We start from the raw sequence: 56,037 nt of genomic DNA on the forward strand, positions 1-56,037 counted from the left end.
AAGTGCTTTTGTTCAATAGTTGGAAGCTTTTCAACAGTTTTTGATTTGCTGATGTATTTCGTTTTACCCAGACTCAGTTTTCCGGCAAGGAAATCATAAATGGACAGTCCTATTTTATAGTATATTCCTCCCCACCATGTGTAATTTGGAATAATGAAAGACTGATTTTTTACGATATGTGCTGCATTTTTTGCTAAAAGTCCTCTTTCCTTTAATGCTTCTTTTACCAATCCGACATCTCCCTGGGCAAGATATCTTACTCCGCCGTGTACCAATTTGGTACTTCTGCTGGATGTTGCTTTTGCAAAATCATGAGATTCAATCAATAAAGTTTTGAATCCCCTGCTTACTGCGTCTAATGCTGAACCTAAACCACTGGCTCCTCCTCCTATGACAATAAAGTCCCATTCTTTTACATTGGTTAACTTACTTAGTTCTTCGTTTCGTTTCATAAATGTTTCGTTTATGTTTCGTTTTCAAATATATAAATTAAAAATGAAAGCAAAAAGAAAATAAACGAAATTTTAAAAAGTAAAAAAAAAACGGTATTTTTGATGAAACGAATAAAATGGAAAAGCTAATACCAAGACAGGATGAAATATTGAAAGAGCTTGATGAAAAAGGACATGTTCTTGTTCAGGATCTGTGTGAAAAACTCAATGTTTCTTCAGTTACGATCCGAAAGGATTTGAACTATCTCGAAAGTCTGGGGCTTCTTTTCAGAAATCATGGAGGGGCAAGTAAGCAGATGAGGTATGCTTATGAAAAAAATGTTGTAGAGAAAGAAAGTATCAATGTAGAGGCGAAGCAGGCTATTGCCAGAGCGGCTTTATTGTTGATTCAGGAAAACGACTGTATTATTTTAGCATCTGGAACAACCATGCATTATCTTGCCAGGATGCTGATGAATTTTGGTCCGCTTACGGTACTCACATCTTCTTTGAGAGTGGCAATTGAACTTTGCAATAATCCTAATATTAATATTATACAGCTGGGGGGTGAAGTACGAAAAAGCTCTACTTCTATAGTGGGTTCTATTTCCGAAGGCATTCTTAAACAGTTTTCATGTAATAAACTCTTTCTTGGAGTTGATGGTATTGATCCGGAATTCGGAATCAGTACTTCCAATGCTGCAGAAGCCCATCTGAACCAGATTATGATGGAGTGCGCAGATCAAACTGTAATTCTTGCGGATTCTTCCAAACTGAATAAGAAAGGATTTGGTAAGATTGCCGCTTTGGATCAGGTGGATTATCTGATTACTGATAATGGTATTTCTGCTGAAGACAGGGCTGGGCTGGAAGAAGTTGGGGTGACAGTTGTTGCTCAATAAGGTCTTCATTTTAATTTCTTTTTTTTAAATCAAAATAAATCTTTGAGAAAGTTGTTCTAATTTTTTTCAAAATTACCTAATCGATTAAAAATCAAAATATTTTACTCGAAATATTTGTCAGTTATAAAATTATTCATAAATTTGCACACTCATTTTAGGAGCGTAGTATGCCTATATCAAAAGTAGAAATTACTTCAGACTTCCAAAAAATGGGGATAAATAAAGGATAAATTTTATTATAATATAAACAATGTCAGGTATTATTGGTAAAAAAATCGGTATGACGTCTTTGTTTAACGAAGAAGGAAAAAACATTCCTTGTACGGTTATTCAGGCAGGTCCATGCTCGGTTTTACAGGTCAGAACCATAGAAAAAGACGGTTATAAAGCTGTTCAATTAGGTTTCGATGACAAGAGTGAGAAGAACGTTGGTAAAGCGTTAGCTGGCCATTTTAAAAAGGCTGGTTCTGCTCCTAAAGCTAAATTAGTAGAATTCTACAGAGAATTCGTTGATGAAGTAAAAGTAGGAGAAGAAGTAAAAGTTGATCTATTCACGGAAGGTGAATATGTTGACGTAACAGGAACTTCAAAAGGTAAAGGTTTCCAGGGTGTTGTTAAAAGACACGGATTTGGAGGTGTAATGCAGGCAACTCATGGTCAGCACAACAGACTTAGAGCTCCAGGTTCTATCGGTGCTGGTTCAGACCCTTCAAGAGTATTCAAAGGGATGAGAATGGCTGGAAGAATGGGAGGTGAGCAGGTAACTGTTCAAAACCTTCAAGTGTTAAAAGTTGATCAAGAACAAAATCTTTTAGTAGTAAAAGGTGCTGTTCCGGGAGCTAAAAATTCTTATGTAATTATCAGAAAATGGAACTAGTAGTATTAAATACATCAGGAAAAGAGACCGGAAGAAAAGTAACTCTAGACGAAACAGTATTCGGAATTGAGCCAAATCAGCACGCGGTTTACTTAGAAGTTAAACAGTACCTTGCTGCACAAAGACAAGGAACTCATAAAGCAAAAGAAAGAAGCGAAATTACTGCTTCTACTAAAAAGCTTAAGAAGCAAAAAGGATCAGGATCTGCTAGATATGGTGATATTAAATCTCCAACTTTCAGAGGTGGAGGTAGAGTATTCGGACCTAAGCCAAGAGATTACAGATTCAAATTGAACAAAGCTCTTAAGAGATTAGCTAAGAAATCTGTTTTATCTCAGAAAATGAGAGACAACAGCATTAAAGTTTTAGAAGATTTGAGCTTTGGTGCTCCTAAGACTAAAGATTTCATCAATGTATTAAATGCATTGGAACTTAACGGTAAAAAATCTTTATTCGTTCTTCCTGAAGCTAACAAGAATGTGTATTTATCTTCAAGAAACTTGCCTAAAACTAAAGTAATGAACTTCAATGAGATCAGTTCTTACGATTTAGTAAATGCAGGTGAGATTATTTTCTTCGAAGGTGCAGTTGAAAAATTCCAGGAAAATTTAAAGAAATAAGTCATGTCTATTATTATTAAACCAGTTATTTCAGAAAAGGCTAATTACCTTACAGATTTAAGAGGTTCTTATTCTTTCTTAGTTGAACCTAAGGCGAATAAAATCCAGATTAAAAAAGCTGTTGAAGCAGCTTACGGTGTAAAAGTAGCAGACGTTAATACAATGATTTATGCTCCGAAGGTTTCTTCAAAGTACACTAAAAAAGGTCTTCAAGTAGGAAAGACAAACAAATTGAAAAAAGCGGTAATCAAACTTGCTGAAGGTGAGGTTATCGATATTTTTGCTGTAAATTAATTATTAATTATAAATAATAGTAATGTCTGTTAGAAAATTAAAACCTATCACCCCGGGACAGAGATTCAGAATTGTAAACAATTTTGAAGAAATTACTACCAACAAACCAGAGAAATCTCTAACAGTTGGTATTAGTAAGTCAGGTGGACGTAACCAAACTGGTAAAATGACCATGCGTTACACCGGAGGTGGACACAAAAAGAAATACAGAATTATTGACTTCAAAAGAAACAAAGCAAACGTTGAAGCAACTGTAAAAACTGTAGAGTATGATCCAAACAGAACTGCATTTATCGCTTTATTAGAGTATGCTGATGGAGAGAAGAGATATATCATCGCTCCAAACGGTATCAAAGTTGATCAGAAGGTAGTATCAGGAGAAAGCGTTGAACCAAACGTAGGTAACGCAATGAAATTGAAAAACATTCCATTGGGTACTGTAATCTCTTGTGTTGAAATGAAACCTGGACAAGGTGCTATTTTAGCAAGAAGTGCTGGTTCTTCAGCTCAATTAACTTCTAGAGACGGTAAATATGCAATCATCAAGTTGCCTTCAGGAGAATCAAGAATGATCCTTACTGAATGTATGGCAATGATTGGTTCAGTTTCCAACTCAGATCACCAATTAACTGTATCTGGTAAGGCTGGTAGAAGCAGATGGTTAGGTAGAAGACCTAGAACAAGAGCTGTTGTAATGAACCCTGTAGATCACCCAATGGGAGGTGGTGAAGGACGTTCTTCAGGAGGTCACCCAAGATCTAGAAACGGTATGCCTGCTAAAGGGTACAAAACCAGAAAGAAAAATAAAGCGTCTAACCGTCATATCATATCTAAACGTAAATAATTATGGCAAGATCACTTAAAAAAGGACCATTCATTCATCATACTTTAGATAAGAAGGTTCAGACAAATATAGAGTCTGGTAAGAAGACAGTTATCAAAACTTGGTCTAGAGCATCAATGATCTCTCCAGACTTCGTAGGACAAACTATTGCAGTACACAACGGGAAATCTTTTATCCCTGTTTATGTTACAGAAAACATGGTTGGTCACAAGCTAGGCGAATTTTCTCCAACAAGATCTTTCAGAGGTCATGGTGGTAACAAAAACAAAGGAAGCAGATAATCATGGGATCAAGAAAAAGAGAAAGTGCATTAGCACGTAAATTGACAAACCAAGATGTAGTAAAAGCAATACACAATGATTGCCCATCTTCTCCAAGAAAAATGAGATTAGTAGCTGATATCATTAGAGGAGAACAGGTAGACAAAGCTTTATACATTCTAAAATATTCTAAAAAAGACGCATCTAACAAGTTAGAAAAAGTATTGCTTTCTGCAATGGCTAACTGGCAAACTAAAAACGAAGGTGCTGATATTGAAGAAGCTAATCTTATCGTTAAAGAAATTTTTGTAGACAGTGCAAGACAATTGAAGAGACTAAGACCAGCTCCACAAGGTAGAGGGTATAGAATCAGAAAAAGATCAAACCACATTACATTAATCTTAGGTAAAAAAGAAAATTAATCAAGGTATGGGACAGAAGACAAATCCAATTGGTAATAGATTAGGTATCATCAGAGGTTGGGATTCTAACTGGTTTGGTGGAAAAGATTATGGAGACAGAATCGCTGAAGACTACAAAATCAGAAGATACCTTGAGGCTAGATTATCTAAAGGTGGTATTTCAAAAATTTATATTGAAAGAACACTAAAATTAGTAACAGTTACAATTACTACTGCTAGACCGGGACTTATCATCGGTAAAGGAGGTCAGGAAGTTGATAAATTGAAAGAAGAATTGAAGAAACTTACTGGTAAGGATATTCAAATCAACATTTTCGAAATCAAAAGACCTGAATTAGATGCTGTATTAGTTGCTGATAGTATTTCTAAGCAAATTGAAAACAGAATTTCTTACAGAAGAGCTGTTAAAATGGCAATGGCAAGTACTATGAGAATGGGTGCTGAAGGTATCAAAGTTCAAATCTCTGGTAGATTGAACGGAGCTGAAATGGCAAGATCAGAATCTTTCAAAGACGGAAGAATTCCATTGTCAACTTTCAGAGCTGATATTGATTACCACTGGGCAGAAGCTCACACTACTTACGGTAGACTAGGTGTAAAAGTTTGGATCATGAAAGGTGAAGTTTACGGTAAAAGAGAACTTTCTCCACTAGTGGGACAACAGAAAAAAGGAGGTCAGTCAGACAGAGGAAACAGAGGTGGAGACAGAGACAACAGAAGACCTAGAAAAAACAACAACAATAACAATAATAATTAAAATTTTAGATTAGAAATTTTGAATTTTAAATTACCGTTACTTTTTTAAAATTAAAAAAAATCTAAAATCTAAAATCTAAAATCTAAAATTTAGAAATTATGTTACAACCAAAAAGAACCAAATTCCGTAGAGTTCACAAGATGAAGATGAAGGGGAATGCCCAGAGAGGTAGTCAACTTGCTTACGGAACTTTTGGGATCAAAGCAACGGAAGGAGCTTGGATCACTGCAAGACAGATTGAAGCAGCTCGTATTGCTGCGACAAGATATATGAAGAGAGAAGGTCAACTATGGATCAAAATCTTCCCAGATAAGCCAATTACTAAGAAACCAGCGGAAGTACGTATGGGTAAAGGTAAGGGTGCTGTTGAATATTGGGTAGCTGTAGTAAAACCAGGTAAAATTATGTTCGAAATCGGAGGTGTACCTTACGAAATCGCTAAGGAAGCTTTAAGGCTTGCTGCACAAAAATTACCAGTAGTTACTAGATTCATCGTTGCTAACGATTTTGTTAAACCTCTATAATCTTTGAATACAATGAAAAATGCTGATATTAAAAATTTAAGCGCGGGTGATATTCAAGCTCAATTAACTGAAGCAAAAGCTCAATATTCTAAATTGAAATTAGCTCATGCCATCAGCCCAATTGAAAACCCGATTCAAATCAGAGATTTGAGAAAAACAATCGCAAGACTAAACACTGAGTTAACTAACAAACAATAATTTCATTTTACAATGGATAGAAATTTAAGAAAAGAAAGAATCGGAGTGGTTTCCAGCAATAAAATGGAAAAAACTATTGTTGTTAGTGAAACTACAAGAGTAAAGCACCCGATGTACGGTAAATTCGTTTTGAAAACGAAAAAATATACTGCACACGACGAGAACAACGAATGCACAGAAGGTGATACAGTTTTGATCCAAGAAACTAGACCTATGAGCAAGAGCAAGAGATGGAGATTAGTAAGAATCATTGAAAAAGCTAAGTAATAATGTTACAAACAGAATCAAGATTAAAAGTTGCTGATAACACAGGTGCTAAAGAAGTACTAGTTATTAGAGTTCTGGGAGGAACCAGAAGAAGATATGCTTCAGTTGGTGATAAAATCGTTGTTACTATCAAGGATTCTACACCATCAGGAAATGCTAAAAAAGGTCAGGTATCTAAAGCTGTAGTAGTAAGAACTAAAAAAGCAGTAAGAAGAAAAGATGGTTCATACATCAAATTCGACGACAATGCTTGTGTATTACTAAACGCAGCGGGAGAAATGAGAGGAACGCGTGTTTTCGGACCAGTTGCTCGTGAGTTGAGAGACAAAGAATATATGAAAATCATTTCATTAGCTCCTGAAGTACTTTAATTTTAAAAATTTTTAAAAGAAATGTCAAAGTTAAAAATAAAAAGAGGAGATAACGTAATCATTACTACTGGTAAGAAAGATATCAAAGGTAAGACTGGTGAAGTTATTGAAGTGATTAAGAAAGAAGGAAAAGACCCTAGAGTAATCGTTGCAGGACTTAACATCGTTAAAAAACACGTTAAGCCTTCAGCTTCAAATCCTCAAGGAGGAATTACTGAAAAGGAAGCTTCTATTCATATCTCAAACGTAGCTTTAGTTGGTAAAGACGGAAAAGCTATCAAAATCGGTTACAAAATCGAAGGAGATAAGAAAGTGAGAGTTAACAAAAAAACGGGTGAAACTTTATAATTTGAATTAACATGGAATTTATAGCAAGACCCAAAAAAATATACAAAGAGCAAATTGTTCCTGCAATGATGGAAGAATTTGGGTACAAGTCTATCATGCAAGTACCTAGATTAGAGAAAATCGTTATATCGCAAGGTTTAGGAGATGCTACTGCAGATAAGAAAATTATTGATTATGCTGTAGAAGAACTAACAAACATTACAGGACAGAAAGCTGTAGGTACAATCTCTAAGAAAGATGAAGCTGCATTCAAACTAAGAAAAGGAATGCCTGTAGGAGCGAAAGTAACATTGAGAGCTCACAGAATGTATGAGTTCTTAGACAGACTTACTGCTTCTGCTTTACCACGTATCAGAGATTTCTCTGGTATCAAAGCAGATGGGTTCGATGGTAGAGGTAACTACAACTTAGGTATTACTGAGCAAATTATCTTCCCTGAAATCGTAATTGACAAAGTGAAAAAAATCCAAGGGATGGACATCACTTTCGTAACTACTGCGAAAACAGATAAAGAAGCTAAAGCATTATTAACTCACTTCGGTTTACCATTTAAAAAGAACTAAGAAATGGCTAAAGAATCAATGAAAGCGCGTGAGCGCAAAAGAGAAGCACTAGTTGCTAAATACGCTGCTAAAAGACAAGCTCTTAAAGAAGCTGGTGATTACGAAGGACTTCAAAAATTGCCTAAAAATGCTTCTCCTGTAAGATTGCACAACAGATGTAAACTAACAGGTAGACCAAGAGGGTACATGAGAACGTTTGGTATTTCCAGAGTAACTTTCAGAGAAATGGCAAACAACGGTCTTATCCCAGGTGTAAGAAAAGCTAGTTGGTAATAATTACTAATTAAAAATCGGGACAATTAAGTTGTCAGGATACTAAAGAACAATAATATCAGACCGAAGTTCTCTGAAGTCTGATATTTTTCTCTTCAAGTCTTTTCAATACTGATTGTCTTTAACCAATAATTTATAAAAGAAAAATGGTAACAGATCCAATTTCAGATTTCCTAACAAGAGTAAGGAACGCACAAAGCGCAGGCCACAAAGTGGTGGAAATTCCTGCATCGAAAATCAAAAAGGAGATTACTAAGATCCTATTTGATCAAGGGTATATCTTAAACTTCAAGTTTGAAGATAACGCTGTTCAAGGAGTGATCAAAATCGCTTTAAAGTACGATAAGCAAACTAACAAACCTGCTATTAAGTCTATTCAAAGAGCTTCAAGACCAGGTTTGAGACAGTACAAAGGTTCTACTGAACTTCCAAGAGTACTAAACGGTTTGGGTATTTCTATCATCTCTACTTCTAAAGGAGTAATGACTGACAAGAAAGCTAGAGAAGAGAAAGTAGGCGGTGAAGTAATCTGCTATGTTTATTAATTTTTAATCAGAGGAAAATGTCAAGAATTGGTAAAGCAATTATAACAATTCCAGCTGGAGTTACAGTCACTGAAAACAACGGTGTAGTAACTGTAAAAGGAGCAAAAGGAGAACTTTCTCAGGAGCTTACGGCAGGAATTACTTTAGAACAAAAAGATGGTGAGCTTAATGTAAACAGACCATCTGATTCTAAACAACACAAAGCGCTTCACGGTTTATACAGAGCGTTGATCGCCAACATGATCGTAGGTGTATCAGAAGGTTTCGAAAAGAAACTAGAACTAGTAGGGGTAGGATACAGAGCTTCTCACGCAGGTCAAAAACTTGAGTTAGCTTTAGGATTCTCTCACGGTATCGTATTAGAACTTCCAAGTGAAGTAAAAGTTGATACATTGACTGAAAAAGGTAAAAACCCAATTATTACTTTAGCGTCTCACGACAAACAACTTCTAGGAATGGTTACTGCAAAGATCCGTTCTTTCAGAAAGCCTGAGCCATACAAAGGAAAAGGTGTAAGATTCGTAGGAGAAATTGTTAGACGTAAAGCTGGTAAATCTGCTTAATAAATTATAAGTATTATGGCATTAAGTAAATTAGAAAAAAGAATAAGAATCAAAAGAAGAGTAAGAGGGAAAATCTCTGGATCTTCTGAATTGCCAAGATTATCTGTATATAAAAGTAATAAGGAAATTTACGCTCAGTTAATCGACGATAAAAATGGTAAAACTTTAGCATCAGCTTCTTCTAGAGAAAAAGGTGTAGACGCTAAAGGTACTAAGACTGAAATTTCTGCTGCTGTTGGTAAAGCTATCGCTGCTAAAGCTATCGCTGCAGGAATCGAAAGTATTGTATTTGACAGAAACGGTTTCGTATATCACGGTAGAGTAAAAGCTCTAGCTGATGGTGCGAGAGAAGGTGGACTTAAATTCTAATCATTAAATTTCGGAAAATATGTTAGGACTAGATAATATAGAAAGAGTAAAACCGGGAGGATTAGAATTAAAAGATCGTCTCGTAGCTGTTAACAGAGTAACAAAAGTAACTAAAGGGGGTAGAGCTTTCGGATTTTCTGCTATTGTTGTAGTAGGTAATGAAGAAGGTATTATCGGTTTTGGTTTAGGAAAATCTAAAGAGGTTGCTTCTGCAATTGCTAAAGCAGTTGAAGATGCTAAGAAAAATCTTGTGAAAGTTCCTGTAATGAACCATACTATTCCTCACCAAACTACTGCTAGATACGGTGGTGCAGATATCTTCTTAAGACCTGCTTCTCACGGTACAGGACTTATCGCCGGTGGTGCGGTAAGAGCGGTATTGGAATCTGCTGGTATTCACGATATCCTTTCAAAATCTAAAGGATCTTCTAACCCTCACAACGTGGTGAAAGCTACTTTCAAAGCGTTATTGGATATCAGAAGACCTGAAGAGATCGCAAGAATGAGAGGAATTTCTCTAAGTAAAGTGTTTAACGGTTAATATTAAAACAATGGCAACAATTAAAGTAAAGCAAGTAAGAAGCGCTATTGGTAGAACAAAAACCCAAAAGAGAACGCTTGAAGCATTAGGATTAAAAAAACTTCACCAAGTTGTAGAACATGAAGCTACTCCTTCTATCTTAGGAATGGTAGCTGCAGTAAGCCACTTACTTGAAGTTCAAAAATAATTTTATAAAAGAGAATTAAAATGAATTTAAACAATATACAACCTGCTGCAGGATCTACTTTCAACTCAAAAAGAATTGGTAGAGGTCAAGGTAGTGGAAAAGGAGGTACTTCAACAAAAGGACACAAAGGTCAGAAAGCTAGAGCTGGTTATTCTCAGAAAATCGGTTTCGAAGGTGGACAGATGCCTTTACAAAGAAGATTACCTAAATTCGGATTCAAAAACGTAAATAGAAAAGAGTTTAGAGGAATTAACCTTGATACTATTCAAACTTTAATCGAGAACAAATCCATCACTGGAGATATCACGAAAGAAGTTTTAGTAGAAAACGGGATAGTTTCTAAAAACGAATTAGTGAAAATTATGGGTAGAGGAGAATTGAAATCTGCGGTTTCAATCTCTGCTGACAAATTCACTAAGTCTGCTGAAGAGCTTATTGCTAAAGCAGGTGGAAAAGCAATTACCTTATAATACTTACTAATGAAAGAATTTATACAAACACTTAAAAATATATGGAGCCTAAAGGAGTTAAGAGATAAAATTCTCTTTACGTTAGGTATTATCCTTGTGTATAGATTCGCATCTTATATCTCACTTCCTGCAATTAACCTTGCAGAGGTGGGAGATCTCTTAGAGCATTATAAAAATCAAGGCGGTAACAAGCAAGGAGCAGGTCTCCTTGGCTTGCTTTCGTCGTTTACGGGGGGAGCTTTCAGCCACGCTTCCGTAATGGCGTTGGGTATCATGCCTTATATTTCTGCTTCTATTATTGTTCAGTTGATGGGAATGGCTATTCCTTATCTTCAGAAGCTTCAGAAAGATGGAGAGTCAGGTAGAAATACATTGAACCAAATTACAAGATGGTTAACAATTGGAGTTTGTCTGGTACAGGCACCTTCTTATTTAACTTCTATTACTCAATTATTCTTACCGTATGCTCAGTTCCAATCTGCATATTTTGTAGAGCCAAATTCTATCATGTTCTGGTTGCCAAGTATTGTTATCTTGGTTGCTGGTTCAGTATTCGCAATGTGGTTAGGTGAAAAGATTACCGACAAAGGAATCGGAAATGGTATTTCCATCCTTATTATGGTGGGAATCCTTTCAAGATTACCTGAAGCATTCGTACAGGAGATGGCCGTGCAGAACGGAAAAGGAGGAATGGGATCTATCATGATCCTTATTGAAGTATTATTCTGGATGGTAGTTGTTCTTTTAGCCGTGATTTTATCTGTGGCTGTTAGAAAAATTCCAATTCAGTATGTAAGCAGAGCTCAAGCAAGAGGAGGTGTAAACAAAAATCTTATGCAGGGCGCAAGACAATGGATTCCGTTGAAAGTAAATGCTGCTGGTGTAATGCCGATTATCTTTGCTCAGGCATTGATGTTCGTACCAGGATTATTAACAAAATTCGATGAGTCTAACACTTTTCTTGCAGGTTTCAAGAATGTTTTTAGCTGGCAGTACAATGTATTGTTTGCGCTATTAATTATTATCTTCTCGTTTTTCTATACTGCAATTACAATTCCGGTGAACCAAATGGCTGATGATTTGAAGAGAAATGGAGGTTTAGTACCGAAAGTAAGACCAGGGAAAGAGACAGCAGATTACTTAGATGATATTTTATCAAAAATTACCTTGCCAGGTGCAATTTTTTTATCTATCTTTGCAGTCCTTCCGGCAATTGTGCATGGAAGCTTTGTTCAGACAGATGCGTTTGCCTTATTTTTCGGGGGAACGTCACTATTAATTATGGTAGGTGTAATTTTAGATACCGTTCAACAGATTAATACATATCTGCTGAATCATCACTATGATGGCTTAATGCAGTCTAAACTGTCTAGAACGACTGGATATTAATTTATGGCAAAACAAAAACATATTGAACAAGACGGCGTTATAACGGAAGCACTTTCGAACGCTCAGTTCCGTGTAGAACTTGAAAATGGGCATATTCTTATCGCTCATATTTCAGGTAAAATGCGAATGCACTATATTAAACTTTTACCTGGTGATAAGGTAAAACTAGAAATGTCTCCCTACGATTTAACAAAAGGGAGGATCACATTTAGATATTAAAACAATTAGCCAAATGGAATACACTTTCCATTTGGCATTTGTAAAAAATAAATACTATCAAAATGAAAGTAAGAGCATCAATTAAAAAAAGAAGCGCTGATTGCAAAATCGTACGCAGAAAAGGTGTACTATTCGTAATCAACAAGAAGAACCCAAAATTTAAACAAAGACAAGGCTAACATTAAATTATGGCGAGAATTGCAGGTATTGATTTACCAAAAAACAAAAGAGGTGTTATCGGTTTAACTTACATCTATGGAGTAGGAAGAAATACTTCTTCCGAAATCCTTAAAGCTGCCGGTATCAGCGAAGACAAGAAAGTCAACGAATGGAATGACGATGAATTGGCTGCAATCAGAACATATATCTCTGAAAACGTTAAAGTAGAAGGAGAATTAAGATCTGAAGTGCAATTGAACATCAAGAGATTGATGGACATAGGATGCCAACGAGGAATACGTCACAGACTAGGATTACCTTTAAGAGGCCAGAGAACGAAAAACAACTCTAGAACCCGTAAAGGAAAGAGAAAAACAGTTGCTAACAAGAAAAAGGCAAGTAAATAATCGTTAGGAATTATGGCAAAACAAAGTAAAGTAGTTAAAAAAAGAAAAGTAAAAGTTGAAGCTATTGGTGAAGCACATATTCAAGCTTCTTTCAATAACATCATCATTTCTTTAACAAATAAAAGTGGAGAGGTTATCTCTTGGGCATCTGCCGGTAAAATGGGATTCAGAGGTTCTAAAAAGAACACTCCTTTTGCTGCTCAAATGGCAGCTGAAAATTGCTCTGCTGTAGCTCATGAAGCTGGATTAAGAAGAGTAAAGGTGTTTGTGAAAGGTCCAGGTGCAGGTAGAGAATCTGCAATCAGATCTATTCACAATTCAGGAATTGAAGTTAGCGAAATCATTGATGTGACTCCAATGCCGCACAATGGATGTAGACCACCAAAAAGAAGAAGAGTTTAATTTTTAGAATTTACCCATTATGGCAAGATATATTGGACCTAAAACTAAGATTGCTAGAAAGTTTGGTGCTGCAATCTACGGAGATGATAAAAACTTCGAAAAAAGAAAAAACCAACCGCCAGGACAACACGGTCCTAACAAAAGAAGAGGTGCTAAAAAATCAGAATATGCAGTTCAGTTAGCTGAAAAACAAAAAGCTAAATATACTTACGGTATTTTAGAAAGACAGTTTGCTAACTTATTTGAAAAAGCACACAGAAGCAAAGGAGTAACAGGGGAAGTTCTATTACAACTTTGTGAATCAAGATTGGATAACGTAGTGTACAGATTAGGTTTTGCTAAAACTAGATCTGGTGCAAGACAATTAGTTTCTCACAGACACATCACTGTGAACGGAGAAATTCTTAATATCCCTTCTTACTTGGTAAAAGCTGGTGATGTAATCACTGTAAGAGAAAAGTCTAAGTCTCTTGAGGTTGTTACCAATGCATTGGCTTCTAAGTCAAACTATGAGTGGTTACAATTCAACGATGAGAAGAAAGAAGGTACTTTCATTTCTGCTCCTGAAAGAATCCAAATTCCGGAGGACATTAAGGAGAACCTTATCGTGGAACTTTACTCTAAATAATTTTTTAATCAAATTTTTGCTCAACCCAATAATATGGCAATTTTACAATTCATAAAACCCGATAAAGTAATTTTACTTAACTCTGATGAATTTAAAGGTCAATTCGAATTCAGACCTTTAGAACCAGGTTTCGGGCTTACAATCGGTAATGCTTTGAGAAGAGTGTTGCTTTCTTCTCTGGAAGGATACGCTATTTCATCTATCAAAATAGAAGGTGTAGAGCACGAATTTTCAACTATTCCAGGAGTAATCGAAGATGTTACCGAAATTATTCTTAACCTTAAGCAGGTAAGATTAAAAGCTGCAGCAGAAGGCCAGGCTAACGAGCAGGTTGTTGCTAAAGTTTCAGGTCAGACGGTTATTACTGCTGGTGATTTAGGAAAGTCTATCAATGGATTTGAGGTTTTAAACCCAGATTTAGTGATTTGCAACCTAAACAGTGATGTAACTTTCGAAATTACTTTCAATATTGAAAAAGGCAGAGGGTATGTGCCTTCTGAACAAAATAAGTCAAACAATGCTCCTGTAGGAACTATTGCTATCGACTCTATTTTTACGCCGATCAAGAAAGTACAATATAGCATTGAAAATTATCGTGTAGAGCAAAAAACAGACTACGAAAAACTTGTATTAGATATAGAAACTGATGGGTCTATCAGCCCTCAAAATGCTTTAACAGAAGCTTCTAAGATATTAATTTATCACTTCATGCTATTCTCTGATGAGAGAATCACGCTTGAAACTGAAGCTGTAAAAGCATCTATCCAGTACGATGAAGAAACACTTCACACAAGACAACTTCTTAAGTCTAAATTAGCAGATATGGATCTTTCTGTAAGAGCCCTTAACTGTCTAAAAGCAGCTGAAGTAGAAACTCTTGGAGAATTAGTTTCTTACAGTAAGTCTGATTTGATGAAATTCAGAAATTTTGGTAAAAAATCTTTGACAGAACTAGAAGAATTAGTGCATTCAAAAGGTCTTAACTTCGGTTTCGACGTTGCAAAATATAAGTTAGACGCTGATAAATAATTAATAATGAGACACGGTAAAAAATTCAATCACTTAGGAAGAACAGCTTCTCACAGAAGTGCTTTACTTTCTAATATGGCTTGTTCTCTAATTGAGCATAAAAGAATCAACACTACTGTAGCTAAAGCTAAAGCTTTAAGAGTATATGTTGAGCCTCTATTAACAAAAGCAAAAGAAGATACTACACACAACAGAAGAATAGTATTCTCTTATCTTCAAAATAAATTTGCGGTTGCTGAATTATTCAGAACTGTAGCTCCTAAAATCGCTGAAAGAAACGGTGGTTATACAAGAATCATTAAGACAGGTTTCAGACCAGGTGATGCTGCTGATATGGCTCTTATCGAATTAGTAGATTTCAACGAGCTTTACAATCCTAATGCTGAAGAGAAAAAAGCTACAAGAAGAAGCAGAAGATCAACTGCTACTACAAAAAAAGCTGAAGCAGTAGTTGCTGATGCTCCTGTAGTAGAAGAAAAAGTAGAAGAAGCTAAAGCTGATACTACTGAAGAAAAAACTGAAGAATAATATTCATTCAGATATATAAAAAAAACCATCCGGAATCCGGATGGTTTTTTTATTTTCATTACTTAGAATAAAATGTCCCTCTATATTGAGGGACATTGCTATTTTAGATCTTTGTTCTTTTCAATTCAATAAGATTATTACCCTGTTCAAGGTGAAGGCTGTCTCCTTTTACCCTTGCTGTCATATCATCTTTCTTGTAAATTGTTTCACCACCCTTGGTTTCTGTCTTAGGTAATGTAAATGTTTTCTTGTTGCTGGTAATGGCTACTGTACTTTCTTTCGGATCGTTTTTGAATACTACTTTCACTAATGTTCCGTCTGTAGCTTTATAAACAAAATCTGTTTTTTCAATTTTCTGTCCGTTTACATCTACTGTAGAAGAACTTTGTGTTAACGAATCTATTTTTCCATTGTTATCTGTAACTACAGTTGTTGAGCTGTCTGTTTTGATAACACTTTTATTTCCACTCTCATTTTTTTTGCAGCCGATAGCTGTTAATGTAAGTACAGCACCTAGTGCTAAAAGACTTTTTTTCATGATTATATTATTTGATATTCAATATGATTTTTATATTTTAATTTTACAAAAATCATGCCTTACAATATGAGAAATTTTAGTCATTATTTATACATAATTCTTTTCTTTTTCTCCTTTAATACTATGTTTTCACAAAAAGGAAATTTTGAAATTAAGGATGGACATTTCATCTTAAATGGGAAACCGTTCACAGTGTATTCCGGGGAGATGCACTATCCGAGGGTTCCGTCAGAATACTGGAAGCACCGGCTGGAGATGATGAAAGCAATGGGTTTGAATACGGTTACCACTTATGTTTTTTGGAATTATCATGAAGAGGCTCCAGGAAAATGGAATTTTTCGGGTGAAAAAGATTTGAAGAAGTTTATAAAAACAGCACAAGAAGTCGGTTTGTATGTTATTATTCGACCGGGACCCTACGTTTGTGCGGAATGGGAATTTGGTGGGTATCCTTGGTGGCTGCAAAAATATAAAGATCTTGAGATAAGAAGAGATAATAAAGCTTTTCTGGAAGAATGCCGAAAATATATTAATCAGCTGGCAAAACAAATAGTACCCATGCAGATGAGTAATGGTGGTCCGGTGATTATGGTTCAGGCTGAAAATGAGTTTGGTTCCTATGTTGCCCAAAGAAAAGATATTCCTCTCGAAGAGCATAGAAAATACAGCCACAAGATAAAAGAAATGCTTTTGAACAGCGGAGTTTCGGTTCCGTTATTTACTTCAGATGGAAGCTCACTTTTTAAAGGCGGTTCTATTGAAGGAGCGATACCAACAGCAAACGGGGAAGGTGATATTGATATTTTAAAGAAAAGCATCAATGAATATAATGGAGGACAGGGTCCTTACATGGTTGCCGAATACTACCCCGGATGGCTGGATCATTGGGCAGAACCTTTTGTTAAGGTTTCTACAGAAGAAGTGGTAAAGCAAACAGAGCTGTATATAAAAAATGGAATTTCTTTTAATTATTATATGATTCATGGCGGAACCAACTTTGGATTTACCAGCGGTGCAAATTACGATAGGGATCATGATATCCAGCCGGATCTTACAAGCTATGATTATGATGCTCCCATCAGTGAAGCAGGATGGGCTACTCCAAAATATAATGCGCTGAGAGAAGTTTTCCAAAAAATACATCAGAATAAGCTTCCTGATGTTCCAAAGCCAATGAAAGTCATCACTATTCCCACTATTAAATTTTCAAAAATAAATTGCCTCTTTGATCTTACTGATCGTCAGAAACCTGTTGTGAGTGATAAACCGCTTACATTTGAAGATTTGAATATCAGAAACGGATATGTTCTCTACAGAAGAAAATTTGATAATGATACGAAAGGAAAATTAGAGATAAAAGGATTACGTGATTATGCCAACATATACATCAATGGCAGATGGAAAGGAGAATTGAACAGGGTGAACAAAAAATATGATCTTGATATTGAAATTAAATCAGGAGACCGATTGGAAATTCTGGTTGAAAATATGGGTAGGATCAATTATGGAGCAGAGATTGTCCATAATTTAAAAGGCATTATCAGTCCAGTAAAAATCAACGGAACTGAAGTCTCCGGAAACTGGGAAATGCTTCCAATGCCTTTCGATACTTTTCCCAAACATACTTTTAAACAAAAAGAGATTGCAGCTCACTCACCCGTAATTCAGGAAGCTGAATTTACACTTGATGAGACAGGAGATACTTTTCTTGACATGAGAAATTTTGGAAAAGGAATTGTTTTTATCAACGGAAAAAATGCAGGAAGATACTGGAGTAAAGTAGGGCCGCAGCTGACTCTTTACATTCCTGGAGTTTGGTTGAAGAAAGGCAGGAATCTGATTCAAATCTTCGAACAAATTGAATCTCATAATACAGTAAGCAGCATTGATCATCCTATACTTGATTGTCTTGTGGAATAATTCTCTGTTTTAAAGGTTTTATTACGACTTTGTGACTTGTGTTTTAATTTATTATGAAATAGTTATATTAATATTGGTTTTTAAATGAGAAATTGATTAAATTTAATAGAGCTAAAAAAACTTAACCATAATTACAAACTCCAAAATCAATATTACACAAAGGTGTAATTGATTTCAATTTGTTTTCTGTTGAAATTTGCTACAAAGAAACAAAGTCATGAGCATTTCCATCGCCATAGTAGAGGACGAAAAAAACTACAACAATGCGTTGAAGAAAGTCATCAATTACCAACAGGATATGAAGGTAATTGCTCAGTTTTTTGATGGAAATGATGCCATGCAAAACCTCCCCGCTATTTCCCCGGACGTAGTGATGATGGATATCCAGTTACAAGATATGCTGGGAATTGAAATCATAGAAAAACTGCGAAAAGACATGCCCAATACACAATTTATCATGTGTACCAGCTTTGATGATGATGAGAAGATTTTTAATTCTTTAAAAGCTGGTGCGATGGGCTATCTTGTAAAAGGAGAAAGTATGGATAAAATCCTTTCTTCAATCCGTGATGTATATCAGGGTGGAGCTCCTATGAGTTTTTCCATTGCCCGAAGAGTTCTCAGACATTTTGAACGAAAACTTCCCGAAATTAAAGGCTTCGATGAACTTACAGTGCGTGAAAAAGAAATTCTTGACCTTCTTTCGGAGGGACTTCTTTATAAAGAGATCGCAGACAAAAAATGTATCAGCATTGATACAGTAAAAAAACATGTCGGAAATATCTACAGAAAACTTCACGTAAACAATAAAGTGGAGGCTATTAATAAATTTAACCAATCAAAAAACTAAGAAACAATGGAAAAAGAATTGCATGATTTTAAATGTGCTTTGGAAGCTGAGATTATTGCTAAGCAAAAGGCAGGAGCAATTAAGGATTTCTATGAAATGAAGGAGTTTACAGAACGTGAGCAATGGATAAAGGATTATATTACAAAGAATGGTGTGGAATTTTTCGTAACACATCCTATAGGAGATGAAGAATTTATAAAGAACAGAGAATTGTTTGAACAGCGGGCTCCTGATATTACTCAAGAATTGTACATAGATTTTAATTTATTTGAAACCCTTGTAAGAGACCATTTGAATGAGGGGTATACAATAATGAAGATCTCTTTTAGACAACTTCCAGAGAATGAAATTAGTGAATTTTCCAGAATCATGCCTGAAAATCAATCATCACTGAAAAGTATAGAAGGATATTTATATGCAAGCCTTTCCTTCCATGAGGCATCAGATACAACCAAACTGGATAAACATTATTTTGTTTTTAACCTGGATAGATATTATGAGGTAGATGAAAACCATTTGAGACGCTTTGATAATACAGATTTAGGGAGAATCCTCACTAACGTATCCAATGACGCTTATGTAGCAAACTGTATACGTTATGAGTTGATCCTTGTAAAACAGTACATTGATAGAATACACATGTATTTGGAAGGTTGCCTTAAAAAAAATATTTCTAGACTTGACTTCATACCATGTATTGGAAGAAAAAAGACGGTAAGTTTTGGAAGTGGGAAACAGTCAATATATCTTGCAACCATGCCATCAGATAATAATAAACAATTACTTAGCGCAGATTTTCCATATTACGATCAGGGAAGTTTAGAGCCATAAGATGCTTATTACAGCTTACTATATAATTTCTTTTATTGTTTTAATAAAAGGTCTAATAGTTTTGAGAGGAAGAAAATTGTCCTCTCAAGACTATTTTTTGTTGTATCTGGTCGTAAATTTTGTTGTAGATTTTTTTTCAGAAATTAATATTATTTCAACCAGATCAATTCAGTATAATTATCTGAATCTTTTCAATACTTTCTATTTTATCATTTTTTATTTTCGACATATTAAAAACAAGAAAATAGCTCTTACGATATCTACCATCATTGTAATAGTAATACTATTGAATATTGAGCTTTTTTATGTTGATAAATATAATTTGAATATTGCTGTCACATATTGTGTTATCAATATATTACAGGTATTATATTGGTGCAGTTATAAATTAAACAATATTAATAAATCGAAAATTACAGATGATCCTGTCTTTTGGATCTCAACCTCAATACTTTTATGGAGTTGTTTTTTTCTTTTCAGAATTATTCCCATGTATCTGCTGAATGAAATTGATAAGCCATTTCTAAAGCTGCTGAAACAAATATTAAATGTAATCAATATTGTATGCGGTGGTTTATTTTATATTGCTTTACATAAATATAACTCAATGGATAAAAAATGAAGTCTTTACCTTCAGAAATAAAACTTATTTTTTTAATCGCATTACTTTTAGTTGTGCTCTTGGCTGCTTTTACAATTTTCGTCGTATTAATGTACAATAGAAAACAGCTTCTGTATCTGAAAGAACAGCAACTCAAAGAAGCCGAACACCAAAACCAGCTCCTTCAGAAAGAACTCGAAAAACAAAAAATTTTGGAACAGGAGCGGGAACGTATTTCCCACGATATGCATGATGATCTCGGAGCAGGGATTTCCGCATTGAAACTTCAGGCAGAGTTTTTAAAACAGAAAGCAGAAGATGGTGATCTGCAAAGTGATATAGATGAACTTCTGAAAACTTCTGAAGAAATGAATATCTCTATGAGAGAAATGCTTTGGAGTCTGAATTCAGGGAATGACACACTAGGCAGTTTTATTGATTATGCAATACTGTATACCGGAAATTTTTTAAAGAAAACAAAAATAGTATTGCATTCAGAATGTAATGATATCATTGCTGAAACCCCTGTTTCCACAGAAATGAGGCGTAATCTTTTCCTCTGTTTAAAAGAAGCGGTGAATAATGTATACAAGCACAGCCATGCAGATGTATTGAAACTTTCATTTTCACAGGAAAAAAATTGCTTTTCAATGAAAATTTCAGATAATGGAACTGGAATTCCGGATGATCAGCCAAAAGGAAATGGCCTCCGGAATATGAAAAGAAGAATGAATGAATTATCCGGTGAATGTAATATTTTATCTGAAAACCCTGGAACATGTCTGGTTTTTAAAATAAGTGTATGAAAATTACCCCTTTGTGTAATTGATTGGTGTGTTTTTTAGAGGGAAATTTGATATATAAAAACCAAAAGCCATGAAAACTCTTATTAATGACAGTATTGGAGATTTAGAAGCTGCTTTAAAAAACAACAGTGATCTTCAGGAGAAATTTAAAAATAATCCTATAGAGGCTATAAGGGATGTGGAAATTAGAAATCCCAGAGGAACAGATTTTTGGATTTATAGAATTATAGTGATTATGCTCGGGTTAGCAGTGATTGGCATCATTGCAGGGCTTATTCTTATTTCCGCATGGAGTAACGGACAGCCCAAAGACAATCAACTGGTGACAATCTTTGCTACCATTTCGTCAGGAGCCATAGGCGCCTTAGCGGGTCTTCTATCTCCTACACCGAGAAAATAAACAACTTAAAAAACTAGACATTATGAAAACTATAACATTGAATATTACAGTAACGGGTGGAGCTTCAATTTTAGGAATTATTTATAAAATTTTTAAAAAAGGAAGCACAGTTCCTCTTTTTGAAAAAACAGAAAACGGAACTTTTTCTGAGGAATTTGAGTTGAATGAAGATGCAGAATATGATCTTTATATAATTGGATCGAATCCTTTATCAACGGAAAGAAATACAAGAATAAAAATCGATGGAGATATTACCCTTAGTGAAGATTCTGATTTAAATCCTGCAAATAGAAAAGGGAATGGGTATTTGTTAACGTATCATTTTAAAGTAAATAATAAAAAAGGATCATGAAAACACTTATATATAAATTAGGGATTATTCTATTTCTTTTTAATGCATTATTGGTTTGTGCCCAAAATGGAGGTTTTGCAAAAAAAGATTTAAAATCAGAAAGTTTTTATAATAAAATTGAAGAAACAAAATCAGGAAACTGGAAAGATGTATTGACTGATTATATGCAGGCTTCTTTTAAAGGATTAACAAGTGAAAACAAATCTTTTCAATTTAAAGCAAACATTTTTTCATTGAGATCAAAAGTTGATAGTACTTTATTAATTGACTATAATTATACAAGTAAACGAGAAACCTTTTATAGGAATTTTCAGATACAAATAGGACTGAACCTTGATAATGATTATAAATTTAAGGGATTTAATTATGGCTTTGATTGGGCGATCATTAATAAAAGAGATACAACCATAGCCAGTCTAGCCAGAGAAGAGTATGAATCCGGTAAATATTTTGCCAAGCTAAGTTCCGCTTTAATTTTTGCTTTACAAAAATATAGAAACGTAGCAACTTCTGAAAACTACCAAAAAATTGAGAAATTAGCAAAAGCTTCTATTGAAAAACAATATTACCTGCCCATAGATAATCTGCCGGAGGATTTTAAAAAGATATTGCTGGAAGAGCAAGATGGAGTAGAAGCTAAACAATTTTTAGATACTTTTCAAAATGAATTGGGAAGAGTAAAAAGGAGACCTTTATTAACTGTAGGATTTCATAGTAATTTTCAAAAGGATTCTAAGTTTTTAGACGAGTTTGATGCCAATTTGGTTTATCTGCAAGGATTGAAATCTAAGAAGGGAAGTAAGTTGGAAATAGACTTCCGAAATCAGTTTAAAGCAAAAGACAGTATCACGACATCGGTTATAAAACGAAAAGAATTTTCATCACAGTTAGGATTGAATATTTCGATTTGGGAAACTAAAGAGAGATCTATCGTGGAACTTAAACCTAATTTTGAATATAAAAGAATTGTTTCAGGAATAATGACAGATGAAAAAAATGACCAGTTCTTAGCCAATGCAGATTTAAGAATAAGAATTTTAAAAAACCTTTGGGTTCCATTGATTTTAAAATATGATATTAAAAACAATAATCTTTTTGGTTTCTTAAATGTCAGTTTCAATTTTGATGTAATGAAAAAAGAATAGTATAATAATTACATAATGAAAAACTCATCTTTACAATTTTAAAAGGTGAGTTTTTTTATCATTCTTTCCCTATTTTAAATCGGCAATTCTTCACAAATAAATTGTAGAATTATCATAATATAAATTAACTAAAATTTAACTTGGATTTATATCAAAAAAATCCCTCGAAATACCCCTAAAAGTTAAATTTTGATTAAATTTGTCTAAACTAAAAAAAATAAAAAATGAGTGCAATTTCTTATATAGAAGCAAGACAGATTTTAGATTCCAGAGGTAACCCTACCATTGAAGTAGATGTATTTACAGAAAGCGGGGCAATGGGCCGTGCTGCTGTACCTTCAGGAGCATCTACAGGAGAACACGAAGCGGTAGAATTACGTGACGGTGGTTCAGAATATCAAGGGAAAGGAGTTCTGAAAGCTGTTGAAAATGTAAAAGAAGTAATTGCAGAGAATTTAGTGGGACAGCCGGTTTTCGAACAAAATTATATCGATCAGATTATGATTGATCTTGACGGAACGGCTAACAAAGGAAATCTTGGTGCTAATGCTATTCTTGGTGTTTCTTTGGCCGTAGCAAGAGCTGCTGCTGCAGAATTGGGAATGCCACTTTATAAATATGTAGGTGGAGTGAATGCAAACACGCTTCCTGTTCCAATGATGAATGTAATAAATGGTGGATCTCACTCAGATGCTCCTATCGCATTCCAGGAATTCATGATCATGCCGGTAAAAGCGGATTCTTTCTCTCATGCATTGAGAAAAGGAACTGAAATTTTCCACAATCTGAAATCTATTCTTCATTCAAGAGGTTTATCTACTGCGGTAGGTGACGAAGGTGGTTTTGCTCCTACTTTCAAAGGAACTGAAGATGCTTTGGATACATTGCTTCAGGCAATTGAAAAAGCAGGCTATAAGCCAGGTGACGACATTATGTTAGCACTTGACTGTGCGGCTTCTGAATTCTACAAAGACGGAATTTATGATTACAGAAAATTCCAGACTCAGGACGCAGCTCAGTTTTCAAGCAGCGAGCAGGTTTCTTACTTAGCTGAGCTGGCTGCAAAATACCCAATCATTTCCATTGAAGACGGTATGCAGGAAAATGACTGGGAGGGTTGGAAAATGTTAACTGATAAAATCGGTGACAGAGTACAGCTTGTAGGTGATGATTTATTCGTAACCAACGTAGAAAGACTATCCAGAGGAGTAAAAGAAAATATTGCGAACTCTATCCTTGTAAAAGTAAACCAAATCGGTTCTCTTTCTGAAACAATGGCTGCTGTACAAATGGCTCAGAACAACAAGTTCACTTCAGTAATGTCTCACAGATCAGGAGAAACTGAAGATTCTACAATTGCTGATTTAGCGGTAGCAATGAACTGTGGACAGATCAAAACAGGTTCAGCTTCAAGATCAGACAGAATGGCTAAATACAATCAATTATTGAGAATTGAAGAAGCTTTAGGTGAAACTGCAATTTTCCCAGGATTGGAAGCTTTTAAAATCAAAAGATAATTAATCGAATTTATAAATCACGGCAAGCGAAATTTTTAGTTTGCCGTATTTTATGGAAAGTGGTATATTTAAAAAAAATAAATAAATAATGTCAGACAACAAAGTAATATTGAATTACGACGGTAATTCATATGAATATCCTATCGTGGATAGTACTATCGGAGACAGAGGGATTGATATTTCAAAATTAAGAGACCAGACAGGTTTGATCACTCTGGATTTAGGTTACAAAAATACAGGAGCTACTATTAGCGACATCACTTACTTAGACGGAGATAAAGGAGAATTGTTCTACAGAGGTTATCCAATCGAGCAGATTGCTGAGAAATCTAACTTCACAGAAGTAATGTATCTTTTATTACATGGAGAATTACCTACTCAGGATCAATTTACTTCATTCGACAACAATATTAAAAAATATAACTTCATCGCAGACGAAATGAAAAAAATCATTGATGTTTTTCCTCGTTCTGCTCACCCTATGGGAGTTTTATCTTCTATGACTTCTGCTTTAACAGCTTTCAACCCGAAAGCCGTTAACGTAAATTCTAAAGAAGAAATGGATCATGCTGCTGAGCTGATGATCGCTAAGTTCTCTCACCTTTGTGCTTGGACTTACAGAAAAACTCAAGGTTTACCATTAAACCACGGTGATAACAACCTAAACTATGTAGAGAACTTCTACAAAATGGCATTCAGATTACCAAACGCTGATTTCGAAATCGATCCGGTAGTTGTAAATGCTTTAGATAAATTATTAATCCTTCACGCAGACCACGAACAAAACTGTTCTACTTCTACAGTGAGAATGGTAGGTTCTGCTCACACAGGTCTTTTCGCTTCTATCTCTGCTGGGGTATCTGCACTTTGGGGACCACTTCACGGTGGAGCTAACCAGGCGGTAATCGAAATGCTTGAACTTATTGAAAAAGATGGTGGTGACGTATCTAAATATGTTGCTAAAGCTAAAGATAAGGGTGATAGCTTCCGTCTAATGGGATTCGGACACAGAGTTTACAAAAACTTCGACCCAAGAGCGAAAATCATCAAGAAAGCTGCTGACGATATCCTTACTGCACTTGGTATTCAGGATAAAGCTCTTGACATTGCAATGCAGTTAGAAAGAGTAGCACTTGAAGATGAGTACTTCATTGAAAGAAAACTATATCCAAATGTAGATTTCTATTCAGGAATCATCTACAGAGCGTTAGGAATTCCTACAGAGATGTTTACAGTAATGTTTGCATTAGGAAGACTTCCAGGATGGATTTCTCAGTGGAAAGAAATGAGATTGAAAGGAGACCCAATCGGAAGACCAAGACAGGTTTACCAAGGTGCTCAGGAAAGAAACTACATTGACATCGCAAGCAGATAATATTTGCTTATACCATAAAAGAATCCCAAAGCAAACTTTGGGATTCTTTTTTTTACAACTTATTCAGTAATAGCTAACGCCATAATAAGATGGTCTTTCAACCGGAAATGAAAATTCAGCACTACCGGACTACCACTGAAAGAGCCGGAAATTTTGATTCTTAAAACAGTTGTATTATCCTTCTCCGAAAAATCTTTTACTTCAAACAAGGTTTTGTATTCATGATTAGATTTTTCATTCCATTGCTTTATTTCCTCTTTTCCCGTGTATATTTTTCCTTCATCAAATACGGATGCCTGTTCAGAAAAACAATTGGAAAAAGTTGTACTGTCAAAGAGCTTCTGTGCCTTTAAAAATTCCTGTAAAATGTTAGGTAAGTTCATATTGTTATTTTTAAATGATTAAACTGTAGGAATAGTACCACCATCTATTACATATTCGGTTCCTGTTAAATATTGTGCCCGTGGAGAAACTAAAAAACCAACAAATTCTGCAATATCTTCTGGCTGGGCAGGCTTACCGATCGGAATTCCACCCAACGCATCCATGACACATTGAGTTGCCTCTTCTATTGAAGTTTCTGAACTTTTAGCAATACGCTCCATCATTCGGATGGCAGATGAAGTCATGATCCAGCCTGGAGAAACAGTAAGTACACGGACTCCCTTCGGGGAAACTTCTTTTGATAAACCTTTGCTGTAATTGATCAGTCCGGCCTTGGCAGCAGCATAGGGTAATGTGGAATCAAATAAAGGCAGTCTTCCCTGAATGGACGCAATATGAATGATCACACCTTCCCTTCGTTCCAACATTTGCGGAAGAAATCCTCTGTCTAAACGAACGGGTGCCAACAAATTGGTCTGAATTGTATTTTCCCAGTCTTCATCATTCAGAACAGAGAAGCCGCCACCAGGCGTTTCTGAGCCACCCAATGTATTAATTAAAATATCAAGCTTACCAAAAGTAGATAACACTTCTCTTACCAGTTTTTCCGTGTCTTTTGCCTTACTCAGATCTCCTGAAATAAAATGAAGCTGATTATTCATCTCTTCAGACTGATTTCTTGCAGTAATAATTACAGTGGCACCGGCGGTTAGTAATCTTTCAGCAATAGCTTTTCCGGTTCCTTTTGTCCCACCCGTTACCAAAGCAATCTTACCTGATAATTCATTGTTGAAATTAAATGATTCTGTCATGATTTCTTTTTTGTACAAATTTCAGGAGTATAACAGGCTCTTACAAGTACGGTCTTACGAATCACATAGTGATAAATTAATCCCTTATTGTGATCTCACCTCATTGTGTTACATTTGTTTTATGTACGAAAGAAAAATCCCACCCAATCTGAACTGCGGGCTTGATCTGATTGCTGAGGTGCTCTATGGCAAATGGAAAATCCGTTTACTATGGTTTATTAATGAAGGATTTCAAAGACCCAGTGAATTGCAGCGGAAAATTCCAGATGCTTCCCGCAGAGTATTGAATGTTCAGTTAAAAGAACTGGAAGAGCATGAACTTGTCACAAAGAAGATTTATCCCGTTGTACCTCCAAAAGTAGAATACAGGCTTACAGAATTTGGACAGACATTGATTCCGGTTATTGCTACACTAGGGAAATGGGGGGATGACCATAATGAGCGCTTACGGACACTGATCCTGAAAAGGCTGGAAAAAGAATCCTAAAAAAGAGAAAGATATTTTTAATTTTTACAAAATATAATATAATAAATTGATTAAATTTACTACTGTAAAAAATTAATACCCAATGACTTTTGGAGAACAGATGTTATTTTTCTTCAGCGCAGTAGGAGCATTCAACGGACTTCTGCTGGGCTTCTATCTGCTGTTTATTAAAAAACTGAAATACCCTCCGGATTTTTTCCTTGGAATTCTTCTCTTAATGCTAAGCTCAAGAGTAATGATTTCTGTATGCTTTTATTTTTATCCTGATTTACCCAGAATTATCGCGCATTTAGGGCTGTCAGCCTTATTTTTTACCGGACCAGCTTTATATTATTATGTGAAATCTTCCTTCCAGCAGGATCAGTTTGATTGGAAGGACTGTCAGAAATGGTTTGGGATATTAACTCTTATTTTAGGAATTGTTGGTTTATTGTATTTAGTGTTTCCCATTACGTGGGATAACTATTTTGGTACTTTTATCTATACCGTTTGGTCTGTATTTATATTTCTTACAGTCTATCAGTATTATATTTTGCTTAAGCAGCACCCTAAAAGTCCGAATAACTTTGTACTTCCGATTCTGGTCAGCAATGTGATTATATTTCTTAGCTATCAGCTGCTATCAACGGGCTGGGTACAGATATACTGTGCAGGAGGAAGTCTCGTGTTTTCATTTGTGCTGTATGCCAATTTTTTGATTTTATTTAACAAGAAATATCAGCAGCTTCCGGTAAAAGAAACAGAAAAGTATTCCAATAAAAAGATTTCCGGAGAACAAGTGGATAGTTTTGTATCAAGATTAGAGAGATTAATGGATACAGAAGAACTCTATAAAAATCCGAATTTAAAATTGAGCGACCTGTCTTCAAGAATGAATATGTCTACTCATCAACTGTCCCAATTGTTGAATGATAATTTGGGGAAAAGTTTTTCTACCTGTATCAATGAATACAGGATCAATGAAGCCTGTGAAAAAATAGAAAACGGGTCTTATTTAAAAATTGAGGAGATCGGGTATGAAGTAGGATTTAATTCCAAGTCCACTTTCTTTTCAACCTTTAAGAAAATTAAAAATACAACTCCTCTTTTGTATAAACAATCTCAAATCCTTGCTGAGCCTAGGTTTCAGAGTTCAAATTTATAATTCAGTACTGCGGAATTTCAATTTCAAAACCGCATTTTTACAACAAGCTGATACTTTTGATTTCATAAAATTTAAAATCTATGATAATCAAATTGTGGCTCTTGTTATTCATGCTATTTCTCTCAATTTTTGGAAAAGCGCAGGAAATTGTAAAAAGAAAAGTTCCGGATTCTCTGGCTCAGGCAAAATCTTCCACCACGACTATTTCAGAAATCATTCTTCAATCCGCTCCACGAAAGATGAAATTGAGTGATGGAAACCTCGTTGTTTCTGTTGCCGGAAACAGAGACTTTAAAACGTCTATGCATCTTCTTGATGTTTTAAGAAAAACATCTGGTGTAACAGTGGATCAGGAAGACGGAATTTTTATTGGCGGAAGAATTGCTCCGGCTGTTCTTATTGATGGAAAACCTGTTGTGATGAGTAATCAGGAACTGCAGGCTTATTTGCGGTCTTTATCCCCGGATATGGTAGAATCTGTAGAAGTGAATACCAATCCGTCTTCAAAATATGATGCCGAATTTAAAGGGATTATTGATATTAAATTAAAAAAGAATACCGGACTCGGCTGGAAAGCAAGCTATAATGGTAATGTGTATATTAATAAATTCAACTACAGGGAAAATGCATTCAATACATCTTATCATACGGGGAAAGTGACATACAGTCTTCAGGCAGGTTATAATGAAGGTATTTCAACCTATCGTTATCAGGCTTTGCAGCGACTGGCAAATACAAATATGATGCGCACCCATACCTATCAGGAAGATTTTGGAAAGATGTACAATATTCAGACGGGAGCCGATTTCAGACTGAATGATAAAAACAGACTAGGGATCAATCTGAGAGGTAATTTCAGGAATAATGACCGTTCACGAAACGGATCACTTTTTACTACCGATAAAAATGAAACCCAGACAATATTGAATACCACCAGTGAAAGTCCTACCCGTTATTCACAAAATAATTATGGAATTACCACCGATTATTCTTTTCAAAATAGAGGTTTTAAATTCGGTTTTTTAGGAAACTATCTTTCAGTTAAAAATAAACAGAATGATGATTTTATCAATAGAGATCAGACCACAGTAAATCTTCTGTCTTACTGGAAGTCTGACTTGATTAATAAAATTACTATCTATACTGCCCAGATAGATGTTTCGCAGAAAATTGATCATGCAGATGTTGAAGCGGGAGTTAAATATATCAATTCAGACACCCAAAACAATATCAGGTATGATACACTGTCTGCCGGAAACCATTTTGTCTTTGATCCTGCAAGAAGTAATGTGTTTTTATATAAAGAAAAAATATGGGCAGGTTATCTGGCATACAGACAGAAAATAGGAAGCTTACAGATCAATGCAGGCCTGAGATTTGAAAATACAAACAGTATTTCCAATGCAGTTACTGTGGATTCCGTTGTTGCAAGAAACTATCTGAAATGGCTGCCATCATTAAGTGCAAATTATACTTTTAACAAGTCCAGCGAACTTTCCCTTTCTTACAGCAGGAAAATAACAAGACCGGTCTTCTCTCAGCTCAATCCGTTCCGGTTTTATTTTAGTCCGCTAAATTACTGGATAGGAAACCCTTATCTGCTTCCTTCTTTTACAAGCCAGATCAAAGCAACCTACCGTTATAAAAACTGGATCACAAGCTTTACCGTTGGAAAAGAAAAAGATGTGATGACACGTTATCCCCTGTACAATCCGGAAACGAATGTATTAGAATATCTGGGAACAAATCTTCCTTACCGGAACTTTGCTGTCTTGGAAACCAGCTTTCCAATCAGAATTACAAAATGGTGGAATGTTACCAGTCAGATCACAGGATATTATAATGATGAATTCAGACCTTATCTGGATGAGGTCTTTGCATTGAAAATCTACAATTATGAAGTGAGGCTCAATCAGGTATTTTCCCTTCCAAATGGATTTACTGTGAATGTATTTGCTAATTATGAATCTACAACGGGGAACAGTCTTTACATTATCAAACCAAGGTATACCATAGATGTATCAGTTCAAAAGTCATGGTTTGATAATAAACTGAACACTAAAATCGGGTTTAATAATCTCCTTGATTCTTATGACCAACGATTAGAATTTCGTCATAAACAGATCATGGATAATCGTTTTACCCATTGGTGGGATAGCAGCAGATTGGTATTTTCACTCAGTTATACTATGGGAAGTTCAAAATATCAGGTAAAAGAAACCCAGAGAACAGAAGAAGAAAACAGAGCGAGATAAGAAAGCCTGCTTGAAAAAGCAGGCTTTCGTTTTTATTATGGACATTGGCATCTGTCACAAGTCCAGATATAACATTTTCCTGTATCATCCCACTCACAGCATCTTCTGCCTGTTGAGATTGGCGCACCTCCCATTACGGATTTCTGTTGTTCTCTCCCTAATTTTTGTGCGTTTTTCAGCACCGGATTGTTCTTGTTCATAACTTTGATTTTTGGTGTTAATAGTTAAGTTTTATGAGATATAATTTCGCGAAAATTATATCACTAATATAGGAAATTAAATAATAGAATTATCTGTTTTTTTGTTCTTATGTAGATGGAAAATAGTAAGTTGTAGATGTTTTTGGAGCTATTCACTACAGTTGGCTGTGCAGACAAGGAAATTTTGTTGAAGGGTGTTGATTTTGGAGATCAAATTTAATACATAAAATAATCCAAAAGTTTTATAGGTAGAGACCTTTACTTATATTTGTAGTATTGCATAAATCTTTATGAGACTAAACATTAAAAACGAAACGGGTAGGCTGAAGTCAGTAGTTCTAGGCCAGCCTAATTCACTGGGGGCAGTTCCCACACTAGAGGAAAGTTATGACGCAAAGTCATATTACTCAATCGAACACAACATGTATCCTAAAGAAGAGGATATTATCAATGAAATGAACGCTTTTGAAGCGGTTTTAAAAAAGTATGACGTTGAAGTACTGCGTCCAAGTATCATCAAAGATTACAACCAGGTTTTCTCAAGAGATGTAGCCTTTGTGATTGATGACAAGATGATCATTTCCAATGTGATTGCAGACAGAGCAGACGAGCAGGAAGCATACAAAAGCGTTTTTGAGAAAGTAGCATGGAGAAAGATTATCAACCTTCCGGAAACAGCACATATTGAAGGAGGAGATGTTATCGTATGGAATGATTTTATTTTTATCGGAACCTGCTTCAGCGAAGATTACAGAAACTATAAGACGGCAAGAACAAATGAGTATGCCATTGAAATCTTAAAAGAATATTTTCCAAAGAAAAGAATCATCGACCTGGAGCTGAAGAAAAATGATAAAGTTCCGTTTGAAGGAATTCTGCATCTGGATTGTACATTTAATCCGGTAGGAGAAGACAAATGTATCATTTATAAAAACGGATTCGTGGACGAAAGCGACTACCGCTTGATTATCGACATTTTCGGAGAAGAAAACTGCTTCCATATCAATGATGAAGAAATGTTTGAAATGTTCCCGAATATTTTCTCTATTGCCCCTGATATAGTAGTTTCAGACAAAGCATTCACCAGAATGAATGACCATTTGAGAAACGTGTGGGGAATGACCGTTGAAGAAATCCCTTATAGAGAAATCTCTAAAATGGGCGGTTTGTTGAGATGCTCCACAATGCCGCTTGTGAGAGAATAATCAGGTAGGAGAGTTTTAGTGTTTGAAAGTGAGAGAGTTTTTAATCTTTCAATCTTTTTAATTTTTCAATCTTTTAATCAAAAAAAATGCAAACAACAGATACAGTATTAATGATAGAACCGATTGCATTCGGTTACAACGCTGAGACAGCGAAAAACAATTACTTTCAGGTAGAGCAGACGGGTTCTGATATCCAGTCGAAAGCTTTGGCTGAGTTCAACACCTTTGTCGGAAAGCTGAGAGGAAAAGGAATCAATGTGATCACCATAAAAGATACATTGGATCCTCATACTCCGGATTCTATTTTCCCGAACAACTGGGTGAGTTTCCATAAAGACGGGAAAGTGGTTTTATATCCGATGTTCGCTTCCAACAGAAGAGTAGAAAGAAGAGAAGATATTATTGAAAGCATCAAAGATCAGGGCTTTGAAGTTGCTGAAATTGATGACTGGTCTTTTCCTGAAACTCAGGGGCATTTCCTGGAAGGAACGGGAAGTATGATTTTCGATCACGATAATAAAATTGCTTACGGTTCCGTTTCTTTGAGGCTGGATGAAAAACTGTTCAGAGAATTCTGTGCAAAATTCAGGTTCACTCCGGTTGTTTTCCATTCATTCCAGACGGTAGGAACAGAAAGACTTCCTATCTATCACACTAATGTAATGATGTGTGTAGCGGATAAGTTTGTCGTAATCTGCCTGGACTGTATTGATGATGAGCTGGAAAGAGAAAAAGTAGTTGAAACTATTAAAGGTTCCGGAAAAGAAATCATCGAAATTTCAGAAGAGCAGATGCAGCAATTTGCAGGAAATATGCTTCAGGTTCAGAACAAAAACGGTGAGAAATTTCTGGTGATGAGCCAGACTGCTTATCAATCTTTAGCTGCAGATCAGGTAGTCGCTATTGAAAAATACTGCGAAATTATCTATTCTGACCTGAATACCATTGAAGTAAATGGAGGAGGAAGCGCAAGATGTATGCTTGCTGAGGTTTTTCTTCCAAAAAAATAATATATTTACGAAAAAATTAATTGAACCCATTATCAAGTAAAGGTTTACATATTCTTCTGACTTTGGAAACAGAGTCAGAAGATTTGTTATTAGACAGCAAAGGTTTTCTCACATTTACACAAGAGATTCTGAAAACCAAAGAGGTAGAAATTGTAGGAGTAACCAATCATATTTTTGAGAATGATAGTTTTACTTCTGCAGTGATCCTTAAAGAGTCTCACCTTTGTATCCACACGTGGCCGGAATTTAAACAGCTTACTTTCGATGTTTTCCTTTGTAATTATACACAGGACAATACCACAAAAGTAGAGCAGATTGCAGATGAAGTGGTTCAGTATTTTAAAGCTAATACCATTCAAAAACACAAAATTTACAGATAACAATGCACTATGTCTGCCCAGCATGCGAATCAGAAAATAAATTAGATCTCACCTTTCCTGTTGAAGAATATGTTTGTCAAACCTGTTCTCATCTTATTGATGTAGCTGGAAACAAACAAATCAAACATTTGAAAGTCCCAACGGAAAACGTTGTGTTGGATGTTGGCCAAAAAGGAAAAATCGGAGGTGAAGAATATACAGTCGTTGCTATTATTGTCAAAAGATATGGCAACAATATTTTCTGGCGCGAATATTATCTAAAAGACAGCAAAGGAAATGATGCTTTCCTGAGTGAAAGTGACGGACATTGGGTTTTCCTGATTCCTATGCATCCCGATGATTTTAAAGGTAAAAATTCGAAATTACCAACCTATCTAGGACGAACCTATCGCTGGTACGAAAACTCTCAGTGCAGTGTTGAAGCTGCAGCCGGTTTTTTTGAAGAACACGTGGATTTTAGTCTTGCCACTTACAAAGAATATGTCAACGGAACCCGTATGATCTCTCAGGAAAAGACCAGCAAGAAAAGCCAGTATTTTTATGGAGTTCACATTTCAAAACATGATGTTAAAAAAGCTTTTAAAATAGCACATATGCCCTATTATACAGGAGTAGGAATTGTTCAGCCTTATTATTTTGATATCAAACAGGCTATAAACATTTTCTGTATAGCAGCATTATTGATATGTCTGTTTCAGCTCTATGTTTATACATCAAGAACTAACGAAACCGTTTTTGCGCAGACCATCAACTTTACAGATGTACGGGATAAAGAAATGGTGAGCAGTAGTTTTACCCTTTCAGGAGGTTCGGCACCATTAAAGGTAAATGCATTTTCAGGGGTTGATAATTCCTGGGCAAATATTCAGCTGAGTCTTGTGAATGAAAAAACCAATGAAATTATCTATACCTCCAAAGATATCGAACAGTATCATGGTTACGAAGATGGGGAAAGCTGGTCAGAAGGAAGTCAGTCCGAAGATTTTAATCTTTGTGGAGTAAGCTCCGGGCAGTATCACTTTCTTATTTCTGCAGAGAAGGATGGCTCTTTACCTGCATTTTCCGGTCTTATGTCTCCGGATTCAAAGGTAACGTTATCACGGGATAAATCGGGAATTATAGAGATTACTGACCTGTTGAGCGGGCAAACCACATCTTTTACAGATGGAAAGATACTGGAAAAAGATACTTCGGAAGTAGCCAGACTTACTAAAACGTCTTTCGGGACTCAAAAGCTAGACTCCCTGATTAGTGCTGAAGCACCTAAACTCACTACAGATCCCATTTCAAGCAATACCTATGTACAGCTCAAAGCAACCTGGCTTCCCGTTTCATTCTGGAACTTCGGATTTATTATATTCATTATGGCCGCTTTGTTTATAGCTATGTGGATAGGAAAGCATTTCTTTAATGTGAATAAATGGAAGAACAGTTCAAACTCACCTTATTCTGCATCATGATGACTAATATTTTAAACTATATAAGACAAAACTGGATACTCTGCCTGATTGGGAGCTTTTTCCTGACATGGTTCGTATATCTTACTTATCAGGGAAATCAGGTCTGCGACTGTGCCAAAACGGAAACATACCGCGATGGAACCACAAGAAGTCATTCCAGAGTAGGATTCTACAGATACTATCACAAATAAAAATATAAAACTATGGACAACATCAATTTATTACCAATATTCAATTCGGTTCTTTACTCATTTTTAGGAATCGCTATTTTGCTGGTGTGTTATTTCATTATTGAAAAACTTACTCCGGAAAAAACATGGCATGAGATCGCTCAGAACAAAAATATAGCACTGGCTATTGTCTTCGGAGCATTTATCATAGGAATTTCAATGATTATAAGCGCCGCAATTCATGGATAAGAAGAGGATTCCTCTTGAGCTGCTTTTATTGTTTTCAGTATTCGTCATTGCTACATGTGGATTGATTTATGAATTGGTGGCCGGAGCCCTGGCGAGCTATCTTTTAGGAGACTCTGTAAAGCAGTTTTCTTTCATTATCGGGGTGTACCTATTTTCAATGGGAGTAGGTTCCTATTTTGCGAAATTCATCAAAGGAAATCTGATCGATAAATTTATTGAGATTGAGATTCTGGTTGGAATCGTGGGCGGAGTCAGCTCTGTGGTGCTCTTTACTTTGTTTAATACACTGGCACATTTTGAGAGTGTTCTCTATCTCTTTGTCTTCTTCACAGGATGCCTCGTTGGAGTGGAAATTCCGCTTTTGATGAATATTCTGAAAGACAGGGTGCAGTTTAAAGACTTAGTTTCAAATGTCTTTGCATTCGATTATATCGGAGCTTTGCTGGCATCCATTCTATTTCCATTGGTTTTGATTCCGAAACTGGGAATTGTAAAAACACCTTTGTTTTTTGGGCTCATTAATATTTCGATCGCTATATTCCTCTGCTACTATCTTAAAAAGGAATTGTCAAAACCGCTATCATTAAAAGTAAAATCAATTTCAGCGTTTATTGTATTGGTAGGACTTTTTATTTTTTCTGATACTATTTTGTCTTATTCTGAAGAAAAATTATATGGTGAAAATGTGGTTTATACCAAAAGTTCTCCCTACCAAAGAATTGTTCTCACCAGAAATACTCACGAATTCCGTCTGTATTTAAATAATAACTTACAGTTTTCTTCCACCGATGAATACCGTTATCATGAAGCTTTAGTGCATCCGGCGATGTCTATGGCAAAAAACATTGATAACGTTTTGATTCTTGGAGGAGGTGATGGTTTTGCAGCAAGAGAAGTATTAAAATACAAAGACGTTAAAAAAATAACGCTTGTAGATCTGGATGGAGAAATGACACAGTTTTTTAAGACCAATGAAACCATGCGAAAGCTGAATCAAAGTTCTTTTTCCAATCCTAAAGTAGAAGTAATCAATAAAGACGCCTACATTTGGGTAAAAGAGAACAAAAAAAAGTTTGATGTCATCATCATAGACTTTCCGGATCCCTCCAATTACAGCTTAGGGAAACTCTATTCCCTGCAGTTTTATAAAGAACTGGAGAAACTGACGACTTTGGACACTAAAATTGTAGTTCAGACCACTTCTCCGTATTTTGCTCCCAAATCATTCTGGTGTATAGAAAAAACGATCAATCAGATTTTTCCTTTCACAGCGGCGTATCATACTTATGTTCCGTCTTTTGGAGAATGGGGATTTTCTATGGCTTCGTTTGAACCTGTCAACAACAGAATCTACAGAAAGCTTCCCGGTTTAAAATTTTATGATTACAACTTTTCACAGATGTCTTATTTCAGTAAAGATATGAAAGTGAAAGAAGTAGAAGTTAACCGTCTGGATAACCAGATACTAGTTCGTTATTTCGATGAAGAGTGGGGGAAAGTACAGTAGAAAGGATTTTCTTAAAACTATATTTTTAGGTAGCCTTATGCTTCCCTTTTTGCAATATTGCGGAAAGAAGGTGAAGTCACTGCTCCTGAGGATTACGGGTACTAATCATGTTCTCGGACATCGGCTGTGGGCAAAAGATTTTCCACAGTTTTCAGAAGTTATCCACACCAAATATCTTATTGTGGGTGGTGGAATTTCCGGACTTTCGGCATGCCGTTTTTTTAATCTGAATAATGAAAATGATTACCTTCTCCTTGAAATGGAAAATCATCTCGGTGGAAACTCTTCCAACGGACAGAATTCATTTTCAAAATTTCCTTTAGGTGCTCACTATTTACCATTGCCAAACAAAGAGAATACAGAAATCATCGAGTTTCTGAAAGAATGTGGAATCTGTCTTGGAACGGAAGAGAACGGAGAGCCCATTCTTGATGAATACCAAATGACTTTTCCACAACAGGAAAGACTGTTTTATAAAAACTCTTGGCAGAATGATATTGTTCCCCAAAGAGGAATTTCAACAGAAACCCAGCAGGAACTTAACCGCTTTTTCAAGCTGATGGATGAGTTTCGTGTAAAGAAAGATGCACAGGGGAAATATTGGTTTGCTATCCCGGTACATGATTCAAGCAGAAAAGATGAGGCTGTAAACCTTGAAAAGCTCATTTTCAAAGACTGGCTCAAAGAAAATAATTATCACTCCGAAGAACTTCTTTGGCTTCTGGATTATTCCTGCAGAGACGATTTCGGATTAGGGATAGATTATGTTTCAGCATGGGCGGGAATTCATTATTTCGCTGGAAGAAAGAATAACTGGAGTACTCAATATAAAGATCAGGTTTTCACATGGCCGGAAGGCAATGCAAGGCTGGCAAAACATTTCTCAAAATATACTGAAGGAAAGCAGATGTCCGGTAATCTTGTCTTTGATGTAACGCTCAATGGTAAAGTTGAGGTCCTGAGTTTTGACAATACCCAGAAAAAAACAAAAAAAATCATTGCTGATAAAGTGCTGTTTGCATCACCACAGTTTGTAAACGAAAGAATTTTCAATCATCAAAAAGCGGCTTCTTTCAACTATGTTCCCTGGCTTTTAACAACAATTACCCTGAGGAATGAATTCGGAGGAGATGAAGAACTGGCCTGGGATAATGTAATCTATGGATCTTCTGGATTGGGTTATATCTTTGATCAGCATCAGAATCTTAACCAGATTATGGGTGAAAAGGTGATTACCCATTACAAAAGTTTTTCAACCGGGGACTGCAGAAAAGCAAGAAAAAAATTGTATGCCATGCAAGACGCCGAACTGAAAGATTTAGTTTTAAATGATCTGAAGAAAGCACACCCTCTGATAGAAGACTTTGTTCTGGAAATGCAGTTTCATAAAATAGGGCATGCGATGATCGCGCCGGTTCCCAACCAGATTTTTGGAGAAGAAACCAGAACAGCAAAAGAACCTATTGAAGATAAAATTTTCTTTGCCCATTCCGATCTTTCAGGAATATCTATTTTTGAAGAAGCCTTTTATCAGGGAATCCGGACTGCAGAAAAAATGATATAAAATTACTATATGAAACAACCCTGGATACATAATGTCAAAACAGACTGGTGGTTTATTTTATCACCACCTTTCCTGGTATTGCTGATTATTTTTCTTTTTCAGCAACAGATTCAGGGGCTGGAAAATCAGTATTCTTTTTACACATGGCTCTTTCTGATTGTTTTTGTGGATGTAGCCCACGTCTATTCTACCTTGTTCAAGACCTATTTTGTAAAAGGTGAGATCCAGAAAAATAAATTACTTTATCTCGGAATTCCTGCTATAAGCTGGATTTTGGGTGTTATTCTGTTTCAATTCGGGAATCTGACCTTCTGGTCGGTATTGGCTTTGGTTGCAGTTTTCCATTTTATACGCCAGCAATACGGGTTTATGAGAATCTATGCGCGTTTTGAACCGAATAACTGGAGCAAAAAAATAGATGAGGTAGCTGTTTATTCCGCAACAATCTATCCCATGTTATATTGGTTCATGACACCACGTGCCTTTACATGGTTTGTCAATAATGAGTTTGACTGGCTTAAAAATCTCCCGGATTATACTCATTTAATCACAGTCATATATTTTACAATTCTGATTATTTGGATTGCTAAAACTGTTTTTGAAGCTTTTAAAACCAAAAGAATTAATATTCCCAAAACTGCACTGATTACCGGAACTTTCCTTTCCTGGTATTTCGGAATCGTGTACTTCAACAATGATCTTCTTTTTACTTTTCTGAATGTGATTTCCCACGGAATTCCTTATATCGCATTGATTTATATCCGGGAAATACAGCAAAAGGAAAATAGTACGTTGAATGGAATGCAGATTTTTAAATCTTTTTCCGGAGTATTTTTATTTATAGGAGTTCTTTTGGGATTTGCCTTTGTTGAAGAATTTTTGTGGGAAACGCTGGTCTGGAACGAGCATTTTTCCATGAATGTGATGATCTCGGAGAAATGGTTTCAGTTTCTGCTTCCGTTATTAGTAGTGCCTCAGCTTACTCATTATCTCCTGGACGGCTTTATTTGGAGAAAACCAAAAAAAGTTAGCTAACTTTGCGGTAATCTTTAAAATCTAAAAATGAGACAATACTTTCTGTTATTAGCAATTTTTCTCGGAATCATTGCAGGAGCACAGCAGAAGACTTTCTGTAATCCTATCAATATTGATTATGGTTATACTCCTTTCGAAGTTTTTTCTAAACAGGGAAAACACCGTGCTACGGCAGATCCGGTGATTGTTAATTTTAAGAATAAACTGTTCCTTTTTTCTACGAATCAGGAAGGATATTGGTACAGTGACGATATGCTGGACTGGAAGTTTGTAAAAAGGAAATTTCTCAGAGACAATAAATACACTCATGATCTTAATGCTCCGGCAGTTTGGGCTATGAAAGACACTTTGTACGTTTATGGTTCTACCTGGGAGCAGGATTTTCCGATCTGGAAAAGTACAAATCCTACAAAAGATGATTGGAAAATTGCTGTAGATACCTTAAAAGTAGGAGCGTGGGATCCGGCATTCCACTATGATGAAGATAAAAATAAACTCTATCTGTACTGGGGTTCAAGTAATGAATGGCCATTGCTGGGAACAGAAGTGAAAGTGAAAAACCTTCAGTCTGAAGGTTTTGTAAAACCGATTATTAAATTAAAACCAGAAGACCACGGCTGGGAACGTTTCGGGGAGTATAATGATAATGTTTTTCTTCAGCCTTTTGTGGAAGGAGCATGGATGACAAAGCACAACGGAAAATATTATATGCAGTATGGTGCTCCGGCAACAGAATTCAGCGGATATTCTGATGGAGTATACGTAAGCAAAAATCCTTTGGAAGGCTTCGAATACCAACAGCATAATCCGTTTTCCTATAAACCGGGAGGTTTTGCCAGAGGAGCAGGTCACGGAGCTACTTTTGAAGACAATTATAAAAACTGGTGGCACATTTCAACCATCTTTATCTCCACTAAAAATAATTTTGAAAGAAGACTGGGAATTTGGCCGGCAGGTTTTGATAAAGATGATGTAATGTACTGTAATACAGCTTATGGTGATTACCCCACATACCTTCCGCAATATGCACAGGGAAAAGATTTTACAAAAGGTCTTTTTGCCGGATGGATGCTGTTGAATTATAATAAACCGGTTCAGGTTTCATCTACTTTAGGTGGATATCAGCCGAATAATGCTGTAGATGAAGATATCAAAACCTATTGGAGTGCCAAGACCGGAAATTCTGGAGAATGGTTCCAGACAGATCTTGGTGAGGTCTCTGCTATCAATGCCATTCAGATCAATTATGCTGACCAGGATGCAGAGTTTATGGGGAAAACCTTAGGAAAAATGCACCAGTACAAGATCTATGGATCCAATGACGGCAAGAAGTGGAGTGTAATTGTAGATAAAAGCAAAAACACAAAAGATGTTCCTCACGATTATGTAGAACTGGAGCAGCCTGCAAAAGCCCGTTTCCTTAAAATGGAAAATCTGAAAATGCCTACAGGGAAATTTGCACTGAGCGGTTTCAGGGTATTTGGAAAAGGAGCAGGGAAACAGCCTTCAAAAGTTGAGGGATTTGTACCTTTAAGAGCTGATCCCAAGAAATATGGTGAAAGAAGAAGTATCTGGATGAAGTGGCAGCAGAATCCTGATGCAGACGGCTATGTAATCTATTTCGGGAAGTCTCCTGATAAATTGTATGGAAGCATTATGGTATACGGAAAGAATGAATATTTCTTTACAGGAGCAGACAGAACAGATGCTTATTATTTCCAGATTGAAGCTTTCAATGCCAATGGGGTTTCAGAAAGAACAGCCGTTGCAAAATCTGAATAAATACCATTAATAGATAAAAGAATAACACGTTTTGAAGTATCAGAACGTGTTATTTTTTTGTTAGTCTTTTAAGAAAAGCTTCAATTTTATTGATAAGAAATTCATCATTAGGCTGTTTATCCCAATCCAGATGTCCACCATTGAATGGATAAGACTCATGGATAACATGATTTTTATTTAAAACTGAATCTAAGATTTTTTCCTGAGTAGAAGGTATGACATGATCCGAATTTCCATAATAAGATAAGGTAGGAGGGGAGTTTTCTCTTATCCATTTTACAGGACTTGCAAAATCTATTCGTGTTGTGCCCTTTTTCGGTACAGCGGGATCTACAAGCCTTTTTTCCACAAAAGAATATTCCTGATAATTTCCGAAACCCGGATCTGATAGATCTGCAGGGCCAACAATATTAATTACAGCTTTTACTTTTTTGTCAATATCGAATTGATAGGCATATAACATAGACAAATGCCCGCCGGCACTGTTTCCTAATAAAATCAGGTTGGGGTGGTAACCCAGTTTATTTTTAGCAACTCAGTCACTTTTCTAATATCCTCAGCCTGATTCGGAAGTCTAAATTGAGTTGCTGAAGCCAGTCTATAATTCATGTTGACGAAAATATGATCAGGAAATCTCTGCATCAGAGAAAGTGTGAAGAAAGTCAATTGTGACTTATTTCCACTGCGCCAGCCTCCACCATGGATAATGATGAAGACTTCTTTTTTGGTATTTGTTTTTTTGTTTGGAATATAAAGATCCATGACCTGCTTATCGCTATTCCCATAATGAATATTTTCTTCTTTATCAAAGCTGGCATTTTTACCCAGTTCTATCTTTTTTTCCTTGCAGCCAATCCATAGAAAAAGCAGGATTAAGCAAACCGAAATAATATGTATATCTTTTTTCATAGCAATTAAATATAAAAAATCCGCTGAAAAGAATCAGCGGATACTGTAAGAATAATTAATTGAATATGAAGAAAGATAGTTCTTTATCTTGTTCTGCTTTTGATAGCATCTGATGCACCTTCGATGTCTCGTACTTTTTTCACTTTCTGGTTTCCGAAATTGTAGGTAAGGCTTACCATCACATTTCTGTTGTAACGGTTTTGGTGGATGTAATTATAATTTCCATTCTCCTGGAAGTCTTCAATTTTAACGATATTGGTATTAAGAATATCATTGGCATTAACTGCGAAGGTCCACTCGTTCCACACTTTCTTGATGCTGAGGTCTAAACTCATTAAACTTTTCAGTAATCCAAGTTCGATCTGCTGCTTGTCTACGAAGAAATAATTAACTCCAAAGAACCATGTTTTCTTTTTATCAAGACGGATCGTGTTGTTGGTCTGGATCAAAAGACTGGTAGAATTAGTCTTGTTGGTGTATACAATATCTTCGCCCTTCTGATTCCTAAATCGATCTCCCGTAGTAGGATCCATATCAAGGCTTCCATTGTTGATATTATGCTGAACTCCAATATTGAAGTTGGTGGTCCAGTATTGTTTGAAGAATGATTTCTGAACCCCTACCATTGCAGACATTTCCTGTTTATTTCCGAAATTGGTTCTTATATATCTCAATACAGGATTGGGACCCACCGTACCATCAGGAGATACCGGATATCCCTGCAGCGGAACCTGAGTGATGGCATCCTGAATATAAGAATGGTTTAAAATCAGGAAGTATGAGTTTTTAAACATATAAGTTAATTCCTGATTGTAAGTAGATGAAGCCTTTACAAAAGGGTTGTTCTGAGTATAATTATCATCTGTCAGAATGTTTCTCACCGGATTGATTTCCCAGAAGCTCGGTCTTCTCATTCTGCTTGAAAAGGAATAAGAAATATTGTTTTTATCATTGATTGCATAGTTGAAGCTCAAATAGGGAAGAAGGTTGTTATAATTTCTTTCAATCCTTTTAAGTTCATCTGTAGGGGCATTGTCAGAGGTTCCAAGACTGTTTGTAATTTCATATCTCGCTCCGATTTTTCCAGAGATTTTATCCGATAATTTCTTTTCTATCGTCAGATAAGCACCATAAATATTTTCATCATAGATAAAGTGGTTCGGTCTTGAATCCGGAACTTCTGCGGGATTAAAAGAATACGTAATGTTTTTAGAATCGTTGTCTGTTTTGGTTTTATTATAATTTCCCCCTATTGAAATAGTCAGATCATTTTTAAATTTCTGATTATAATCTACCATTCCGGAGAAGTTATTAATGATCTGTGGAAGATCCTGGAATAACTGTGTAGTCATTTTTCCAACTCCCATATTCGCATCAGACATATGTGTTCTGTTGTCTGTAAACTGGAATCTTTTATAATTAAGATAAGCCGCATTTACATTAAGCTTACTGCCTAAGGAATCGGTCTTTAATTCATAATTTAAATTCACGGAATTGTTGTAAGATCTTGCATCTTCTTTATTCTTGGACCATGTATATTTTGTTCCGTTTTCTGTCTTAATGGTATTGAAAAGATTTACGGTAGAATTATAACTTTTATTAGCCCATGTGTTCCATGATAAAGCCAAGTTGCTTTTATCGTTCAGCTGATAGTCAATATTCAGATAACCTCCGATATTTTTGTTCGGATCATCAATATCTCCCGTAGATTCGTTAGATGTTTTGGTAGTTCCGTTTCTTAAAGTGTAGGTTTGTGCCTCTATATTTTCACCACCGCTTAGGTTGGCGCTCACTCCCAGTTTACCTTTTCGATAGTTGGCAGAGAAACTGGCCTGACTTCCGTTGTATTTACCGGTTGTATTAGACATTCTCATATTTCCGTTGAGACCGTCACTCATTTTTTTCTTTAAAACGATATTGATGATACCATCCGATGATTCTACCTGATACTCACTGCCAGGAACAGTAATCACTTCAATTTTCTGGATGTTTTCTGCCGGAGTATTTTTCAGGAACTGAGCCAGCGACTCAGAGTCCATATTGCTTTTTCTTCCGTTGATATAGATCAGAGCATTATTTTTTCCTGCGATTTTTAATGTTTTATCATCTGTGGAAGACAATAGAGGAGTCTGTTTCAGAAGGTCAAAAGTGGTATTTCCTTTAGCTACTGGTGATGCTGCCACATCATATACAAAACGGTCACTTTGCTTTTTGAAAACCTGTTTTGTAATGGTAACTCCTTCTATATTTTTTGTTTTTGCCGTATCAGATTTCTTCTCCTGGGCAAATGCACAAGTACCGAATACGATAGCCATTGACAAAATTATACGTTTCATGTTTGTTTTTATTTAAGAGTGGATTTGTGATATAAGTTGTGCAGATTAGGTTCTTGATTTTACAGCATCATTAGCTGATTTCATTTCCCTTGCCTTTTTCAGTTTCTGATTTCCGAAATTATAAGTAACCCCGATGCTCATGAGCCTTGGATAGTTGAAGTTGGTTATATTGTTATATTTTCCGTTTGGCTGTACTCCTTTAACGCTGTAAAAGCTTTGGTTAAATAAATCGCTTACTTCCGCTACAATGGTCCAGTCGCCTGCAATTTTTTTCAGACTAAGATCAAAGCTTTGTCTTGCTCCTATCATACCTCCTTCCATAGCGGTCTGGCTTGCAAAGAAGTAATTAACTCCTAAGAACCAGTCTTTTTTAGATGAAAGTCTGATAATATTATTGATCGTTACAGACATATTGTAGTTTTTTACATCAATGATATAAGGATCCAGTGACTCGGATTCGTACTGACCTAGCTGAGACGTTGGATCTTCCCATACTCCGCCTTTGTAGGTAACATAACCCAAATTAACAGAATAGTTAGTTGTCCATATGTCTTTGAACCATGACTTGTTCATTCCCAGCGTAAGAGCGAGCTCTCTGTTTTTACCGTAATTGGTTCTTATATACCTTAGGAATCTAGTTGTTCGCATGATCATATTTCCGCCTGGACCATAGACTATATTTCCATTTTTATCCCTTTCTGGAGTTGTTAAAGTCCCTTGTAATGGAAGCATGTCAGAGGCAGATGCATCTTCTACCATATTAAAGCTAAGATTGGCATAAAATGCATTTTTGTACATATAGTTCAGCTCCTGATTATAAAATTTTGAAGCAAGAACAAATGGATTGTTCTGTGTATAATTCGTAGGAGTGAAATACGTTCTGGACGGATTGAGTTCCCAGAATCTTGGTCTTCGGATTCTGCTTGAGAAAGTATAGCTCAGATTGTGATCAGAATTGATGGCATAATTTAAATTCAGATAAGGTAAAAGATTGTTGTAATTTCTTTCAAACCCTGTTTTTTCCAGAATTTCTCCGGTACTTCTTGTCATTTCATATCGGGCTCCTATTTTTCCGGATATTTTCTCAGTCAGTTTACGTTCATAGTTCAGGTAAATACCTAAAATATTTTCTTTATAAATGAAGTGATTGGTTTGTTTAGGATCTATCACAAAATCACTACCTATTAATTTGTCTTGTTTGGTATCATTATCAGTGTTCGTATGATTGTAGCTGATTCCCATTAACCATGTTGCGCCTTTAGCCGTTTTTTTCAGATAGTCGATATTTGCTGCATAGTTGTTAATGATCTGAGGTACTGATTGATGAAGTGCAGAATATTTGTTGATGGTATCATTAGTTAAAGGAAAACTTTCATTAAAACTTACTTTATCTCTGTTGAACCATAAGTAAGAAATGTTTGAGGTAAGTCTGCTTCCCAGAGAATCTGTTTTCATTTCATAATTTAAATTGAAAGAATGATTTCTGGTTTGTGCATCTTCATTATTGACCGTTCTGTTATTTAAAACCCCATTTTGCCAGTTGGTAATATCCAATACAGAATTGAAACTTTTATTATATCTCATGTTGTAGGAAAAACCAAGACTATGCTTTTTATTGATCTCATAATCAACATTAAACCCTCCGCCAAAATTTTTATTGGGATCATCATTAAACCCAAATGATTCATTTTTGAATGTAGGATCTCCGTTAGAGAGCGTATATCTTTGTCTGTCTGTCCAGCTTCCCGTTCTGAAGTTTGAGTTACCGGACCACCTTCCTTGTCTGAAGTTAAAAGAAGCTCCTGCATTTGGGTTGTTGTAATAAGCCTGCTCATTCTGCATTTTCAACGTTCCGTTGTAACCGTTGTTCTTGCTTTTTTTCATTACAATATTGATTACGCCTTCTTTGGATTCAACCTGAAATTCACTTCCCGGAACTGTAATCACTTCAATTTTCTGGATATCCTCTGATGGAGTAGATTTCAGCATTTCAATCAATGCCTCAGAATCCATATTTGTTTTCTTATTGTTGATGTAGATCACCGCATCATTTTTTCCCAAAATCTTCAGTGTTTTTCCATCAATGCTGGAAATCATTGGAGTTTGTTTCAAAAGATTAAAGGTGTTGGTTCCCTTAGCAATAGATGAAGAAGCTACATCGTAAACTAAACGGTCTCCTTGTTTTTTGAAAACCTGCTTCTTGATATTCACTGCATCAATAGCATTTACTTTCAAACTGTCTTTTTTCTGCTGGGCAGTTACAAGTCCACCGAAAAATAGTGCTGCAATAAGAATTTGAGTTTTCATGATATTATTTTTTAATTAATAGCTTGTATGGTTTGTTATTTTACATTACAAAGATATATAATAAATTTAGTATCATGCAATGCAAAGTACTTAAAATGTTTTTAAACTTTATTTAAGTATTTGATTATCAGTAACTAAAATTTTATATCAATTTTGAGTTTCAATGTTTTTATTACTTAATTAGACAATTTGAAGTTCATTTTTGTTACATGACAATATGAAATTGATGGAAATTTTAAAAAAAATTTAATGAGAAATCAGAAAAGATAACAATGATTGCATTTTATTATTAATTTAGTAAAAACTAAAAATTAATACCATATGCGAAAATTTTATCTTTTATTATTGTTGTTTGTGTTGATGTTTTCATGTAAAAATGAAACTTTCTCAGAAATAGAGGACGACACAACAAACCCTCCATCCAATTATAATTTTGGGAATACAGCGCAAAAGAACTTCCAGGGTGTCGTTCTTGATACGAATGGGCTTCCGGTATCAGGAGCAACGGTTACAATCGGAACAAGTACAGTTACAACCAATCTTAAAGGTTTCTTTACATTTAAAAATGCTTCGGTAAAAGAAAATTTTGCCCATATAAAAGTGACAAAATCCGGCTATGTAAATGCATCGAGGGTTTTGGTACCTACCAACGGAATAAATAGGGTGAATATCATGATGATTCCCGCAACAACGACATATACAATTACCACGGGTTCTACCTCTACAGTTTCATTACCAAACGGAACAAAAGTAAAATTTGACGGAAGTTTCAAAGATGCAAACGGAAACGCCTATTCAGGAAATGTGAGTGTTGGGGTCTTTCATTTAGCACCATCCAATCAATATCTTAATGAATTAATGCCTGGATCATTTTTGGCAACCAATTCAGGAGGTAATGCCAGAATAATGGAAACATTTGGAATGCTGCATGTACAGTTGACAGGAACTGCGGGACAAAACCTTCAGCTTGCAAACGGACATACCGCAGAAATAACTGTTCCTGTGGATGCCACACAAACTTCCAGTTCACCGACTACAATTCCATTATGGTCTTATAATGAAGATACAGGAATGTGGAAAGAAGAAGGTTCTGCTACAAAGATTGGAAATGCTTATGTAGGAACAGTAAGTCATTTTTCCTGGTGGAATTATGATGCACAGTTTGAACAGGCAACCATGAAAGTAACTGTAAAAAACTCTGCAGGGCAGGTTTTACCTAATACCAAGGTAGCTTTAAAGAGAAGCTCTCAAACGTATGAGACTTACGGAATGACGGATAATGCAGGGGTGGTTTCCGGAATTGTTCCGGCAGGTGAAACTCTTAGTTTAAAAGTTTATGATGTCTGTAATAATGTAATTTATACATCGAACGTAGGCCCTTTTCCAACAGGAGTCATAACGACTATTTCTGATATTGTTGTAAACCCTTCTACATCTACCAGCTATACCATTCAGGGAGTTCTGAAAACATGTGCCAATGCCAATGTGAGTGATGGTTATGTAGAATTGAAACCAACAGTAAGTACAAATTATTTCCAGTATATGTCAGTCCCGGTAGATAATAACGGAGGTTTTATATTCAATACGTATTCATGCACAGCAAATCCACAGTTTAGGTATGAAGGATTTGATAACGTTAATTTTCTGAGTACTAATGAAGTTACTTTCACTGCCACATCTACTACTATGAATTTGGGGAATATCATGGCTTGTAGCTCTGTGAATGAATTTGTGAGTTATAAAATTGATAATCAACCTATTATTAATTTGTCAGGATCGTTCAATGCGCAATGGACAGGTCTTACTTCTACATCACCTAATCTGCCAGCCAAACAATTAAGAATAATCTCAACAAATCCAATTGGGCCAACTTTCTTTATGACTCAAAACAATATGACAGGAATTACTGCAAGTTTTACCAATAACTATATGTTTGAGTTTTCGGGGGGATCCATTACATCAAATAACGGGAATTTGGTTGTTGATATAACTGCTTTTGGAGCTTTGGGAGACTACATTGATTTTACAGTTAACGGAACTTTTACAGATAATTCCGGTAATCATACCTTTACAGCAACAGGACATGTAAAACGGGATATGTAATACTATTCAAAATAAAAAGGACCGAAAAGGTCCTTTTTTTATTATATTATTTATTTTCTGTCGAATCGGGCTAGTTTTTTGTCTACCCAAACCGTTGCAAAAGGGAAGAATGCAGATAATAAGGCAAAAACAAAATCTTCATCATCCCAATTATAAATTTTTCTTGCAGGAAGGCAGAGTAAAAGGTAAAGCGTAAAAAATAATCCGTGTAAACTGCCAATAACGCTGATGAAGATAATGGAATACAAATTTTCATCATATCGGATCCATATCATCGCAACACAGTACAGTAAAAGACATGAAACAGCTTCTGCAACACATATCTGTTTAAACCATTTGATGATTTTTTCCTGAGAATATTTTGAGAAAAATTTTTCGATGAAGTCCATTTCTTGAGTTATGAGGTGAGAGTTAAAAGGTAAGAGTCTTTCTCTGGCTTTTAGTTTTTACCCTCTCATTTCTGATTTGCAAAATTACTTATAAAAACTGCTACCATCCAAATATTCAAAAACTTCAGGAGGTAACATCGGCCTTACATTTTTGCCGTCTTTAATCATATTACGGATTTCAGTGGCAGAAAGTTCTATGACCGGCGCCTTGATCAGAGAAATATTTTCATGCTGTAAATAGTCAGAATCTGCTTTTTCGCCTTCAAATACTCTTGGATAAACTATGATATGATGATTTTTGATCAGAACATCAGAATTTTTCCACTTGTGAAGACTCTTCAGGTTATCTTCTCCCATAATCAGGCTGAAAGAATATTCAGGATACTTCTCATGGAGGTAAGTAAGGGTATCGATCGTATAACTTGGCATCGGAAGAGAAAATTCTACATTAGAAGCTCTCATATTCGGATAGTGCTTTACCGCAAGCTGTACCATATCGAGTCTGTTATGATCTTTCAGTAAAGACTTTTTGTCTTTAAACGGATTTTGTGGGCTCACTACAAACCAAAGCTCATCCATATCAGAATTTTCCAGAATATAATTCGCCAGAATAAGATGTCCGATATGAATAGGATTAAATGATCCGAAAAATAAACCGATTTTTTTCATTGTTACAAGGAGTTAGGTTGCAGGAATTAGGTCTTAGGGAGTTTGAAGTTTTGTAATTACTACATTCAGCATTTTTGATATTTCGGATGTTTTTTCGATTAAAATTTGAAAATTTTCAGGATTCAAATAATTTAAATTTTTTGAAATAATCAATTGGTTTCCAATTCAGCACTGCTGCCTCTTGCAATTTTCAAAAACTGAAGATAGTCACTAGTAGATCTTCTGGAGTGACCTTCAGCAATATTAGATGGAATTGAAATTGAGGATCTGCGGATCTGACTTGTAAGCCCATACAGTTCTTCTTTTGGAAAAGCTGTTGTTACTGTATAGATTTCTGTAACGAGATCTACAGATTTTTGCCAGACGATTAATTCCTTATAATTTCCCATATGCATTTCCCTATTCCCTTATTGCTAAATCCTAATCCCTATTCTCAATCCCTAAACTTCACATCCTTAATATTTAGATAATGAGTGACGTTGCCTTTCCAGTGGTTTTCTTCAAGGGTAAAAGCAAGGTCGAAATTTTTATTTTTAAAATCTTCAACAAATGGTCCTAGTTTGAAGCCTACACATTCAATGTTTCGTCCTGTGGATTCCTGCTTGATATAAAACTTCAGGTGATTATTATCTTTTCCCATTGTTTTTACATAACCAGACAGTTTCTGATCCGTCAATGTAAAAATAGGTTTCATATTGTGAGGTCCAAATGGAGCCAGTTTTCTGTGGAAATTGATAAACTCTCTGTTGATTTCATCAATTGTAATCTCAGTATCAATGGCAATGGAAGGTTCTTTTTGATGGTCTTTGATTTTTTCAGAAACAATTTTTTCAAACCTTTCCTTGAAAGCATCAAACTTGTCTTTTTCCATAGAAAGTCCGGCAGCTGCGTGATGGCCTCCAAACTTAAGGAAATATTCCGAACACATATCAAGAGCTTCATGCACATCAAAATCAGAAACAGATCTCGCAGAAGCTACCATTTCCCCATTGTTACCATCAGTAAATACCAGTGTGGGTTTATAATAAGTTTCAATAAGCCTGGAAGCTACAATACCAATCACTCCTTTATTCCATTCAGGATGATAAACGATTGTTGTATGTTTTGTTTCTTGCTGAGACTCTATAATTTGGTTTAATGCCGAAAGAGTGGAATTCATATCCAGTTCTCTTCGTTCATCGTTAAGATTCATGATATCACTCACAATCTGATTGGCATGTTTCAGATTGTCGGAAACCATAAGTTCTACGGCCGCTTTGCCATGAGAGATCCTTCCGGCTGCATTTATTTTAGGAGCTATTTCAAAAACAATATTGGAAATCTCAAAATGAGAAAGTTTATCCTCAGGAATCAACAGTCTTAGTCCCAGATTTCGGGTCTTTCTAAGTATTTTTAGTCCCATTTTAGCCAGTACTCTGTTTTCTCCTGTCATGGAAACAATATCAGCTGCAATAGAAATGGCCAGAAGATCAGTCAGTTCAAATAATTCTGCTTCCGGTAATTTATAGATTGTATTTAATCCCTGGCAAAGTTTAAAGCCAACACCGCATCCTGAAAGTTCTTTGAAGGGATATCGGCAGTCATTTCTTTTAGGGTCAAGTACAGCCGCAGCATCAGGAATTTCTTCACCCGGAAGGTGATGGTCGCAGATAATAAAATCTATATCCAGGTTACTGGCATAGCTGATCATATCAAGTGCTTTTATTCCACAATCCAGAGCGATGATCAATGAAAAACCATTTTCTTTGGCAAAATCAATTCCTTCAGTAGAAATTCCATATCCTTCAGAATTTCTGTCCGGAATATAATAGTCTAAATATTTTTTCTCAACAATTTTACTGAGATAAAGGTACATCAAAGCAACTGCAGTGGTTCCATCCACATCATAGTCACCATATACCAATATTTTTTCACCATTTTCAATAGCCGTTGCAATACGCTCTACAGCTTTTTGCATATCTGCCATTAAAAACGGATTATGTATATCGTTAAAGTTCGGTTTGAAGAATTCTCTGGCCTTTTGATAGTTGTCAATCCCTCTTAAAACGAGGATTTTAGATTCAAAAGTACCAAAACCAAGTGACGAACTTAGTCTGTCCACAACTTCCTCATCGGGTTCAGGCTTATAAATCCATTTTTGACTCATTTCACAAAAATAAGGAAAAAAGTTCTAAAAGCCTCTTTAAAAATCAGCAAATTAGATTTTAAAAATGAGCAGGATATCGCTTAATAAAACTCATACTTGTTGATGAAAATAAGAGTAGAATCTATCTTTCCATTCTTTTCTGAAACCATCTTTACGGGAACATTGTACTCATCCAAATCAAATTTTTCCAATGTCTTTTCATTGTTATCCTGAGTAAAGCTATCATCAAAAATCAGTGTTTTTCCAAAGTATTTTCTTTTCTGGTCAAATTTATATTCAGTATTTGCTGTTTCAATAAGAGTGAATTTATTTTCAGGATATTCCACTGTTGTCTGAGTTAGATTCTTTTCCTCGTCATATTCTTTTGTTATTTTTTTTATTGTCTTTATACTCAATGAAATAAGAATTGTTATAATAAATTTTACCTTGATCAAAAACAGTCTTTGATATTAACTGATTTGAGGTATTAAATTGATATATAATATAATTATAATCCGAAGGCTGATCCTTAGACAATGCTTTTACTAGTTTTTTATTAAAATCATATTCAAAAACATAGGAACTTTTATTCTTTTTATTATTCAGCTTCAGAATATTTTTATCCTTGTCGAAATCTTCGGTCCTTCGTAAGTCTTCAATATATTCCCATTGGTTTTCATTGTTGCCCGTGATGGCTATTCCGGTGCTGTTCACAAGGATTATATTTCCTGCAGAATCATAGTGATATTCATTTAAACTTGCTCCGGTATTGGAGTGCAGAATAAGGGTTTTAACCGGCTGGTTTTTATCATTGTAAATATTTCTTTCAATAATAGTCAGGTATTTTCCATTCCAGTTTTCACTTACATATTGTCGATAATATTTATAAATCAAATTTCCATTTTTATCATATTCTAAAATATTAAGGTATTCTCCATTACTTTTTTGCTCAAGCCTTTTTAAATTTTTGGGGTAAGTTGATGATGTGAAGTTGACATTAAAGGGTAGATTATAAGTAGTAGAGGTCATCATTACATCTTCATAATCAGGCATATTATATCTTGTTTTTTCCTGCCCTGTGAATAGAGAAAAGAAAAATATAGTAAAAAGGTAAATGGTCTTCATTTTTCTTTTAAAATTAAAAAAATTGAGATTACTCTTTTAATTTAATAATTGTTTAAAAAAAGGCTATCTTCGTGCTCCAAATTTTAAATGATTATGAAAAAAATTACTCTATGCCTTATCTTATTAGGGGCTATGCATTCTATCAATGCACAAAAAATCAACCTCGGGAAAGCTGCCGGAATGGTTTCAAATGGTGCAAAAGCATTGACATTTACGAACGAAGATGCGGTTAAATTATCCAAAGAATCAGTAGACTGGATGGATAAAAATAATGCCGTAGCAGGACCTAAAGATCCGTATACCGTGAGATTGAACAAATTGTTTGGAAAACACAAATCTCAGGACGGTCTGAATTTGAATTATAAAGTTTATAAAGTAAAAGATATCAATGCATTTGCCTGTGCAGACGGAAGCGTACGTGTGTTCTCTTCTCTGATGGATATCATGACAGACAATGAATTGCTTGCCGTTATCGGGCATGAAATAGGGCACGTGAAAAATCAGGATACAAAAGATGCAATGAAATCTGCTTATCTGAAAGCAGCGGCATTAGATGCAGCATCATCAGCTTCTTCTGCAGTAGCTACTCTTAATGAGAGCCAGGTAGGAAAGATGGCTAATGCATTTTTGGATGCTTCGCACAGTAAGAAACAGGAATCAGAAGCAGATACCTACTCATACGACTTTATGAAAGCTAATAAATATGATGTTGTGGGAGCTTATACGGCTTTCAAAAAATTAGCGCTGCTTTCAGAAGGAAGTACACAAAGTAATTTTGAGAAAATGTTCAATTCTCATCCTGACAGTAATAAAAGGGCAGAGTCTATTAAAAAGAGAGCAGAAAAAGACGGGATGTGGAAAGACCCGGGAACGGTAACTTTGCCTACTGCAAAACTTACGAAATAATTGATTATATATTTCTAACAAAAAACCTCAAAGCACTGCCTTGAGGTTTTTTTATATAAATTTTAATGTTGTTCGATTAAGAATACATTTTTTCTCTTAATTCTTTTACCTTTTTATCAGCAAGGTATTCGTCATAAGTCATTTCTCTGTCGATGATTCCGTTAGGAGTCAGTTCAATGATTCTGTTACAGACTGTTGAAAGCATTTCGTGGTCATGAGATGCCAGTAAAAGATTTCCTTTGAAGTTAGATAAAGAGTTGTTCAAAGTGGTAATACTTTCAAGGTCTAAGTGGTTGGTAGGTTCATCTAATAAAAGAACGTTTGCTTTCTGAAGCATCATTCTGCTGAACATACATCTCATTTTTTCACCTCCTGAAAGTACTTTACAAGATTTTAAAGCTTCATCACCTGAGAAAAGCATTCTTCCAAGGAATCCTCTCATGAATTCTTCGTGACGCTCTTCATCATTTTTAGTGAATTGTCTCAACCAATCAACCAAGCTGATATCTTCCTGGAAGAATTTAGTGTTGTCTAAAGGCATTTGAGATTGGTTTGTTGTAACTCCCCAAGCAACAGTTCCTTTGTCTGCCTCAATATTTCCTGCTAAAATTTCGAAAAATTCTGTGATAGCTAAAGAGTTTTTTGAAAGAATAGCAACTTTGTCCCCTTTTTTAAGGTTTAAATCAATGTTTGAGAATAATAATTCTCCGTCTTTTGTTTTTTCAAGACCTTTTACATCTAAAATCTGATCTCCCACTTCTCTTTCCATTTCGAAAATAATAGCTGGATATCTTCTTGAAGATGGTTTAATATCGTCAATGTTTAATTTGTCGATCATTTTCTTTCTTGCTGTAGCCTGCTTTGCTTTAGCAACGTTTGAGCTGAATCTGGCAATGAAGTCCTGAAGTTCTTTTTTCTTCTCCTCAGCTTTCTTATTGGCTTGAGCTCTCTGTCTTGTTGCCAATTGAGAAGCCTGATACCAGAACGAGTAGTTACCTGTGTAAAGGTTAAGTTTAGCATAATCCAAGTCACCGATGTGCGTACAAACCGTATCTAAGAAGTGACGGTCGTGAGATACAACGATTACTGTATTTTCATAATCTGCAAGGAAATCTTCCAGCCATGAGATGGTATCAATGTCAAGGTCATTGGTAGGTTCATCCAGAATCAACACATCCGGATTTCCGAAAAGAGCCTGAGCCAAAAGAACCTTCACTTTGTCTTTGTTCTCAAGTTCGCTCATCACCTGCCAATGCATATCATCTTTTACTCCAACGTTTGAAAGCATTGTCTGTGCATCAGATTCTGCAGTCCAACCTCCCATTTCATCATAGATTACACCTAGTTCACCAGCTTTTATTCCGTCTTCATCAGAGAAATCTTCTTTTGCGTATAACGCATCCATTTCCTCTTTTATCTCAAATAATTTCTTGTTACCTCTCAAAACTGCTTCAAGAACAGTATACTGATCATAAGCAAAGTGATCCTGCTCCAAAACTGACATTCTTTTCCCTGGTTCCAGAGATACATGTCCTGTTGTAGGATCCTGCTTTCCTGTTAATATTTTAAGGAATGTAGACTTTCCCGCACCGTTTGCTCCGATGATCCCGTAGCAGTTTCCTTTGGTAAACATAATATTTACCTCGTCAAAAAGAACTCTTTTCCCGAATTGTAAAGATAAGTTAGATACTGTTAACATATAGTTTTGTAAATTTGGCGCAAAAATACGAAAAGAATTTGGGTATATTGTAATAATATAATAGTCAAGTTTTTAATTGTATGGTATTTTTTATATATTTCAT

At 35.6% G+C, this 56,037-nt stretch carries 68 protein-coding genes and 1 pseudogene (1 of these 69 cut by a window edge); 53 read left to right on the plus strand and 16 right to left on the minus strand.

The genetic code is table 11. The annotated features are described in order from the left end of the window. On the minus strand, positions 1-452 hold the start of the coding sequence (locus KYG33_RS16955) for a glycerol-3-phosphate dehydrogenase/oxidase (RefSeq protein WP_219072110.1). 1,147 nt of this gene lie to the left of the window's left edge; 452 of the gene's 1,599 nt are visible here — the first part of the coding sequence; the start codon lies at positions 450-452; the stop codon falls past the left edge of the window. A gap of 116 nt (positions 453-568) precedes the next feature. Here KYG33_RS16955 and KYG33_RS16960 point away from each other — a divergent pair, with 116 nt between their 5' ends. The 29 genes from KYG33_RS16960 (at position 569) to rplQ (ending at position 15,387) form a co-directional block, all read left to right on the plus strand. After that, on the plus strand, positions 569-1,333 hold the full coding sequence (locus KYG33_RS16960; RefSeq protein ID WP_077413593.1) for a DeoR/GlpR family DNA-binding transcription regulator: 765 nt from the start codon (positions 569-571) through the stop codon (positions 1,331-1,333). Positions 1,334-1,583: 250 nt separating this feature from the next. Beyond that, a complete protein-coding gene (gene rplC, locus KYG33_RS16965; protein ID WP_077413594.1) occupies positions 1,584-2,210 on the plus strand; it encodes a 50S ribosomal protein L3 in 627 nt (208 codons plus the stop codon). Continuing rightward, the gene (rplD, locus tag KYG33_RS16970; protein WP_045491156.1) at positions 2,201-2,830 is read left to right on the plus strand and encodes a 50S ribosomal protein L4; all 630 of its coding nucleotides are present in this window, start codon (positions 2,201-2,203) and stop codon (positions 2,828-2,830) included. The genes rplC and rplD overlap by 10 nt, the downstream gene beginning before the upstream one ends. 3 nt (positions 2,831-2,833) lie before the next feature. Next, on the plus strand, positions 2,834-3,124 hold the full coding sequence (rplW, locus tag KYG33_RS16975; RefSeq protein ID WP_047380577.1) for a 50S ribosomal protein L23: 291 nt from the start codon (positions 2,834-2,836) through the stop codon (positions 3,122-3,124). A 22-nt stretch (positions 3,125-3,146) separates the two neighbouring features. After that, positions 3,147-3,968, plus strand: coding sequence for a 50S ribosomal protein L2 (rplB, locus tag KYG33_RS16980; RefSeq protein WP_047380579.1), 822 nt, complete (start codon positions 3,147-3,149; stop codon positions 3,966-3,968). Positions 3,969-3,970: 2 nt separating this feature from the next. After that, entirely contained in the window at positions 3,971-4,249 is a 279-nt protein-coding gene (gene rpsS, locus KYG33_RS16985) for a 30S ribosomal protein S19 (RefSeq protein WP_034702850.1), read from the plus strand. A 2-nt stretch (positions 4,250-4,251) separates the two neighbouring features. Then, entirely contained in the window at positions 4,252-4,650 is a 399-nt protein-coding gene (gene rplV, locus KYG33_RS16990; RefSeq protein WP_034694674.1) for a 50S ribosomal protein L22, read from the plus strand. A gap of 7 nt (positions 4,651-4,657) precedes the next feature. Further along, positions 4,658-5,407, plus strand: a complete 750-nt coding sequence (gene rpsC, locus KYG33_RS16995; protein ID WP_077413595.1) for a 30S ribosomal protein S3 — start codon at positions 4,658-4,660, stop codon at positions 5,405-5,407. Positions 5,408-5,505: 98 nt separating this feature from the next. Beyond that, positions 5,506-5,931 carry a 50S ribosomal protein L16 gene (gene rplP, locus KYG33_RS17000; RefSeq protein ID WP_077413596.1) on the plus strand — a complete coding sequence of 142 codons (426 nt, stop codon included), beginning with the start codon at positions 5,506-5,508 and terminating at the stop codon, positions 5,929-5,931. 12 nt (positions 5,932-5,943) lie between these two features. Next, positions 5,944-6,129: a 50S ribosomal protein L29 gene (gene rpmC / locus KYG33_RS17005; RefSeq protein ID WP_034694678.1), complete on the plus strand. Its 186-nt coding sequence runs from the start codon at positions 5,944-5,946 to the stop codon at positions 6,127-6,129. Positions 6,130-6,141: 12 nt separating this feature from the next. After that, the gene (gene rpsQ, locus KYG33_RS17010) at positions 6,142-6,396 is read left to right on the plus strand and encodes a 30S ribosomal protein S17 (RefSeq protein WP_027387210.1); all 255 of its coding nucleotides are present in this window, start codon (positions 6,142-6,144) and stop codon (positions 6,394-6,396) included. A gap of 2 nt (positions 6,397-6,398) precedes the next feature. Further along, a complete protein-coding gene (gene rplN / locus KYG33_RS17015) occupies positions 6,399-6,767 on the plus strand; it encodes a 50S ribosomal protein L14 (RefSeq protein WP_002983226.1) in 369 nt (122 codons plus the stop codon). A 21-nt stretch (positions 6,768-6,788) separates the two neighbouring features. Then, positions 6,789-7,115, plus strand: coding sequence for a 50S ribosomal protein L24 (rplX, locus tag KYG33_RS17020; protein WP_047376572.1), 327 nt, complete (start codon positions 6,789-6,791; stop codon positions 7,113-7,115). Positions 7,116-7,126: 11 nt separating this feature from the next. Continuing rightward, the gene (gene rplE / locus KYG33_RS17025; protein ID WP_047380587.1) at positions 7,127-7,678 is read left to right on the plus strand and encodes a 50S ribosomal protein L5; all 552 of its coding nucleotides are present in this window, start codon (positions 7,127-7,129) and stop codon (positions 7,676-7,678) included. A 3-nt stretch (positions 7,679-7,681) separates the two neighbouring features. Further along, a complete protein-coding gene (gene rpsN / locus KYG33_RS17030; RefSeq protein WP_002983233.1) occupies positions 7,682-7,951 on the plus strand; it encodes a 30S ribosomal protein S14 in 270 nt (89 codons plus the stop codon). Between the two features lie 146 nt (positions 7,952-8,097). After that, the gene (gene rpsH / locus KYG33_RS17035) at positions 8,098-8,496 is read left to right on the plus strand and encodes a 30S ribosomal protein S8 (protein ID WP_047376575.1); all 399 of its coding nucleotides are present in this window, start codon (positions 8,098-8,100) and stop codon (positions 8,494-8,496) included. Positions 8,497-8,513: 17 nt separating this feature from the next. After that, complete coding sequence (gene rplF / locus KYG33_RS17040) at positions 8,514-9,059, plus strand: 50S ribosomal protein L6 (RefSeq protein ID WP_219072111.1); 546 nt, start codon at positions 8,514-8,516, stop codon at positions 9,057-9,059. Between the two features lie 15 nt (positions 9,060-9,074). Further along, entirely contained in the window at positions 9,075-9,428 is a 354-nt protein-coding gene (gene rplR, locus KYG33_RS17045; RefSeq protein ID WP_077413597.1) for a 50S ribosomal protein L18, read from the plus strand. A gap of 19 nt (positions 9,429-9,447) precedes the next feature. Next, on the plus strand, positions 9,448-9,969 hold the full coding sequence (gene rpsE, locus KYG33_RS17050; RefSeq protein WP_047376577.1) for a 30S ribosomal protein S5: 522 nt from the start codon (positions 9,448-9,450) through the stop codon (positions 9,967-9,969). Positions 9,970-9,979: 10 nt separating this feature from the next. Further along, on the plus strand, positions 9,980-10,156 hold the full coding sequence (rpmD, locus tag KYG33_RS17055; protein WP_047376578.1) for a 50S ribosomal protein L30: 177 nt from the start codon (positions 9,980-9,982) through the stop codon (positions 10,154-10,156). 20 nt (positions 10,157-10,176) lie between these two features. After that, positions 10,177-10,626 carry a 50S ribosomal protein L15 gene (gene rplO, locus KYG33_RS17060; protein ID WP_077413598.1) on the plus strand — a complete coding sequence of 150 codons (450 nt, stop codon included), beginning with the start codon at positions 10,177-10,179 and terminating at the stop codon, positions 10,624-10,626. Between the two features lie 9 nt (positions 10,627-10,635). Continuing rightward, on the plus strand, positions 10,636-12,015 hold the full coding sequence (secY, locus tag KYG33_RS17065) for a preprotein translocase subunit SecY (protein WP_047376580.1): 1,380 nt from the start codon (positions 10,636-10,638) through the stop codon (positions 12,013-12,015). A gap of 3 nt (positions 12,016-12,018) precedes the next feature. Beyond that, a complete protein-coding gene (gene infA, locus KYG33_RS17070; RefSeq protein WP_034684855.1) occupies positions 12,019-12,234 on the plus strand; it encodes a translation initiation factor IF-1 in 216 nt (71 codons plus the stop codon). Positions 12,235-12,296: 62 nt separating this feature from the next. Continuing rightward, positions 12,297-12,413 (plus strand): 50S ribosomal protein L36, encoded by a 117-nt coding sequence (gene rpmJ / locus KYG33_RS17075; RefSeq protein WP_007839480.1) that lies wholly within the window; start codon positions 12,297-12,299, stop codon positions 12,411-12,413. 9 nt (positions 12,414-12,422) lie between these two features. Then, positions 12,423-12,800, plus strand: a complete 378-nt coding sequence (gene rpsM / locus KYG33_RS17080; RefSeq protein WP_034738759.1) for a 30S ribosomal protein S13 — start codon at positions 12,423-12,425, stop codon at positions 12,798-12,800. 12 nt (positions 12,801-12,812) lie between these two features. Further along, a complete protein-coding gene (rpsK, locus tag KYG33_RS17085) occupies positions 12,813-13,202 on the plus strand; it encodes a 30S ribosomal protein S11 (RefSeq protein WP_047376581.1) in 390 nt (129 codons plus the stop codon). 19 nt (positions 13,203-13,221) lie between these two features. Then, positions 13,222-13,830: a 30S ribosomal protein S4 gene (rpsD, locus tag KYG33_RS17090; RefSeq protein WP_047096812.1), complete on the plus strand. Its 609-nt coding sequence runs from the start codon at positions 13,222-13,224 to the stop codon at positions 13,828-13,830. A gap of 33 nt (positions 13,831-13,863) precedes the next feature. Further along, on the plus strand, positions 13,864-14,859 hold the full coding sequence (locus tag KYG33_RS17095; protein ID WP_047376582.1) for a DNA-directed RNA polymerase subunit alpha: 996 nt from the start codon (positions 13,864-13,866) through the stop codon (positions 14,857-14,859). Positions 14,860-14,865: 6 nt separating this feature from the next. Beyond that, the gene (rplQ, locus tag KYG33_RS17100) at positions 14,866-15,387 is read left to right on the plus strand and encodes a 50S ribosomal protein L17 (RefSeq protein WP_077413599.1); all 522 of its coding nucleotides are present in this window, start codon (positions 14,866-14,868) and stop codon (positions 15,385-15,387) included. 103 nt (positions 15,388-15,490) lie between these two features. Here rplQ and KYG33_RS17105 read toward each other — a convergent pair whose 3' ends face one another. Beyond that, positions 15,491-15,925 carry a hypothetical protein gene (locus tag KYG33_RS17105; protein WP_077413600.1) on the minus strand — a complete coding sequence of 145 codons (435 nt, stop codon included), beginning with the start codon at positions 15,923-15,925 and terminating at the stop codon, positions 15,491-15,493. A 66-nt stretch (positions 15,926-15,991) separates the two neighbouring features. On the opposite strand from KYG33_RS17105, the gene KYG33_RS17110 reads away from it, so the two are divergent. The 9 genes from KYG33_RS17110 to KYG33_RS17150 all read left to right on the plus strand — a co-directional run bounded on the left by KYG33_RS17110 (position 15,992) and on the right by KYG33_RS17150 (position 25,722). Then, positions 15,992-17,845: a glycoside hydrolase family 35 protein gene (locus tag KYG33_RS17110; protein WP_411267030.1), complete on the plus strand. Its 1,854-nt coding sequence runs from the start codon at positions 15,992-15,994 to the stop codon at positions 17,843-17,845. 217 nt (positions 17,846-18,062) lie between these two features. Beyond that, on the plus strand, positions 18,063-18,695 hold the full coding sequence (locus tag KYG33_RS17115) for a response regulator (RefSeq protein WP_077413601.1): 633 nt from the start codon (positions 18,063-18,065) through the stop codon (positions 18,693-18,695). 6 nt (positions 18,696-18,701) lie between these two features. After that, positions 18,702-19,526 carry a hypothetical protein gene (locus tag KYG33_RS17120; protein WP_077413602.1) on the plus strand — a complete coding sequence of 275 codons (825 nt, stop codon included), beginning with the start codon at positions 18,702-18,704 and terminating at the stop codon, positions 19,524-19,526. A gap of 711 nt (positions 19,527-20,237) precedes the next feature. Then, a complete protein-coding gene (locus KYG33_RS17125) occupies positions 20,238-20,933 on the plus strand; it encodes a sensor histidine kinase (RefSeq protein WP_232539048.1) in 696 nt (231 codons plus the stop codon). A gap of 70 nt (positions 20,934-21,003) precedes the next feature. Beyond that, on the plus strand, positions 21,004-21,333 hold the full coding sequence (locus KYG33_RS17130; RefSeq protein ID WP_047380604.1) for a hypothetical protein: 330 nt from the start codon (positions 21,004-21,006) through the stop codon (positions 21,331-21,333). 22 nt (positions 21,334-21,355) lie between these two features. After that, positions 21,356-21,685, plus strand: a complete 330-nt coding sequence (locus KYG33_RS17135; protein ID WP_180565053.1) for a hypothetical protein — start codon at positions 21,356-21,358, stop codon at positions 21,683-21,685. Continuing rightward, on the plus strand, positions 21,682-22,830 hold the full coding sequence (locus KYG33_RS17140) for a hypothetical protein (protein ID WP_219072113.1): 1,149 nt from the start codon (positions 21,682-21,684) through the stop codon (positions 22,828-22,830). Before KYG33_RS17135 ends, KYG33_RS17140 begins: the two co-directional genes overlap by 4 nt. 224 nt (positions 22,831-23,054) lie before the next feature. Beyond that, entirely contained in the window at positions 23,055-24,347 is a 1,293-nt protein-coding gene (eno, locus tag KYG33_RS17145; RefSeq protein WP_077413607.1) for a phosphopyruvate hydratase, read from the plus strand. An 88-nt stretch (positions 24,348-24,435) separates the two neighbouring features. Beyond that, positions 24,436-25,722, plus strand: a complete 1,287-nt coding sequence (locus KYG33_RS17150; protein ID WP_047380612.1) for a citrate synthase — start codon at positions 24,436-24,438, stop codon at positions 25,720-25,722. Between the two features lie 59 nt (positions 25,723-25,781). On the opposite strand, the gene KYG33_RS17155 is transcribed toward KYG33_RS17150, so the two are convergent. Further along, a complete protein-coding gene (locus KYG33_RS17155) occupies positions 25,782-26,105 on the minus strand; it encodes a hypothetical protein (RefSeq protein WP_077413608.1) in 324 nt (107 codons plus the stop codon). A gap of 18 nt (positions 26,106-26,123) precedes the next feature. Further along, positions 26,124-26,918 (minus strand): SDR family oxidoreductase, encoded by a 795-nt coding sequence (locus KYG33_RS17160; RefSeq protein WP_219072114.1) that lies wholly within the window; start codon positions 26,916-26,918, stop codon positions 26,124-26,126. A 121-nt stretch (positions 26,919-27,039) separates the two neighbouring features. Here KYG33_RS17160 and KYG33_RS17165 point away from each other — a divergent pair, with 121 nt between their 5' ends. From KYG33_RS17165 to KYG33_RS17175, 3 genes are all read left to right on the plus strand, one after another. After that, positions 27,040-27,405, plus strand: coding sequence for a winged helix-turn-helix transcriptional regulator (locus KYG33_RS17165; RefSeq protein ID WP_219072115.1), 366 nt, complete (start codon positions 27,040-27,042; stop codon positions 27,403-27,405). Positions 27,406-27,487: 82 nt separating this feature from the next. Further along, complete coding sequence (locus KYG33_RS17170; RefSeq protein ID WP_219072116.1) at positions 27,488-28,549, plus strand: helix-turn-helix domain-containing protein; 1,062 nt, start codon at positions 27,488-27,490, stop codon at positions 28,547-28,549. An 80-nt stretch (positions 28,550-28,629) separates the two neighbouring features. Continuing rightward, positions 28,630-30,804 (plus strand): TonB-dependent receptor domain-containing protein, encoded by a 2,175-nt coding sequence (locus tag KYG33_RS17175; protein WP_219072117.1) that lies wholly within the window; start codon positions 28,630-28,632, stop codon positions 30,802-30,804. Positions 30,805-30,839: 35 nt separating this feature from the next. Here KYG33_RS17175 and KYG33_RS17180 read toward each other — a convergent pair whose 3' ends face one another. Next, on the minus strand, positions 30,840-31,004 hold the full coding sequence (locus tag KYG33_RS17180) for a hypothetical protein (protein ID WP_156118387.1): 165 nt from the start codon (positions 31,002-31,004) through the stop codon (positions 30,840-30,842). A 290-nt stretch (positions 31,005-31,294) separates the two neighbouring features. Between KYG33_RS17180 and KYG33_RS17185 the strand changes: the two genes are divergently transcribed. From KYG33_RS17185 to KYG33_RS17230, 10 genes are all read left to right on the plus strand, one after another. Further along, complete coding sequence (locus tag KYG33_RS17185) at positions 31,295-32,209, plus strand: dimethylarginine dimethylaminohydrolase family protein (protein WP_077413613.1); 915 nt, start codon at positions 31,295-31,297, stop codon at positions 32,207-32,209. Between the two features lie 86 nt (positions 32,210-32,295). Next, a complete protein-coding gene (gene ctlX / locus KYG33_RS17190) occupies positions 32,296-33,219 on the plus strand; it encodes a citrulline utilization hydrolase CtlX (protein ID WP_180565056.1) in 924 nt (307 codons plus the stop codon). A 20-nt stretch (positions 33,220-33,239) separates the two neighbouring features. Continuing rightward, positions 33,240-33,599, plus strand: coding sequence for an S-adenosylmethionine decarboxylase family protein (locus tag KYG33_RS17195; protein ID WP_077413615.1), 360 nt, complete (start codon positions 33,240-33,242; stop codon positions 33,597-33,599). Between the two features lie 2 nt (positions 33,600-33,601). Next, positions 33,602-35,059, plus strand: a complete 1,458-nt coding sequence (locus KYG33_RS17200; protein WP_219072118.1) for a DUF4178 domain-containing protein — start codon at positions 33,602-33,604, stop codon at positions 35,057-35,059. Continuing rightward, positions 35,056-35,250 carry a hypothetical protein gene (locus KYG33_RS17205; protein ID WP_175627182.1) on the plus strand — a complete coding sequence of 65 codons (195 nt, stop codon included), beginning with the start codon at positions 35,056-35,058 and terminating at the stop codon, positions 35,248-35,250. The genes KYG33_RS17200 and KYG33_RS17205 overlap by 4 nt, the downstream gene beginning before the upstream one ends. Before the next feature lie 12 nt (positions 35,251-35,262). After that, complete coding sequence (locus tag KYG33_RS17210) at positions 35,263-35,478, plus strand: DUF350 domain-containing protein (protein WP_077413617.1); 216 nt, start codon at positions 35,263-35,265, stop codon at positions 35,476-35,478. Further along, the gene (locus KYG33_RS17215; protein ID WP_219072119.1) at positions 35,471-36,985 is read left to right on the plus strand and encodes a polyamine aminopropyltransferase; all 1,515 of its coding nucleotides are present in this window, start codon (positions 35,471-35,473) and stop codon (positions 36,983-36,985) included. The genes KYG33_RS17210 and KYG33_RS17215 overlap by 8 nt, the downstream gene beginning before the upstream one ends. Positions 36,986-37,055: 70 nt before the next feature. Then, positions 37,056-38,549, plus strand: coding sequence for an NAD(P)/FAD-dependent oxidoreductase (locus KYG33_RS17220; RefSeq protein WP_257468821.1), 1,494 nt, complete (start codon positions 37,056-37,058; stop codon positions 38,547-38,549). 9 nt (positions 38,550-38,558) lie between these two features. Next, positions 38,559-39,584, plus strand: coding sequence for a hypothetical protein (locus KYG33_RS17225; RefSeq protein ID WP_077413620.1), 1,026 nt, complete (start codon positions 38,559-38,561; stop codon positions 39,582-39,584). A gap of 27 nt (positions 39,585-39,611) precedes the next feature. After that, entirely contained in the window at positions 39,612-41,366 is a 1,755-nt protein-coding gene (locus tag KYG33_RS17230; protein WP_219072121.1) for a discoidin domain-containing protein, read from the plus strand. Positions 41,367-41,415: 49 nt separating this feature from the next. On the opposite strand, the gene KYG33_RS22515 is transcribed toward KYG33_RS17230, so the two are convergent. The 4 genes from KYG33_RS22515 to KYG33_RS17245 form a co-directional block, all read right to left on the minus strand. After that, entirely contained in the window at positions 41,416-41,829 is a 414-nt protein-coding gene (locus tag KYG33_RS22515; RefSeq protein ID WP_317619681.1) for a hypothetical protein, read from the minus strand. Positions 41,830-41,864: 35 nt separating this feature from the next. Next, the gene (locus KYG33_RS22520) at positions 41,865-42,275 is read right to left on the minus strand and encodes an alpha/beta hydrolase (RefSeq protein ID WP_257468823.1); all 411 of its coding nucleotides are present in this window, start codon (positions 42,273-42,275) and stop codon (positions 41,865-41,867) included. Between the two features lie 83 nt (positions 42,276-42,358). Continuing rightward, positions 42,359-44,611, minus strand: coding sequence for a TonB-dependent receptor domain-containing protein (locus tag KYG33_RS17240; RefSeq protein ID WP_219072122.1), 2,253 nt, complete (start codon positions 44,609-44,611; stop codon positions 42,359-42,361). 45 nt (positions 44,612-44,656) lie between these two features. Next, entirely contained in the window at positions 44,657-46,918 is a 2,262-nt protein-coding gene (locus KYG33_RS17245; RefSeq protein ID WP_219072123.1) for an outer membrane beta-barrel family protein, read from the minus strand. A gap of 321 nt (positions 46,919-47,239) precedes the next feature. Between KYG33_RS17245 and KYG33_RS17250 the strand changes: the two genes are divergently transcribed. Continuing rightward, positions 47,240-49,021: a carboxypeptidase-like regulatory domain-containing protein gene (locus KYG33_RS17250; RefSeq protein WP_219072124.1), complete on the plus strand. Its 1,782-nt coding sequence runs from the start codon at positions 47,240-47,242 to the stop codon at positions 49,019-49,021. A 50-nt stretch (positions 49,022-49,071) separates the two neighbouring features. Here the strand turns inward: KYG33_RS17250 and KYG33_RS17255 are convergent, their stop codons facing one another. The 6 genes and pseudogenes from KYG33_RS17255 to KYG33_RS17280 form a co-directional block, all read right to left on the minus strand. Next, positions 49,072-49,410: a DUF3817 domain-containing protein gene (locus KYG33_RS17255; RefSeq protein WP_180565066.1), complete on the minus strand. Its 339-nt coding sequence runs from the start codon at positions 49,408-49,410 to the stop codon at positions 49,072-49,074. Positions 49,411-49,494: 84 nt separating this feature from the next. Next, entirely contained in the window at positions 49,495-50,079 is a 585-nt protein-coding gene (gene nadD / locus KYG33_RS17260) for a nicotinate (nicotinamide) nucleotide adenylyltransferase (RefSeq protein ID WP_180565067.1), read from the minus strand. Between the two features lie 33 nt (positions 50,080-50,112). After that, positions 50,113-50,474 (minus strand): annotated as a pseudogene (locus KYG33_RS22630) (four helix bundle protein). Positions 50,475-50,512: 38 nt separating this feature from the next. Continuing rightward, positions 50,513-52,225: a single-stranded-DNA-specific exonuclease RecJ gene (gene recJ, locus KYG33_RS17270; protein WP_077413628.1), complete on the minus strand. Its 1,713-nt coding sequence runs from the start codon at positions 52,223-52,225 to the stop codon at positions 50,513-50,515. 80 nt (positions 52,226-52,305) lie between these two features. Next, positions 52,306-52,620: a hypothetical protein gene (locus KYG33_RS17275; RefSeq protein ID WP_219072125.1), complete on the minus strand. Its 315-nt coding sequence runs from the start codon at positions 52,618-52,620 to the stop codon at positions 52,306-52,308. Beyond that, complete coding sequence (locus KYG33_RS17280; RefSeq protein WP_219072126.1) at positions 52,580-53,329, minus strand: hypothetical protein; 750 nt, start codon at positions 53,327-53,329, stop codon at positions 52,580-52,582. Before KYG33_RS17280 ends, KYG33_RS17275 begins: the two co-directional genes overlap by 41 nt. 93 nt (positions 53,330-53,422) lie before the next feature. Here KYG33_RS17280 and KYG33_RS17285 point away from each other — a divergent pair, with 93 nt between their 5' ends. Beyond that, the gene (locus KYG33_RS17285; RefSeq protein WP_077413693.1) at positions 53,423-54,235 is read left to right on the plus strand and encodes a M48 family metalloprotease; all 813 of its coding nucleotides are present in this window, start codon (positions 53,423-53,425) and stop codon (positions 54,233-54,235) included. A gap of 76 nt (positions 54,236-54,311) precedes the next feature. Here KYG33_RS17285 and KYG33_RS17290 read toward each other — a convergent pair whose 3' ends face one another. Further along, on the minus strand, positions 54,312-55,934 hold the full coding sequence (locus KYG33_RS17290) for an ABC-F family ATP-binding cassette domain-containing protein (protein WP_077413630.1): 1,623 nt from the start codon (positions 55,932-55,934) through the stop codon (positions 54,312-54,314). Between the last annotated feature and the right edge of the window lie 103 nt (positions 55,935-56,037).

Origin of the sequence: Chryseobacterium sp. D764, assembly GCF_019317325.1 — a bacterium.
Lineage (GTDB): Bacteria > Bacteroidota > Bacteroidia > Flavobacteriales > Weeksellaceae > Chryseobacterium.

Bases quoted from the DNA above. Each gene is read 5' to 3' on its own strand.
- KYG33_RS17110 (WP_411267030.1), top strand. From the start codon at position 15,992: ATGAGAAATTTTAGTCATTATTTATACATAATTCTTTTCTTTTTCTCC.
- KYG33_RS17290 (WP_077413630.1), bottom strand. From the start codon at position 55,934: ATGTTAACAGTATCTAACTTATCTTTACAATTCGGGAAAAGAGTTCTT.
- KYG33_RS17285 (WP_077413693.1), top strand. From the start codon at position 53,423: ATGAAAAAAATTACTCTATGCCTTATCTTATTAGGGGCTATGCATTCT.
- rplB (WP_047380579.1), top strand. From the start codon at position 3,147: ATGTCTGTTAGAAAATTAAAACCTATCACCCCGGGACAGAGATTCAGA.
- KYG33_RS17245 (WP_219072123.1), bottom strand. From the start codon at position 46,918: ATGAAAACTCAAATTCTTATTGCAGCACTATTTTTCGGTGGACTTGTA.
- secY (WP_047376580.1), top strand. From the start codon at position 10,636: ATGAAAGAATTTATACAAACACTTAAAAATATATGGAGCCTAAAGGAG.
- KYG33_RS17215 (WP_219072119.1), top strand. From the start codon at position 35,471: ATGGATAAGAAGAGGATTCCTCTTGAGCTGCTTTTATTGTTTTCAGTA.
- rpsH (WP_047376575.1), top strand. From the start codon at position 8,098: ATGGTAACAGATCCAATTTCAGATTTCCTAACAAGAGTAAGGAACGCA.
- KYG33_RS17225 (WP_077413620.1), top strand. From the start codon at position 38,559: ATGAAACAACCCTGGATACATAATGTCAAAACAGACTGGTGGTTTATT.
- rpsE (WP_047376577.1), top strand. From the start codon at position 9,448: ATGTTAGGACTAGATAATATAGAAAGAGTAAAACCGGGAGGATTAGAA.
- KYG33_RS22515 (WP_317619681.1), bottom strand. From the start codon at position 41,829: ATGTTATATGCCTATCAATTCGATATTGACAAAAAAGTAAAAGCTGTA.
- rplO (WP_077413598.1), top strand. From the start codon at position 10,177: ATGAATTTAAACAATATACAACCTGCTGCAGGATCTACTTTCAACTCA.
- rplV (WP_034694674.1), top strand. From the start codon at position 4,252: ATGGGATCAAGAAAAAGAGAAAGTGCATTAGCACGTAAATTGACAAAC.
- rplC (WP_077413594.1), top strand. From the start codon at position 1,584: ATGTCAGGTATTATTGGTAAAAAAATCGGTATGACGTCTTTGTTTAAC.
- rpsM (WP_034738759.1), top strand. From the start codon at position 12,423: ATGGCGAGAATTGCAGGTATTGATTTACCAAAAAACAAAAGAGGTGTT.
- KYG33_RS22520 (WP_257468823.1), bottom strand. From the start codon at position 42,275: ATGAAAAAAGATATACATATTATTTCGGTTTGCTTAATCCTGCTTTTT.
- KYG33_RS17240 (WP_219072122.1), bottom strand. From the start codon at position 44,611: ATGAAACGTATAATTTTGTCAATGGCTATCGTATTCGGTACTTGTGCA.
- rplE (WP_047380587.1), top strand. From the start codon at position 7,127: ATGGAATTTATAGCAAGACCCAAAAAAATATACAAAGAGCAAATTGTT.
- KYG33_RS17200 (WP_219072118.1), top strand. From the start codon at position 33,602: ATGCACTATGTCTGCCCAGCATGCGAATCAGAAAATAAATTAGATCTC.
- KYG33_RS17160 (WP_219072114.1), bottom strand. From the start codon at position 26,918: ATGACAGAATCATTTAATTTCAACAATGAATTATCAGGTAAGATTGCT.
- KYG33_RS17130 (WP_047380604.1), top strand. From the start codon at position 21,004: ATGAAAACTCTTATTAATGACAGTATTGGAGATTTAGAAGCTGCTTTA.
- infA (WP_034684855.1), top strand. From the start codon at position 12,019: ATGGCAAAACAAAAACATATTGAACAAGACGGCGTTATAACGGAAGCA.
- KYG33_RS17205 (WP_175627182.1), top strand. From the start codon at position 35,056: ATGATGACTAATATTTTAAACTATATAAGACAAAACTGGATACTCTGC.
- rplN (WP_002983226.1), top strand. From the start codon at position 6,399: ATGTTACAAACAGAATCAAGATTAAAAGTTGCTGATAACACAGGTGCT.
- eno (WP_077413607.1), top strand. From the start codon at position 23,055: ATGAGTGCAATTTCTTATATAGAAGCAAGACAGATTTTAGATTCCAGA.
- rplW (WP_047380577.1), top strand. From the start codon at position 2,834: ATGTCTATTATTATTAAACCAGTTATTTCAGAAAAGGCTAATTACCTT.
- KYG33_RS17140 (WP_219072113.1), top strand. From the start codon at position 21,682: ATGAAAACACTTATATATAAATTAGGGATTATTCTATTTCTTTTTAAT.
- KYG33_RS17175 (WP_219072117.1), top strand. From the start codon at position 28,630: ATGATAATCAAATTGTGGCTCTTGTTATTCATGCTATTTCTCTCAATT.
- KYG33_RS17180 (WP_156118387.1), bottom strand. From the start codon at position 31,004: ATGAACAAGAACAATCCGGTGCTGAAAAACGCACAAAAATTAGGGAGA.
- KYG33_RS17170 (WP_219072116.1), top strand. From the start codon at position 27,488: ATGACTTTTGGAGAACAGATGTTATTTTTCTTCAGCGCAGTAGGAGCA.
- rplD (WP_045491156.1), top strand. From the start codon at position 2,201: ATGGAACTAGTAGTATTAAATACATCAGGAAAAGAGACCGGAAGAAAA.
- KYG33_RS17120 (WP_077413602.1), top strand. From the start codon at position 18,702: ATGGAAAAAGAATTGCATGATTTTAAATGTGCTTTGGAAGCTGAGATT.
- KYG33_RS17255 (WP_180565066.1), bottom strand. From the start codon at position 49,410: ATGGACTTCATCGAAAAATTTTTCTCAAAATATTCTCAGGAAAAAATC.
- KYG33_RS17105 (WP_077413600.1), bottom strand. From the start codon at position 15,925: ATGAAAAAAAGTCTTTTAGCACTAGGTGCTGTACTTACATTAACAGCT.
- KYG33_RS17125 (WP_232539048.1), top strand. From the start codon at position 20,238: ATGTACAATAGAAAACAGCTTCTGTATCTGAAAGAACAGCAACTCAAA.
- rplP (WP_077413596.1), top strand. From the start codon at position 5,506: ATGTTACAACCAAAAAGAACCAAATTCCGTAGAGTTCACAAGATGAAG.
- rpsS (WP_034702850.1), top strand. From the start codon at position 3,971: ATGGCAAGATCACTTAAAAAAGGACCATTCATTCATCATACTTTAGAT.
- KYG33_RS17165 (WP_219072115.1), top strand. From the start codon at position 27,040: ATGTACGAAAGAAAAATCCCACCCAATCTGAACTGCGGGCTTGATCTG.
- rpmJ (WP_007839480.1), top strand. From the start codon at position 12,297: ATGAAAGTAAGAGCATCAATTAAAAAAAGAAGCGCTGATTGCAAAATC.
- KYG33_RS17095 (WP_047376582.1), top strand. From the start codon at position 13,864: ATGGCAATTTTACAATTCATAAAACCCGATAAAGTAATTTTACTTAAC.
- KYG33_RS17135 (WP_180565053.1), top strand. From the start codon at position 21,356: ATGAAAACTATAACATTGAATATTACAGTAACGGGTGGAGCTTCAATT.
- KYG33_RS17185 (WP_077413613.1), top strand. From the start codon at position 31,295: ATGAGACTAAACATTAAAAACGAAACGGGTAGGCTGAAGTCAGTAGTT.
- KYG33_RS17115 (WP_077413601.1), top strand. From the start codon at position 18,063: ATGAGCATTTCCATCGCCATAGTAGAGGACGAAAAAAACTACAACAAT.
- recJ (WP_077413628.1), bottom strand. From the start codon at position 52,225: ATGAGTCAAAAATGGATTTATAAGCCTGAACCCGATGAGGAAGTTGTG.
- KYG33_RS17155 (WP_077413608.1), bottom strand. From the start codon at position 26,105: ATGAACTTACCTAACATTTTACAGGAATTTTTAAAGGCACAGAAGCTC.
- rpsK (WP_047376581.1), top strand. From the start codon at position 12,813: ATGGCAAAACAAAGTAAAGTAGTTAAAAAAAGAAAAGTAAAAGTTGAA.
- rpsN (WP_002983233.1), top strand. From the start codon at position 7,682: ATGGCTAAAGAATCAATGAAAGCGCGTGAGCGCAAAAGAGAAGCACTA.
- rplQ (WP_077413599.1), top strand. From the start codon at position 14,866: ATGAGACACGGTAAAAAATTCAATCACTTAGGAAGAACAGCTTCTCAC.
- KYG33_RS16960 (WP_077413593.1), top strand. From the start codon at position 569: ATGGAAAAGCTAATACCAAGACAGGATGAAATATTGAAAGAGCTTGAT.
- KYG33_RS17150 (WP_047380612.1), top strand. From the start codon at position 24,436: ATGTCAGACAACAAAGTAATATTGAATTACGACGGTAATTCATATGAA.
- KYG33_RS17210 (WP_077413617.1), top strand. From the start codon at position 35,263: ATGGACAACATCAATTTATTACCAATATTCAATTCGGTTCTTTACTCA.
- rplF (WP_219072111.1), top strand. From the start codon at position 8,514: ATGTCAAGAATTGGTAAAGCAATTATAACAATTCCAGCTGGAGTTACA.
- rpmD (WP_047376578.1), top strand. From the start codon at position 9,980: ATGGCAACAATTAAAGTAAAGCAAGTAAGAAGCGCTATTGGTAGAACA.
- KYG33_RS17250 (WP_219072124.1), top strand. From the start codon at position 47,240: ATGCGAAAATTTTATCTTTTATTATTGTTGTTTGTGTTGATGTTTTCA.
- KYG33_RS17230 (WP_219072121.1), top strand. From the start codon at position 39,612: ATGAGACAATACTTTCTGTTATTAGCAATTTTTCTCGGAATCATTGCA.
- rpsC (WP_077413595.1), top strand. From the start codon at position 4,658: ATGGGACAGAAGACAAATCCAATTGGTAATAGATTAGGTATCATCAGA.
- rpsD (WP_047096812.1), top strand. From the start codon at position 13,222: ATGGCAAGATATATTGGACCTAAAACTAAGATTGCTAGAAAGTTTGGT.
- rplR (WP_077413597.1), top strand. From the start codon at position 9,075: ATGGCATTAAGTAAATTAGAAAAAAGAATAAGAATCAAAAGAAGAGTA.
- KYG33_RS17280 (WP_219072126.1), bottom strand. From the start codon at position 53,329: ATGAAGACCATTTACCTTTTTACTATATTTTTCTTTTCTCTATTCACA.
- rpsQ (WP_027387210.1), top strand. From the start codon at position 6,142: ATGGATAGAAATTTAAGAAAAGAAAGAATCGGAGTGGTTTCCAGCAAT.
- nadD (WP_180565067.1), bottom strand. From the start codon at position 50,079: ATGAAAAAAATCGGTTTATTTTTCGGATCATTTAATCCTATTCATATC.
- ctlX (WP_180565056.1), top strand. From the start codon at position 32,296: ATGCAAACAACAGATACAGTATTAATGATAGAACCGATTGCATTCGGT.
- rpmC (WP_034694678.1), top strand. From the start codon at position 5,944: ATGAAAAATGCTGATATTAAAAATTTAAGCGCGGGTGATATTCAAGCT.
- rplX (WP_047376572.1), top strand. From the start codon at position 6,789: ATGTCAAAGTTAAAAATAAAAAGAGGAGATAACGTAATCATTACTACT.